The organism is Diaphorobacter sp. J5-51 (assembly GCF_001023515.1).
GTDB lineage: Bacteria > Pseudomonadota > Gammaproteobacteria > Burkholderiales > Burkholderiaceae_C > Diaphorobacter > Diaphorobacter nitroreducens.
Window position 1 is genome coordinate 1 of record NZ_JSYI01000101.1, and the last position, 54,294, is coordinate 54,294.

A 54,294-nucleotide genomic window follows, 5' to 3' on the forward strand; every position below is an offset into this window, starting at 1 on the left:
CGCGATGGGAATGGAATCACTGTCCGCCATCAGTGGAATGCGCAGCACGGGCAACCCTTGTCCGCGTGGGGCGGTGTCAACCGCCCGTGCAGCCTAAACCAGCCGTCATCCGTCTTGCCGACAAACTCGAAGCCTCGCTGCTTGAAGGCCTCGATCACGTCTGCGACCGCTGCGGCGCTGCTCATCCAGCCTTTGTTCGCCCGACAAGTTCGCTCGGGCCGGCGGTGGCGGGAGCTGCGGCAATGGTGGCGGCAACGGATACCACCTTGACCCGATCCGGCTCGTTCGGAAAGCGCGGGCCGAATTCGCCCTGCATCCAAATGCAGGCCTGTGAAGGGCTGCCGGCGTCGGTGGCTCCGCGCAGCACCTTCTCAAACTCTTCGAATGCCTTTGCCGCTTCTTCGACACCCGCTTTGCCAAGTCGCTCTGTGAGCGACTCAGACTCATCCACGGGGTTGTTCACACCCGCCCGCAACCTGGCCGGCAGTGCCGCGACGACATCCAGCAAAGCGAGGTCGTCGCGCCTATCGCGTTTCTCAAAGAGCGGGGCCGCGGCGGCCATCAACAGGATCGAGGCAGGTCCTCCGCTGGACCACTTCCAATCGCGGAACGCCTTCAAGTAACGAACCACGCGGCGGAACTGCTCCCCCTTGGCTTCCACTTCGCCCAGGAACCATTCCTTCACGGGCCTCGGGTCAGAGGACATCCAGTTGCATTCACGATGGGCCAGGAGAACCTTGTCAGCCGGCAGCGCGGTCCAGGCATCGCGCTCTGCCATGTTCACCGCTTCCGTCAGCGAGTCGTAGCCATATCGCTCCATCGAAGCCTTTGCGAGCGTGACAAATTCCTCGTCGGGAATGGCGTACAGAGGAATATCAATGTGAGCATACGCAGCAATGACGATGCGGATGCAGGTCGGCTTGTCGGTGACAAGCTTCCACCGCCTTTCCTCGACCAGCGGCTTCAATGCTTCTTCCGCAGCGGCAAAGAACACCGTCGCCGCAGTGCTGGGACGCTTCGTCTGCGAGACGAAACTCATTGGCAGATAGCAGCCATCATCGACATCCGCCTGCTGAGGGTGTTGTGCCGGGGCGTTCAGCGTCTTGTATGCCCACGACCCTTGCGTGAAGAAGCGCGGCTGCGGCACGTCTTCCGTGTATCCGTTTGCCCTAAGCACGCGGGGGATGCCTGTGCGCAGGCAGTCCCTGACGTCAGTGCGTGCGCTGGCGATCCAGGCTCGCTGCCCAGGCGTCAGATCCAGCTCGTCGTGCATGCAGGATTCGTCATCAAGGGTGGTGAAGAAGAGTGGGCTCAAGTTCAGCATGCGGCCTCCGGAACATTCTTGTTGGGGCCGTGATAGAAGATGGGAGCGCCGGCCTGGTGCGCTCGAAATGGTTGGAAAAGAGGATCGCCGAGCGCACGCTGCGCCGCGTGGTTGCCGCGATCCTTGAGCGTATTCGTGGCGCCAATGGAAACCCGATCCAGCGCCTTCACGTCCTTGCTTTGATCCGGCGTCGCCTTGTCGTCGATCTGGAAGTAGTTGTTGCCCAACGCCTGCCGCAGCATGTAGTCCACCGACGACTCCTGGGCGGAGATCACGAGATCGAAGAGTCCCCCGCGCCACTTGCCGAATCCGCGGTCGAGGCTGGCGCCGCCACGAACGGTCGCACCGATGGTCATCGTGCCGATGGCGAGGACCCGAACCAGCGCATCCTGCTTCGGCGCCAGGAACGTCTTGACTTCGTGCAACCCGAACAGGCCCGGGGCGTTGCCCACCAGCCCCCCATCCGCGAAAACACCGCGGTCGTTGCGCGCCAGAGGAAAGTAGACGGGCGCGGCGGCTGTCGCCAACGCCACATCAACGACCTTCATGCGGTGATCCAGCTCAAAGGACGGATGGTGCGGTGTCTTGAAGAACTGCCCGCGTCCCGTCGAGTAGTTGACTGCCGGCACAAGAACACGATGCTTCAGGTCGCCTATCGTGGTCCCTTGGAAGCGCTCGGTCAGTACCTCTTTCAATCCCGCTGAGTCATGCTTTGCAGTCAGCCAGAATCCCAGAAGCCGCCGCGGCAGGCTGCGGCAGCCAAAGATGCGGCTGCCCTGTTCTTCAAACAGTGCCTTGAGTTCGTAGGCCGGAATTTCCGCAGCCAGCCCCAAAGCCAGCATCCCTCCTGCCGATGTGCCGCAAATCAGATCAAAGTGCGAAGCGATCGGACGGCCCAGCACGGTTTCGAGTTCGGCGAGAACCGTGGCGGTGTACAGGCCGCGATAACCGCCCCCTGACAGGGCGAGCACATGGTAGGTAGGGATGCCCGTCATGGCACTTCAGCCCTTCGGCGGGAAGGAGTCGTTGCCGTGGCTGTCCTTTTCACGGATACGGCCATCCGGACGATGGATGACGAGTTCGGACTGCTGGTTGCGTGCGATACCCCTCGCTGCGTCAATGGCCTGTTGCTGCGTGTCGTGCACGGAGGTCGCCCGCTGATTGCCGGCTCCCTTCACGGCCCAACCGTCCTGATGAGGAACAACATGCTGATTCTTGCCTGCCATGATGACTCTCCTACAGTGGAACTATCGAAGTCCCAGCCGCTCGGCTAGGTTGTCAACGGCCGCCCGCTGTAGCACAATTCGTTGCTCACGCAGACAACAGGAAGGCCGAGCCAATCCAACCTGGAGCAGGCGTAAAACCTACATCTGTTGTCTGGCTGGACAACAATGTATCAGAGCGCGTGCGCCGGTGCAACTGGGCGTGCGGTGTGCGCCTTTGAACATCAACCGGATGTGGAGGGGCAACAGAGGGCTTGGCCCTTCTTCCCGCAACCGCAAGGATCAGAACTCATGCCGCAAACAGGCCTAGGCGTCGCCCTCAAGACGCTACGCGAACGCAGAACCCTTTCACTGCGTGAGATCGGCCAGCTATCGTCAGTTGATCATGCTTATGTCCACCGTCTCGAAACAGGCGAGAAGACAAACCCATCCCAAGACTTGGTTGAGAAGCTATTGAAGGTTCTCAAGCCGGGGGAAAGAGATTCCGCACTCGTGATGTGGCTGGTTGACCACGCAGATGCTGATCCAAGCCTTGTTGAATTCGTGCTACAAGATCCCTCGATCAGCATCGATGTTTTTTCGGCCGCGGCTGGAGTCAGGCATCGGGGAAATGCAAGGCCTGATCCCGCGACGCTCATCGCCCGAATCAAGAAGGCCTTCGACGACGACGACGAGGACGACTGAACATGGACGAGGCGGATGTCAGGCAGAGAGCGCGCGCGTTTGTCGCGAGAGTCGATGTTTCGAACATCCGAGAAGACCTGTCCCCGTATGTGACCGCGGCTAACGCCAAGGTCAAGAAGGATGAACTTGGCGATGGGGAGTCCGGCTATACCGTTACCAAGCCGAACGGGAAGCACATCATCACGGTGAATTCGCTGGAAACAGAAGAGCGCCAGCGCTTCACTGTCTGCCACGAAATAGCTCATATCGTGCTCGGCTTGGAATCAAGTCACGACGAGGTGCCGTCATGGTCCTATGCAAAGCGACATCCGAACGAGATCGCCTGCGACACGTTTGCCGCTGAACTGCTGATGCCCTATCAGCAATGGCTCTCCGCTGTTCCCAAGGAAGAGCCCTCCCTGGATCTCATCCAACACATGGCCGACTTGTTCGGCACATCATTCCCAGCAGCGGCGTCAAGGTTTGCCAGTCTTAGTGACATGCCGTGCGCATTCGTCACCATGGAGCGCGGTGCGGTGCGGTATGCCGCACGCTCAACGGCCTTGCGGCAAGCTGGGGCCTGGATACCTCCCAGGTCGGTCATTCCAGCAGGCTCCGTGGCTCACCGAATCCGCTCTTCAGGGAATAGCTCCACTGATACGGGGGAAGTTTCACAGGACGTCTGGTTCGACAACTGGGAAAAGGGCCTTGACCTCTGGGAACTTTCAAGACATTACCAGCGCACCGATACCACCATCTCCTTGCTATGGTTCGACAGCGACGATTTGCCGGAAGTTGAGGTGAACCGCTTCGGCGCACGTGTCGAAGACGATGGAGGCTTGGCTGAACTGACGGGAGAACTGCCATGGCCGGGGCGAAGCAGGCGCCGCTGAAAAGCGATCACGGCCACGACCGCAAGGAGGTTACTCCTATACGCCATTCGCGCGTTCTTACAGGTACTTCTTGAATGTCGCCGCCGCAATGCACACCGCCACGCCGAGCAGTGCGGCGCTGGGCAGCAGGATCAGCAGCGGGTTCACGCTGACCGGCAGTGCCAGGTAAGTCACCCACGGCAGTACGGCCAGCGGGATCAGGCTGGCCCTGGCGCGGTGATAGATGAACCCCGATTCGCGTCCCGCGCCGAAGCGGCGGATGTCCCGGCGCACCAGGCCGTCCACCAGCCCGACGAAGGCGGCCATCAGGAACAGCGGCAGGGTCAGGCACAGCACCAGCAGCCGCACGAGGAAGACCAGCGTCGTGTAGGCCGCCGCGATCAGGTAGCTCTCCACGTTCACGTAGACCAAGCCGATGTAGTAGCGGAAATCCTTGGTCGGGCGATGGCTGCCGGCGCTGGCCTGCGTCGAGGCGTCGCGTATCCAGTCCAGCAGGCCGCTCTTCACGAACAGCCAGTCGTAGCCCTGCTCGACCATCCGGTGCGCGGTGCGCCCCGGCTCCTGAACCAGCGCGCTGCGCGTGAAATGCGTGGAGAGCTGGTCCAGCTCGTAGTGCAGCATGCCCTGTGCGTGGCGCCAGCCCTGCTCGGGCCAGAAGAAGTGCATGCCGACGCACTCGATCAGGATGCACAGCAGCAGCGCGCCGCACAGCACGCCGAAGAAGCGGAACGGCAGCGTGACCAGGCCGGCGATCAGCCCCTGCTGTCGTTGCTGCTGGCGCTGGGCCGCGACGGCCGGATCGCTCATGCTTCGGCCTCTTCGGCGGCGGCCATCTGCTTGAAGTCGTCCAGCAGGTCGTCGGGCAGCGCCTTGTCCTGCAGGCCGGGGATGCCTTGGTTCTCCCACCAGTCTCCTGCCTCGACGTAGTGCTGTCGCATGTAGCCGGCCAGCTCCTGCAGATCCTTCGGCATGGCTTCGTCGGGATCGGGCGCCGGCAGCGGCATGCGGACTTTCCAGAGGTTGCCGCCCTCGGTCAGCGCGAAGCACTGCCCCTTGGGCAGCGCCACCACATGCGCCGGCTCGATCAACGGCACACTGTTGCTGCTGATGCGGTCCTGGGTGTTGGACGTGAAGGCGGTATTGCCGTGCGGGTCGGAGCTGTCGGTGGCGCCGCTCATCAGTGCCGTGGCATACACCTCGACCTTGGGCAGTTGTCGCGTCAGCAGTTCGGCGGTGGCGGTTTCGCGCACGCGCAGCATGAACAGGTTGTTGAAGTTGCCGACCACCTGGCCGGCCTTGGCACGGTTGCCGATGCGCGCCTCGATGTCGCTCAAGGTCTGCGTGTAGGCCGTCACCTGCACGCCGGCACCACCGCCCTTGTTGACCATCGGGATGAACTCGTCGCCCATGAGTTCATTGAATTCGTCGGCGTGGACGTTGATCGGAATCTTGGCGCCCACCGCGGCGCCGGGCAGCCCGTCGTCGATGCCGAACTTGTAGATGTGGCCGGCGACCGAGACCAGATCGCTGAACATCGAGTTGCCCACCGCCGCCGCGACTTCGGCGTCGGACAGCGCATCCAGCCCCACGTAGACGACCGCACGTTTGCGGATGACCTGCATCCAGTCGAAGATCGGCCGCGGGTCGGACAGGTCGGAATAGTTCGGTGCGAGCAGTTGCGCGATCTTGCCGGTGGTGAGCTTCTCCAGCAGCGGCAGCAGCGACGCGACGATCTTGTCGAAGTACGTCCGGTCGTAGCGCACGGCGCTGCGCAGGCCGTCGAGCACCGGGTCATAGATGCGCACCTGGGACAGGTACTGTTCGAGGGCCACCACGCGCTTTTCGCGCCCGATCATGTTGCGCGGGATGTTCTTCTCGTTCAGCTTCGCTTCGAGCTGGACGATGACCTCCCAGGCCTTCGGCTCGTTCTTGGCGAAGTAGTGCTGGGCGTACTCGATGAACAGCGCGTCGATGTTGATGACGTGGCGCTGGATCAGCAGGTAGTCCGGCCGCTGCCCCAGCTCGACCAGGGCGCGCGCGATGATGTTGACGAAGCGCCAGGCGAATTCGCGGAACGCGGCGCTGTTGCCTTCCCCCGAGAGCTGTCCGGCGATGCGCGTGGCCACCTCGGAGATCCGCCCGAACCGGCCGACGGCGTTGTAGCGCGCCGAGATGTCCGGCCAGCCCAGATGGAACACGTAGAACTCGCCTTCGCGCCCGGCGCGCTTGGCCTCGACGTACATGCGCTTCAACAGGTCCGCATCGCCCTTGGGGTCGAAGACGATCACCACCTCGTGCTCGCCGCGGACCTTGCGGCGGATGTCCTGGGTGATGAACAGCTCGGCCAGCCGCGTCTTGCCCACGCGCGTGGTGCCCAGCACCAGGGTGTGGCCGACGCGCTCGCCCAGCGGCAGGGTGACGTCGGCCTCGTGCGGCTCGATGCCATGCAGGCGCGGCAGTCCGCCGACCGGCGGCAGCGGCCGTGCCGGGTTGAGCGGGCCGTCCCAGGCCAGCGCGCGCGCCAGCGTCGAGACGGGAAACGGCGCGAACTCAAGCCGCTCCTCCAGCCGCCGGGCGGCCCGGTAGACCGCCGTCGGCTCGACGTAGCGGCGGAACTCCGGCCGGTAGGTCTGCATCAGCCGGTGCGTGTGCCGCTGCTCCCAGCGAAAGCCGCGGCCGACGAACAAGCGTTGCTGACTCACCGGCACGTCGCGGCTGGTCATCACGTAGCGCGGCAGGCGGCGGATGTTGCGGCGATAGCGCAGGATCGCCCAGGCATCGCGCAGGCGAATCGCGCCGAAGGTCAGGAAGGCCAGCGCCGAGCCCAGGCCGAGCAGCGGGTTCAGCGCGAGCGACCACGGTGCCACCAGGCACAGAATCGCGGCGCCGGTGCAGACCGCCACGGTGTAAAGCTCCACCGCTGGCCGCAGCAGCACCTCGACCGCATGCGGTTGGGCCATTGGCGCACCTACTGCTCGACGCCGGTGGACGTGATGAGCACCGGGTAGTGGCGCAGGCCCAGGCGCTGGGCCAGGTCGTCGCCGGAAGCCGGCGAGAGGGTCAGGCCGGGAGCCAGCCTGCGCAGCGCCGTCAGCGCGGCCATCGACTCCACGTTGACCACCAGGCCCACGGCCCCCAGCTCGCGCAGCGCGGCCTGCCGCTGCCGCAGCCAGGCGCGCGAACGCTCGTCGTCGCCGATCAGGAACAGCGCGGTCAGGCCCGGCGCCCGGATGACGCGGCGCTGCACCTCGCCCGGCGACAGTTGCGTCGAGCGCACCGGCAGCATGGCGGCTTCGGCGTCGGCCGCGTTGCCCACGCGAGGGGCCGGCATCGGGGCCGGCGGTGCGACCTGATCCGGCTGGGGATTCAGCGGCCGGTAGTAGGGCAGCGCGGAGTCGCCGCCGCGGTCTTCGACGACGATCAGGGGCGCGGAGGCGGTCTGGGCGAAGACGGTGGTCGTGGACAGCAGCCCGATGGCGGCGATGAAAACGATGTGGTTCATGGCGTGGTGGCCTGAAGGGTTGGAACGGGAACGCCGGGGTCGAGCACGCGGGTCAGGTGCCGATGCACACTGCGCCGGTAGCGTGCCGCGGGCGCCCCGCCGGCGGGCCGGTGGTAGCGGCCGATGGCAAGCAGCCACTCCTCGCCCGGCGTGTGCTGTTCGCGCAGGATTTCCGCAGCGATGGCGAGGTTGCGGTACGGGTCCAGCAGCTCGCAGGGCTGCGTGTAGCGATGCGTGTGGTAGCCGAGATTGACTTGGCCGAGGCCGGCGTCGATGCGATTGGCCGGCGTGCTGGCGAGTGCCCGGCGTAGCCCCGCGCAGGCCTCCGCGCGGGTGGCATAGCGCTGTGGCGAGCCGGCGACGTTGAGCGTCCACGGCCAGGGGATCAGGCGCCCGCGCAGCATGGCGCCGCTCTCCTGCAAGGCCACCGCGTACAGCACCGCCGCCGGCACGTCTGCACGATGCGCCGCCAGTTGATAGGCCGGCGGCGGCACTTCCCGCGCGAGGGCGGCCAACGTCCAGCCGCCGGTGGCGAGCAGCAGCGCGGCGCTGGCGCAGCGGATGGTGACGCGGGATGGCCGACGCTCCCGGCCCGGAGTACCTATTGCCGCTGCCATTGGCCGTTCACCTCGCGCACCACGGCCGGCAGATCGCCGGGCAGGCCGAGCGACAGCCAGCGCCCCGCATCGTGGTTGAGCGTGATGGTGCGGGCGCGCACCCTGGCCGGGTCGATGCCCGCCTGGGTGGCCCACTGCCGGATGCGCGCGTCGTCCTGACGGCTGCCGACCATGTAGAGGTCGAAGGCCGTGCCGGCCGCCTGCAACTGCTGCACGCGCTGCGCGCACGGTGCGCAGTCGGCCTTGACGAAGACGGCCAGGCGCCCGGAGCCGGTGTTGCCGGCACCCTGCGCCTTGGCACCGGGAAGGCTCACGCGCGGCTGGCCGGGAAACAGGCGCTGCCACGCCGCGTCGTAGGCCCGCTGGTAGGCCAGCGTCTTGCCGACGCGCCGGGCCTCGGCCTGCACCTGCAACTCCGCGTAGCGCCTGCGCTCCTCCTCGCTGCGGGCCTCGATGCCGAGCGCCGTGAGCGGATCGAGCTGGGGCGAATAGACCCCGAGCGGCCCCTGCATCAGTTGCCGGTAACGTGCCCACTCCTCGGGCTGAAGCCCCCACTCCCGCGCCTGCCTCTCGTCGAGCGCGGCATCGGCGTCCGGCTGCACCTGGGCGGGCACCATGCGCGAGTTCGTCACCGGGGCTGGCTGGGCGGATGCGCCGAAAGCGGCGAACAGGACGATGGCAGCGAGCAACGGCCACAGGTTCATGGCGACCTCCTACGGTACCGCAACGCGCTGCGTCTGGCCGTTCACCCGGAACACGCCCGCCTGCGCCTCGATGGACTGCAGTTGCCAGCCGCCCTCGGCATCGCCCTCGCGCAGCAGCCGGGTGCCCGCGAGCGAGGCCGCGGCGGTGGAGGTGATCGACAGAAAGCGCTCGCCTCCCCGCAGCTCCACGCCGAGCACCCGGAACGGCGGCTCCGGCACCTTGGGCTTCGTCGCAACCGGAGTGCGCGGGCGAGCGGCGGATGCCACCTGCCGGGTCTTCTCCAGGCGGGTTTCGATTCCGTTCACGCGCGCCTGCAGCGTCTGCAGGTCGATGGCCGAGGCCCTCGCCTCCTCCGCCTCTTCGAGGCGCGTCATCCGTTCGTTCAGCGCCTGCCGCGCGTTGGCGAATTCGGCCTGGCTGATCGGCGCCGGCCGGCGCTTGTCCGCATCGGCCTGTTGTTCGAGATCGGCCACGCGCAGGCCCAGCGCCTTGACCTGCGCATCCTGTGCGCTGCTCTGGGTCTGTTCGGCGAGCCGCGACAGGCCGACGTTGTTGATGAGTGCCACGGCACTGATGAGCAGCAGCCAGAAGGCCGCGGCGATCTTGAGCCAGCGCGTGCGGGAATCGCGCTCGGATGGCGCTTGGGGAAAGGTCATGGCTGCATCTCCTCGCGCCGGTCGGCCTCCGGCACGGGCGTGGCGGTGCCGGGCGGGTTGGCGGAAAGGAAGGCGGGAGCACCGTGTCGGCTGAAGCAGACCTGGCGGGTCAAGTCATCGACCGACAGCTCCCAGGCGGGGCCGGCAAGGGTCAGCAAGGCATCGCGCAGCATCAGCGGGCCCAGGCGCAGGTGCGCGGCAGGCAGCGGCAGCGCGTAGAGGGTGGCGGCTTCGGCCGCATCGCAGAGCCGGTAGCCGGAGCGCAGGAGCACATGGCGCATGGCGTCGCCCACGCTGGCATCGAGCATGGGCGGAATCGAGACCTCCACCGCCTGCTGCAAGAGATCACGCTGCGCAGGTTCCGGCACCAGCTCGACCAGGGTGTAGCGGCCGTAGCGGGCCACCGGAACGAAACCCGGCTCCGGCGCGACGGCGGTTGGCGATGCGGCCGGAACCGCTGGCGCAGACGGCGCAGACGGCGCGGCGGTCGTGGCGCACCCGGCGGCCAACAGACTGCCGGCCAGCAAGCCAGCGGCGAGGGCCAGGCGGTGAACAGCGCGGATGGATGGTTGCATGGAGGGCGCTTCCCTGGAACACGGAGCGCTCACCATCGCCGCCGCTTGGCCTGCGGGCAGCAAACAAAACGCACTGACGCCCGCCCGAATACATGGCGGGCGGCGCCATGGACTGTCATACGCCCAAGAAAAACGGCCCCGAAGGGCCGTGGAAAGAAGCCGGCGACCCCGAGGGGCCGCCGGCATGAGCACATGGATCAGACCGTGACAAGCTGCCGTGCCAGTGCCACCTCCACCGAGTCGCCGTCCTGGTTCAGGACATCGAGTCCGGACTCGGGCACGTCGCCCGACGTGCTCTGCGACACCATGATCTTCCGGGCCATCAACCCCAGGCAGGTCATCTGCGAGGAGTTGGCGTAGCCGAGGTAGATCACGCGCACCGGCTGCTTCTGGCCGATGCGCCAGGAGCGCCGGGCGGCCTGCTGCAACGAATACACGTTGTAGCCGGACTGGAGGAACACGATGGTCGGGAACTCCAGCAAGTCCAGGCCGGTTTTCACCAGCTCGGGATTGGTTATGAGCACGTCGATGCCACGGTCCAACTGCTCGGCGATCCAGTCCTCGCGGCGGGAGGCATCCACGCTCGCGCGCAGTACCGCCACCTTGAAGCCTTCCTGCTCCAGCAGCACCTTCAAACGCGACGTGGTGTCGCGCGTGCCGGTGTAGACCGAATAGACCAGGGTCTTGCGACCTTCTGCCTTCTCCTGCTTGCAGATCTCGATCAGCTCGCGTTCCTTGGGCATCACTTCCAGCTCGTTGAACTGAGCCGGCACGAACGCCAAGGTGTTGCGCGTGCGTGGATGCACCACTGTTTCCGACCGGAAGCAGCAGTCCGGCCAAGCCAGCAGCACGTTGAGGACCACTCCGAGCAGCGTCGTGTCGCGCTTCGCCAGGGCCTGCTTCAGCTCCTGGGTCAGCCGACCCGCCAGATCGCGGTAGGCCGCGGCTTGCGCCGTGTCCATCGCGACTTCGCGGAACTCCTCGTCGTAGGGCGGCAGCACGTTGCCACCGATATCCTTCAACTTGAGGAAGACCGTGAACGGCAGGACGCAACGCAGCACGCCCTTCGGCCCGAAGCCCGGCGCCTTGACCGTGCGCACCGATACCTTGGTGCCCTTGGCCGTCTTGTGCGCCGTGCCGGTGCTCTCGGAGTAGATGTCCTTGAGCACGCCGTGATCGCGCATGAACGCCATCGCGGCCGAGGTCATGCTGCCGCTCTTCGTCGGCCGGTAGCCGTCTTCGATCATCCGCCCCGGCAGGGCTCGGAACAGCAGGTGGAACAGGTCGTCGCCGTAGCCGCCCATCAGTGTGCCGGTGAGCAGCAGCGTCTTGCGCGCCTTGGCCGCCAACACCCCCATGGCCTGGCCCTGTGCGGAGCCGCCGTTCTTGTACTCGTGCGCCTCGTCGGCGATGAGCAGGTCGANGGGAAGCTGCCTCTTGATGAACTCGGACGGCTGGTAGCCGCCCTCGCCGAAGCCGAACTCCATGTTGGCCATCGCGCGTTCCATCCGGTGGGCTTGCCGGTCCGAGAAGACCAGCTCGCCGTTGCCATCCATCAGGTTGATGAACTCGTGGATGTTGTCCCCGAGCATCGACGCGAGGAAGGCGTCACCGAACTTTTGCATCAGCTTCTGCGCGGTGACTTCGCCAATTGTTGGAATACGCTTCAGTGCCTTGAGCACGGTCGAGGACTGGTCGCTGGCGGACAGGCCTCTGGGACGAATCAACGACCACAGCGGTGCACGGCAGTGGCTGCACTTGCGGCGGGACTCCTCGGCTTCCAGCTCGACCGGGTTGATCGGCTCGCCGTCGAGGTCGGTGATGACATGCCCGCAATCCGGGCAGGCCACCACGTCGCCGTGAGGCGTGCGCCGCCGAACGAAGTCAGGTTTCCAGTGGAACCCCATCCGCATCCGCACGCGGCCCAGGACGAAGAACTCCTGGCCCTGCGCCGGCACGCCCAACTGCTCGCGCAGTTTCAGCAGCTTGACCAGCGTGTCCGGGCCATTGAGCACCCAGACCTTGGCGCCGGCCACCGTCTCCTGGATCTCGCGCCGCCACTTGTAGACCAGATGCGGCGGAGACAGAACTAGGGTACGGCGGTAGCCTTCGGCGTTGAGCACGGCGGCGGTGGCAATACCCACCGTCGTCTTGCCGCAGCCCATCTCGCCATTGACGATCGCGGCGCGTTCGCCGCGATCGACCAACAGCTCGGTGACGGCGTGGACCACATCGGCTTGCGCCGGGAACAGCTTGCGCTTGAGCGCGGCGAGGATCAGTTGCCGATACACCCGCACCTGGCCGGTGTAGACCGGAGGATTGGCGCGGTTGAGCGAGTCGAGCAGCTCGTCGCCGAACTCGGACACGAAGTCCTGCAGGCTGAGCGTGAGGGGTGAAGCGGCCGCTTCGAGCAGGTCGCCCTGCACAGCGGTTTCAGGAACGGTTTCGAGATCGAGGGACATGGTGATGCTCCAAAGCAATGGGGCATGCACCTCCCCCACGGGGCGGTGACATGCCCGTGGGTGGGAAGAAAGACGCGGCAAAGAAACGTGTAGGTGCCGCTGGATGCGGATCAGTACTCGCTGGGCAGCAGCAGCGTGGTGACGCTGCGATCCCATTCGGTGATGATCCAGAGCTTCAGGCCGGGGTCGACCAAATAGGATGAGAACAGACGATCCTCGCCGGACTGCAACGCGACGTCGTTCAGACGTCGATCACCTTCGTCGAGGTCGCCCCAGTCGCCATGAAGATGGCGGCGCAGGTACGGCGTGGGGTTGAGCCGGCCCTGTCGGACCAGCTCGTCGACGCCGGCGGTCATGACCACCTGCCCGGGCGAAAAGCGTGCTTGTGACGCGAGGTTGAGGACTGCGAGTGCCATGGTGGTTTCTCCTTCTGGAAGAAGGGGCCACGGCACCCCATCGGGGCGACATGACCCCGGTGGGTGGATGAAAGGGACGGCGAACCGTCAGGGAACGGCGATCAGCGGATGGTCAACACCTCGCCCCGTGTCGGGGAGCCAGGCGTCATGTCCCAGGCGCGGATGACCGGCACGAACTTGTCGGTGAGGATGCGCGTCTCGGCCACGGAGCCGTCGTCGCGTTCGGTGTATTCCGTCTGGAGCGTCTTCTCCTTGTGGGTATCACCTTTGACGACGAGCACGCGCCCGGTCCTGGACCTCACCACGCCGGAAATCGCGCCCGCGGCCAGGGCCAGGGCGAGATGCCAGTGGGACAAGGCCCGCGCCGGTGGGCGCAGCGACTGCTGCGCGGCCCCCAGGTGCGTGTCCAGCGCCGGCCAGAGCCCCTGCAGCCGACCGACCTCGTCGGCGAACTGCTCGGGTTCCATCGTCACGCGATAGAAGTGCTCCGGCTCGGCCGGGCTGGCAGGGACGGTGTACGGCAGGAACGGCCATTCGAGCGGCAGTTCCTCGGCTTCGGCGTCACCTTGTCCTATCTGCAGCAGCAGACCGCGCACGGCTTTGACCGACTCCGACGCCTGGTCGCGTTGACGAATCTTGCGTCCGAAGATCACCACCTGCTTGAACTGCGTTTCCACCGCACGGTAGATGCGCAGGTCGGCGAAGTGGCGCGTCAGCCATCCGACCAGTTCGGCGTCGAGCACGTAGGACGGCACGATGAAGATCAGCACGCCGCCGTACTGCAGCAGCGGCAGCGCCCGCTGATAGAACAGCTTTTCCAGCCGTGCACGGCCTTGGCCCTGATAGCCGATGTTGCCGTTCACGTCCTTGCTCAGGTCGCCATACGGCGGGTTCAGCCACAGCAGCCCGAAGGACTGGCGCGAGATCAGTGTGTCCATCAGGTCGCCGTGGATGCAGCGATCGACCAGTTGCCGTGCGTGGCGGGCACGCTCGGCGTCGTACTCGACGGCGAAGGCCTGGACCTGCTCGCGCCCGAGGGCGTGGGCGGCTTCGGCGATCGCCACGCCTTCGCCGGCGCAGGGATCGAGGATGGACATGGCGCCGGGAGACGGCGCCAGTGCGGACAAGGCCCGCTCCAGCGTCGGCTCGTCGGTGGGGAAGTAGCCGTTACGGATGAAATTGCGCGCCAGGCGCGGAAACATGAGTGCCATGGATTTCTCCTGGTGATGGATGAGGGAAGGCGGGCACGCACGGCGCGCATGCCCGTGGGGATGGCTCACGCCACACGCCGAAGCGGTGCGTTCGCGGCCAGTTCGTACTGCGTGGCGCCGAGGGTGCCGTTGCGGATCAGCTCGCCCAATGCCTTCGTCAGCGCCGGGACATCGAGGGCCAGCCGATGGCCTTCCAGCGGCCCGAGGGCCAAGGGAAGACCGGTCAGCATCCGCCGTGTCTGCAACAGCGCCAGCACGGTGTCGCGCCAGTGGTCGAGCAGTGGCAGCGGGCAGGTGTCCTGCACCAGCGTCCACAGCCGGTCGAGCCGGTGAGCGGAATCCCTGGGCAGAAGCGCCAGCGCGCTGGCGTTGGCCTTGTCTGGCTTCACGCAGCGACGATCGAACAGCCACACATTCGTCAGCGAACCGAACAGCGTTCGCCGATAGGCACGGGTGATGCGCTTTTCCAGGTTCTCGACGTTGCCGACGAAGACCGGGATGGATGCGCCCTGCTCGGTGATGACGTGGAACTGGTCCAGCCCCTGTTCATCCCGGCCGAGGGTCAGGCGGGCGAGGAACTCCTGAACGGCGGTGTCGCGCGCCCAGATCGAGAGAAAGACGAGATTGCCCTGCTCGTCACCGACGCAAGCGTCGGCCATGAGGTCGGGGCATTCGTCGATGCGGTACAGCGGTTTCGCGGAAGAAGGTGCAGGCATGGTGATGTCCTCTTGGAAAAGAAGGAGCAACCACAGCCCGCGGGGCCGTGCTCGCCCCGGTTGGGTGAAGGAAGATGCGTGCCGCTAGACAGCGCGTCCCGCGTGGAAGCGGTGAACCCGCTCGCGCCACTCGGAGCTTTGCACCGGCGCCATGTCGAGATAGCGCAGCGGGCACGAGTAGTAGTACGGATGCACGGACTCATCGAGGGACTTGTAGCCCCAATCGCCGCCCGAACTTTCCAGCAGATGGCAGCCGATGTAGCAGACGGACTCACCGGCCGCGAGGCCCATGACGCCCGCCTGCCTGGCGGTGACGCGAACCACGGTCCACAGAACGTCGCCGTCCAGCGTGTGGTCGATGACTTCGCAGCAAGCGCGTTCGGACGCCTGCGGAGCGAGCAGCTCGCGGATCAACTGATCGCGCGTCTGACGAACGAAGGTCCAGCCCATGAGGGTCTCCTTGAAGAAATGGCCGGAGCCCTCCCCGTCGGGGGAGAACCCCGGCGGGTGGCGGAATGCCGCGCAAGGCGGCGGATGAATCAGGCGGCTTTGAGGTGCCAGTCCTGGGACAACGGAGCGAACTCGTAGCCGAGCTTGTCGAGACGGTCGCGCTGCTGACGCAGCACACGACGATCCACGGTCGCATCGAGCTTCACGGTCTCGCCCAGGGGCCACAAGGCACCGAACAGCGCCGCGTCGTCTGCCTCGGCCGAGGCCGCAGCGGACACGGGAGCCGGTTCGCTGCCGAACGGCGTGGTATCGACCAGGGGATCACGCGGACTGCGCGACTTCGCCTTCGGCTTGGCCGGGGGCGACGCCGGCGCGGGCGCCTGCGCTTCCTCGTCGATCGGATCGACTTCCTGCGGACTCAGCCGGCGGGCTTCGTCGCGGCTCAGGGCGTCGATGTTGGACAGCGTCATCCCGCCCAGATGGGCGCGGATCTCGATGACCATGCGGCCGTTGGCGTTGTACGTGGAGGGGCGAATCTCGACGATGACGAAATCACCGTCGTACTTGCCCTCGCGGTACTGGTCGAGTTCGGCGTTCTTCACTACGAACTCGCCGATCGAGGTCGCCAGGCGGCCGACGTTGAAGTCGCCGTTCCGGCCGTGGATGGTCTTGATGGCCAGTTGGCCGGGGATGGTGATCATGAAGGTCTCCTGCTGACGAAGAGAAGACAAGGCCCCGGGGTGGGGCCTTGCGGATCAGAACGACTCGGCAACGGCCAATGCGGGGGCATCGGCAGCGTCGTCGGCAGCATCGGCGTCGGGCTTGGAAGGCTCCGGTGCCGAGGCTTGCTGCGCGGCGGGCGCGTCGGACGTCACAGGGACTTCCGGGTCGCGCTCGTCGGTCTCGGTCGGCTTGGGTTCGGCCTTGTAGACGAGCTTGCCGTCGACCTTGATCCAACTGACGAACAGCAGGCGGGCCTTGAGGCTCACACCCTGCTCGCCGGCACGCTTCCCCTTGGAGTAGGTGAAGGTGTCGGTCCACAGGTCGCCCAGGCGGAAGCCGATCATCACCTTCTTCTCGGCGTCGACCGCCTGAATGCAGCGGCGCACCAGGTGCTGCGCTTCCGATCCCGATACGCGCGTGTCGAAACGCACATACGAGACGTCATCGCTGGGACCGTTCAGGGCTGCGATGTCGCAGGCCAGGAACGCATCGCCTTTCTTGGGCTTCACTTCGCGGATGCGATTGAGATACCCGAGGCCGGTGATGTGCAGATCGAAGTAGGACTTTTCGGTGGAAGTGGTCATGGTGAATCTCCTGAGAACAATGAGGCGGAGACACACCCGACCCAAGGCGGGGAAGGTGTGGAACCCCCGCGTGGGTTGATGGAACAGCTTGGTGGCATCGCCATCGAGAACCGATGGCCGTTCGCGCATGGATGCCGGTGCGAACTGGGGTGATCAACACGGTCGGAACCGCGTCGCAGCCTTGAAGATCGTGGCTGCCTGGGCATGTCGCTGACGGACGTCAGCGGAACATGGCCGGAAGCGTGGCGCCGGGACGACGCGCATGCGAGCGGCAATCGGCACTCGCGGCTGTCCGCATTGCCGGGAAGAAAGAGGCCCCCGAAGCGGGGGCCAGGGATGGGCGGTCAGTTACCGCTGGGTGTGGAAGGAGCCGCCTGCAGCGACAGGTGTGTCACGGTGGCGGACACGTCGAGGTCGTCCTCGCTGCGCAGGATGCGCGCAAACACGCCCTCCTGCGGATCGAAGAACTCGCCGAAGTCGTCGCCGCCGAACTCGGCACGCGCCAGCTCCCACCAGTCGTCGAAGGCATCGACATCCGGGTTGCAGCCGGCGGCATAGGCGATGGTCTTCTGCCGACCATCGGGCCGGCGCTCGCCGCGCTCGGCCAGGAAGTACACGCCCTGATCCTTGACCAGGATGACGCGGCATTGATTCGCCACCGCTTCGGCGAGCACGGGCCGCAGCTCCGTGCCTTTGAATCGAACAGTCATGGGTTTGATCTCCAGGGGGCAGGAAGAGAGGCTTCCCGCCGCGAGGGCGGGAAGCTGCTGGGAGGTTCAGTGCCGGACAGCCTTGCGACCCGACAGGCACTGCACGCGGATGCGTCTCCAGCTCCCGTCGTCGATCAGCCGTTCCAGCGTCTCGCCGAGGGTGTCGAAGAACACCTCATCGACCCGTTCGATCAGCTCGCCGTCGCGGTGCAGCTCCACCGCGTAGAGGTCGAGGCCACGCTCATACAGCACGGTGACGCAACCCTGGAACTTCATCGTGGCGACGGTGAAGCCGATGGCCGGCGGCGTGCGGATGATGTCGGCGGGCAGCGGATCGACCCAGGTGATGTCCCGCGCACCGGCATCCACCAGCATGTGGGTGATGCGCCGGAAGCCGTCGGGAGCGGGCAACTGCTCCAGTTGGTCGATCAGTTCCTGCAGCTCGGGGCAGCGCGGCTCGGGGATCGGCAGCTTCGCCGGTGCGGACCCGAGCACGAACCGCTTCACCGTGTAGGGCTGGCCGTCGGCGGTGAACTCGGTCTGCTCCTCGGGCGTGTCCGCCCGCTGACCGTCGAAGCGGCGTCTGACATAGGGTTCGACCTGCACCTTGGCGCCTTCGTCGGGCACCTCGGTCACGAGCGTGCGATCGAGCACCGCGAACTCGGCCCGTCCCGTCTTGACAACGATGGCCTCGTCGGTAGTGGCGATGACCTTGCCCTCGAAAGGCTTCGGGTCGATGTGAAAGCCCAGCGTCGAAACCTTGGGCTGGCCGTCGAAGATGTTGAACTTGAACGAACGGACGTTGGAAGGCACATGACCGACGACGAGCGTCGGCATCTGTGCGCGGATGGCTTGGGTATCCATGGGGAGACTCCTTGTGGCAACCAAGGGACTCCCGCCCGCAAGGGAGGTATGTCCCTTGAGGGTGAGTTGGATGGACGCGGTATGCGTCCGGCGAAAGAAACGACCAGCACGGCGAACCGCGCCGCAGTCTCGAAGGTCTCGACTGCCTGGGCATGCTGCCGGCAACGCCAGCGAACATGCGGCCAGCGTGCGGCACATGGCGGCGACCGTCCGTTGGGAATCGGCAATGCGCCGGCACCGCGTTCCGCGAAAAAGAAGAGCCCCGACGTGGGGGCTCGAATGGGTTGCGGGTTACTCGTCGTCGTAGAGCGTCAGCCCGTCCAGCACGGGCGCGTCGGCATCGAACACCAACATGCGAACGTCGGCGAGCGCAGCCAGGTGCAACACTTCCACGAGGGACTCCGGCACGCCCTTGGCCCGGTGCTCCTGCCGCAGCTCTTCGGCGGTGATGCCCTCGACATGCTGCAGGTTCGCATCCGTCCAGGGGGTGGCGATCAACTTCACGCCGATCGCGGGGCTGTACGGGATGCGGAAGGCGACGAACAGAAAACCGCTCGGCGTGGCGATGTCGGCCAGGTTGGCCAGATAGCGGCCGGCCTCCTCGGTGATGTGCGCCGAGCTGATTTCCCAGGCACGGCTGTAGAACCCGGTCTCGAAGCGCAGGCGCCGCACCACCTCGCGCGCGGCTTCCTCGGAGTAGGTATCGCCGACGTGCAGCGGCTGGCCGGCTTCTTCGGCCATCACGGCGTAGACGAGGTTTCGGGCGATACCGTGGCTGGGGCACTGCGCGTCCAGCTCGGGCGGCACGTTCTGGCGCTCGGTGATCAGCGCGAAGTCGTCGCAGAAGACGCAGGCATGGCGCTCGACCTGGCTGTCCGGCAGGTGCGACTGCGAGACGTGCAGCGGGAGGTAGCTCAGCGGGCAGTCGTCGTCGTAGAAAATCGCCAGCAGCCGTTGCACGGACAGGCCATCGTAGCCGCGGACGAAGGGATTGTTGGAATGGGACATGGGATTCCTCCAGCAGAGGATGGCCGAGGCAATCCCCTGCCGGGGATTGAACCCCAGCGGGTGGATGAAGTGGCAGCCGGTCAGCCGGCCGCGGCGTCGGGCCGCCCTGGTGGCGGGCGGTGTAGGTCAGTGGAAGATGTGATTCGGGACATGGCCGCTCCTGCGAAAGGAAGGAGGGACATGGCCCCGAACGGGGACGCATGTCCCTCGTGGGGTGGGATGAAAAGACGGTGGGTTGCCAGGCGCGGCTCACCAGCCGTTGTAGTGCAGCGTGAGGTCGGCGATGACCTGGCGCCGTTCCAGATCGAGGCCGCCGAAGTCGGACAGCCCCTCGAAGCCGCAACGCTTGAGCATCGCGCCGCCCTCGCGGGAGTTGTAGAAGCTCACCATCGCGGACAGGAACATGCGTTGACCGCTGCTCAGCACGCCCAAGGCGTCGTTGAGCATCAGCATGTTGGGCCGCAGGTCCCACTTGGTGGTGGCACGCTGCAGACCTTCGCGTGTGCCGTCGCCGAACCACTCGTGGCCGGCGATCTGCGCGCCGCGCTTCCAGGCCTCGAAGAAGGCCTGCGGTGCAGCGTCGAAGTGCGCCTGTTCCAGCGCCATCTGATCGAGCACGTCTTCGGGCAAAGACAGATTCATGAGAGCGACTCCTTGAAGGGTGGGAATCAGGGGTGAGCGCGCTGCGTCCAGGCATGGGTATCCAGGGCGCGCTGTGCTGCGAGGTGGGTCGGGAAATACTCGACGGACTCCCGCGATACCGGGCCTTCGTCGTCTTGCGTGCCGATGTAGTGGCCGGCCGCGCTGCGCAGCACCTGTAGCGGCAGACGCTTGCCGGTCCAGGCCAGCGCCAGCGCACCACTGCGTACTGCGGTTGCAGAGGAAGATGCGGAAGGTTCAGACATGCCTTGCTCCTTGGTGGGTCGGGGAGCACGCATCCCGCAGGGGATGGGGTTCCCCTCGGGTGGTTGAAAAAAGCGCATCGTCGCCAAGCCGGCGAGCGTCCGCGGTGGCCGATGCGAAGCGGACTGGATCGGTCAACGCGGCGAACCGCGTTGCAGTCTTGAAGACCGAGACTGCCAGGGCATGCCGCTGACGACTGTCAGCAACGCATGGCGTGAGGATGGGCGCGAGGCAAGGCTGCCGTCGCAGGGAAATCCGAATCGCGGACGGTCCGCTTTAGGGCAATGGCCCGCGTCGCGGGACAAGGCAAAGACCAGGGCGCCGAAGGCCACGCGGGCCTTCGGCTGGAGAGGAAGGAAAACCACCTGTGGGCTGCGTCAGCGCAGGCCGTCGTCAAAGCCGTTCGCTGCATCAGCAATTGCACCCGGCCCGTTTCGTGGCTGGGGCCGGAAACCTCTGGCGTGCATCCACACACAAAGGGAGCCCGATGTTTCGCCGGCGGGCACCGGCACGGAATACCCTCGGCCCAAGGGGCCTCCTCACGGCTCGCGCGGCGGCAAGGCGTCAGGAAGCCCCTCATGACCGAGGCAAGGCAACCGATCAAGGGAATGGCGGCGGGCGCGATTCGTGGAGCAATGACCTTCTCGCCCCGTCGCCCGATGGCGGGCAGACGGGGCGCGCACACCGTTGCAGAAGGAGACGCGCGCTGGGGAGTCCCGCCACACGCGGGACGTTTGCCCCGCCGCCAGGAAAGCGGCCGGCGTGGCAGAGGGATGCGTAGGCGTCAGGACGCCTTGGGTACTGTGCGCCGCTTGCGTGGCGCACCGCGCTTGCTTGCCGAGGATTCGACCGGCAGCGTGCCCTTGCAGTCTGGATAACGGCTGCATGACCAGAACGCGCCGCTCTTGCCGGTACGCTGGCGCATCGGCGTGCCGCACTGCGGGCAGGGCGGCGACGGCGGCAGCGCGATGGAAAGCGTCGCGCCCCGATGCTGCTGCACGAGCTGGGCCACCCAGGCGGATTGCTTGACGATGAAGGTGTCCAGCGTCATCTGGCCGGCCTCGATCATGTCGAGCGCCTGCTCCCACACCGCCGTGGTGCCAGGGTCGGCGATGGCCGAGGGCACCGCGTCGATGAGCGTGAATGCTGCGTCGGAAGCGCGGACGGCACGGCCTTTCTTGACCAGGTAGCCGCGACCGATCAGACCGTTGATGATGTTGGCGCGTGTCGCCTCGGTGCCGATACCGGTGGTATCTCGCAGCTTCTGTTTCAGCCGCGGGTCGGTCACGAACTTGGCGACGGTCTTCATGGCCTTGATCAGCTCGCCCTGCGTGTAGGGCTTGGGCGGCAGCGTCTTCAGCGCCTTGAGATCCACCTTCCCGACCGGGTAGGACAGGCCCGCATGCAGCGCCGGCAGCACCTGGCTGCGCTGCGCATCCTCGCCATCGGCATCGTCCGGCCCCGGCGTCGCCAGCACCTCACGCCAGCCGGTGACGGCGATCTGCTTGCCCACGGCCGCCAGCGACTGACTGCCGCACGAGAACTGCGCCACCGTCCGGTCGAACTCATGGTGCGGGAGGAACTGCGCGAGGTAATGGGCGCGGATCAGCCGGTAGACGGCCAGTTCCTTCTCGTTCATGGCCGACAGGTTGGCGGGCTCCAGCGTCGGGATGATGCCGTGGTGAGCCGTCACCTTGCCGTCGTTCCAGGCGCGCGAACGCTGTTGGCGATCCAGGCGCTCGATCAGCGGCCGCAGGCTGGGGTCGGTCTTGACCAGGCTGTCCAGCACCGTCGGCACTTCGGCCAGCATGCTCTCGGGTAGGTAGCCCGAATCCGAGCGCGGATACGTTGTCGCCTTGTGCGTCTCGTACAGCGCCTGGGCAATGTCCAGCGTCTCCTGCACGTCGAGGCTCAACTGCTTGGAGCACACCTCCTGCAGCGTGCCCAGGTCGAACGGCAGCGGCGGCCCTTCGCGAACGCGCTCGGTTTCTACCGACAGCACCTGGGCGGAGCCGGCCGTGCGCAGGCGCTCGGCGGCCTGCTGCGCCACCGGCTGTTGCAGGCAGCGGCCCGCATCGTCGGTGCTGCCTTGCGGCGGCGTCCAGCTTGCGACGAAGGACTGGCCTGCATGCGAAAGCGCAACCTCGATGGCCCAGAACGGTACGCAGACGAAGCGCGCGATCTCGCGATCACGATCGACGACCAGCTTCAGCGTCGGCGTCTGCACACGCCCCACCGACAGCACGCCGGTGTAGCCGGCCTGCCGACCTAGAAGCGTGAACAAGCGGCTCAGGTTCATCCCGATCAGCCAGTCGGCGCGCGATCGGGCGAGTGCGGAGAAATACAGCGGCAGCGTCTCGGCGGACGGCTTGAGCGCGCCCAGTGCCTTGCGGATCGACGCATCGTTGAGCGCCGACAGCCACAGGCGCTGAATCGGCCCGCGGTAGCCGCATAGCTCGATGATTTCGCGGGCGATCATCTCGCCCTCGCGGTCGGCGTCGGTCGCAATCACCAGCTCGCCCGCCTTGGCGACGAGCTGCTGCACGACCTTGAATTGCGCTGCGGTCGCCGCCTTGGGCTCGACACGCCAACGCTCAGGAAGAATGGGCAGTTGCTCGATGGCCCAGCGCTTGTAGTGCTCGCCGTAACCTTCGGGCGGAACCGCCTCCACCAGATGACCGATGCACCAGGTCACGACGACACCGGCGCCGCTGTAGCAGCCGTTGCCGCGTTGACCGACACCCAGCACACGGGCGATGTCCTTGCCCTGGGACGGCTTCTCGCACAGGAACACGCGCATGAAGCCTCCTTGGAAATGTGCGGGTCATCGGATGGGCGTCAGCTTGGCGGGACCGGGAGATGCCGGCAGCAAGGAAGCCGATTGATGCAGACACCGCTTTGTGATCGGCAGGCGGTCCGTTGGCGCAGCCGCAGGTGCTGGCACAGCAAGAGCGTCGTTTCGGGAGGGCGGCTGGAACTCCGTGGACGACCTTGGAGCTATCCCCTGGGGATAGCTCGCTGGTGCATCGCGGGCGTATGACGGTTGCTACAGCCGCCCTCGGGGGAACGGCGATGGGCGAATTACTGTCCGCCGGCCGGCTTGGTGCTGAGCGCCACGGACTCGATGCGGTACGGCAGGATGCCCACGCGCCGCGCCTCGACCTTGAACGTCACGCGCTCGTTCTCGTCGGCGTCCTCCCATTCGTCGCGCACGGTGCGGCCCTCGACCAGCACCCGCATGCCTTTCTGGTACAGCGTCTTCCAGTGCTCGGCGTCGCGGTGCCACAGCTCCACGGGCGCCCAGAAGCCGCCGCGATCTTCGTACTCGCCGTCCTTCTTCGGGATCGGGTTGTCGAAGTAGACGTTCAAGCGAAGCAGCCGGCGCGGCTCGTCGTTGCCGTTCGGAAATTCGCGGTAGTCCGGCGCAGAACCGATGTTGCCCTCGCCGACGAAGTGCGTGCTCATGGTGACTCCTTGGTGGTGGGTGGAACGGACGCGGTATGCCCGTGGACGCGCCGCAGGTAAGCCGCTTCGGCCTGCGCGGCCTTGTTGGCGCATTCCTGGGCTTGGCGAGCGATGCTGTGGGTCAGGCTGATCTGCATGTTCAGCACGATGCGCTGCAGTTCGATCGCGTACAGTTCGTCGATCAGCGAGGCCGGCGTCGCGGGGTTGGCCAGCAGGGCCTCCCACAACGCCACGCCCATCGAGGAACGGTCGAGGTTGCGCCAGCGCAGGAAGGTCGTCCCTGCGCCAGTGGCCTGCTGGGCCAGTTGCACGTCGAGCAGACTGAAGGGGTAGGCGCGCGCCTGGGGCAGCACGCGCCGCTGCGCCAGGCCAATCACGTCGTCGCGCAGCGCTGCGCACTGGCTGGCCCAGGTCTCCAGACTCCCCTTACCCTTAAAAGGCTGTAAAAGGCCTTTTAGGTAGCCTGCGTGTTCCAGCCGCTGGAAGTCCGCCTGTTCCAGCGCCACGAAGCGCGTGGAGTGGCTGATAGGGGGCGATGCTGTCATGCGCCAGCACCCTCATCGCCCGCGGCACCATCGGCTGCGCCACCCGTGGGAGCCTGCGCATCGGGCTCGATGGCGGGCGCTGCAGGCGGCGTGCCGGGCTTGGTCGTCCGCCGCGCGATCGGTGGCGCGAAGCGCGAGCGGCGCGTGCCTTCCAGCACGTCCTGCGGCAACTCGCCGAACTTCTCCAGCGCCGCTCGCGCCGCCGCGTTCTTCGCCGCGAAGTCGTCGCGCGTGGTGCCCGAGTAGCGGTACAGCTGGGCCAGCGAGAACAGGCTGCGCAGCGCGTGCGCGCCATCATTGAGCCAGCGCTCCAAGGTGCTGCGGTCGATCAGCGCCGTGTGGTGCGCCAGGATGAGTTTGCGTGCCAGGTCGTCGTAGTCGGCCAGCAGGTAGACGGCGGCAAAGCCGAGCTGGGCATTCACGAACAGCGGCAGCTTCACCGGCTGCACATTCAAGTTCTCGCCCAGGCTGAGCGCGGGAGGAGCACCGGCCAAGGCCTGGTCCACCTGTTCGCGCAGCGCCTGAAGTCGTGTCTTGGTGTCGCCGAGCTTGTCCTCGATGCGCAACATCCACCAGTCCGAGTAGGGATCGTCCTGTTCGGCGCCGCGCTTCATCTTGTTCATGATGGAGATGAAGCCGTTCAAGCCGACGATGCCGGCCTTGCCTTCGGCTTGGGCGCGCCCATGCCAGATGCGCGAAGCGTGGTGGGTGTGCAGCGTCAGCGACATCGCGCTGCGCAGAGACCCGAGGTTCAGTTGCAGTGGTTCATTGGCCATGTTGACGACTCGCGAATAGGAAACGAGTCGCCAGCATCGGCATCGGCCGGAAGGCTGTCAGTCAACAAACCGCAGCCCATGCGCGCCCGGTTTGTTCCGCACGGAAGGCTGTGTGTGCCGGCTATCCCCTGGGGATAGGTCGGCGGGGTCGTTCGCGGCTCGCGCGGAGGTGAGACCGCGCTGCGGGTCTATGCCTCGCGAGGTCTGTACCAGGCGGCCCGTTGCCCCTCCACCTCACGGTAGCGAAGCTCGAACAGGCGGCACTCGTGCACCACCTGCCGCCAACTGCTGCAGCCGTACTTGGCTGGAAGCTGCTCGGGATGCCGGTCCGCGATCCAGCGGCCAGCGGCGACGATGGGTGTCCAGCCCTCGACGGCCAACTGCGCGGCGGCCTCGCGCAGCGCGCGAACGATGCCGGCGGCCGGCCAGTCCACCGTGCCGTCCGGCGCGATGCCATTGACCACCAGGTCGTGGAACACATCCGACTGGACGAACTCCGCTGCCAGGCGCCGCGCCTGATCCATGTGCTCGGCCCAGCCGCGCAGCTGCTCGAAGTGCTGATCGATGCGCGTGTAGGCGGAACCGAGTTCGTCCTGTGCAGCGCGGCACCCGTCCACGGTCCATAGATCGTGCTGGTCGATGAAGTGGTGCACCAGGGTGTTGCGCAGCGATACCAGGTCTTTGAGGTCGGCCTGGGTCTTGGCGTAGTCCTGCGCAGAGAGGCTCAGTTGCACGCGCGTGCGAAAGGAAATCACGTCGCCGGGAAGATCGTCGTCGCGTTCCTTGCCACCATTTCCATCGGTGACGACATACGAACCAAACAGTTGTCCGACCAACGTGCCCAGGGTCTTGGCTGCGGCATCTTCAATCCGCGCTGCGCGAATGGCCTCCAGCGAATGCGCCGGGCCTGAAATCTCGTGGTGCGCCACGATGGCTTTCATGAGGCGCTCGTATTGTTGAAGGCGCAACAGGCATCTGCCCAGCAAGCGCTGAACGTCTCGCTGTAGTGGTTGCAGTGCGTTTGTGACGGGGGAAGTCGTCATGTCCATCATCGGCCGGGCTCGTGCGCGGCTGTCCTCGTCTGATTCACAGGCGACAGTTTCGCCTGTCGTTCGGCGGGCGACAATCGAGCGCGGCGGAAAGGTGCCTGTTCCAGCTATCCCCTGGGGATAGTCAACATCAGCGATCACGCAAGGCTTCTCGGAGCTGAGCCAGGTAGGCACGTGCCACCTCGGGGTCAGCCGCACGGGATGCCGGCGGTGACGATGGCGCAGGTGGCGGGGGCGCTGGGGGCGCCGATGCACTTTCTCCGGCCCAGGCCTTGAACTCCCCGCGGATGGCCTTCTGGATGATGCCGAACAGATAGCCGGCCGGGTTGCGCACCGCGCTGTTGCGGCAGCGTGCCGCCCACTCGTCGAGCACGGCCTGCCGCTGCGCCTCGTCCACCTGCTGCAGCGCCACCAGCGCGCCGGCCTGCTGCTCGTCCTTCAAGCGCAGGAAACGCTCGGGCAGCCGCAGGTTCTGCAAGGCCCTCGCGCGCGGTACTGTACGTACTTCATTTATACGATCATTACGTACTGTACGGTCCTCCTTCGGAATCCGAAGAGAGCCGTCCGGCGCGGGTTTCGGCCCTGCTTCGGATTCCGAAGACGGGCGCGCAGCATTCCGAAGAAAGGCATCCCGGCCTTCTTCGGAATCGTAGTCGGCGACCTCCTGTGGATAACTCTCCGCCGCCAAGCCGTGGCGTGTCATGCGCTGCGCCAGCACCTGCAAGCGGGTCGGTAGCGTGCGGCCGCTGAGCAGCGGGTCTTCGGCAATTTCCTTGAGCGTGTTCATGCCCACGATCTGTACCGCCTTGGCGGCATGGGTCAGCGCCTGGCTGACCAGGCCGAGGTAGTCGGTATCGAGCTGCATCGCCTCGAAGGGTGTCAGCGGTTCGTCGTGCAGCACGTAGAGGTTTCCCTGGATGCGACCGGTCTTCGGGTCGCGCCGTCGTCGCACCAGGCTCAGCCAGCGCGTCAGCCGCAACAACGTCAGGGCGCGCGCCACGGTCTCGTGCGATGCCTGCGCCGCGCAGGGCATCGAGGCCAAGTAGGGGCGCAATTGGTCGTAGGTGGGAAAGGCGGTCACGCCGTCGTCGTTGAGCTGCAGGCGGAACACCTGCCAGGCGTTTCGCTCCAGCGGCGTCAGGCGCCGGTCGAGGAACAGCCGGCGCGGCACGCTCTCATGGCGGTTGCCGCTGTAGAGGAAACCGTCGGCGGCCGGCGCCGTTCCCTGCGCCGGCTGTAGGTGCTGCAGGGCCTCGTCGAAGAGCGCGGACAGCGCAATGGGGCCTTCGCGCCGTGGTGCGCCGCCCGTGGTCATGGCTATGCCAGCCCCTGGTCGATCCAGTTTCGTATCGCCGCCCACACCACCGACATCGGCAGGCTCATCGCCTCGGCCAGGTCCATGGTCAGCGCCAGCATCGCCATGTCGTCGGTCAGGGCGATATGGCGCTCGGTGACGGCGGCCTTCCAGTGCTCCCACAAGGCCACGTCCTGCGCCTCGTTCAGCACCGGATGTCGGCCCTTGCGTTTGGGCAGGCCGAGGATGTCCCGGCGCAGCGCCACTTCCTGATGCGTGAGGCCGTAGAACTTGCTCACCATCTCCGTGCTCGCACCCAGCCGCAACATGCGGTCGACGGTGGCGATCTCCCGCTCCACGTCATGCACCTGGCCCAGCAATCGCTGCAACACCTCGCGGTTCACCGACACCGAACACCAGGACACCGTGGCATTGACCAGCATGCTCACGAGTTCGGGATGCTTCAGCGCATCCAGCTCCTCCTCGCCGAAGCCCATGGCCTTGCAGCGGCGCAACTGGCCGTTGCGCAAGTCATGCAGGGCCTGGGCGATCACGGCTTGGTTGAGTGGGTGCGGTGCCGACATGCGGAAGCCTCCTGCGCTCAGGAATCCTGGCTCGCTACGCCGGCTTCCAGATCCAGCAGCCGGCGCGCCAGGCGCAGCAGACGGAACAGCTTCACCAGCGCAGCATCGCTCAGGCGTGTAGCCGAGCCGCCATGGCCATGCAGCAGCGCAGCCAGCTCGTCGGCCAGCCGAGCGCGGTCCACTCCGTTCGCGGAGGGCGGCGCCGCACTCAGCACATGCAGCAGGGTCAGCACCGCCCGCGCGAACGCCGGCAGCGCCTTCGCCTGGCCCACAACCGGCGCCGCGCAGACGAAGCCGATGCCGCCGTCGCTTGCTTCTATGTGGTCGGCCACCGCCGCTTCCTCGGCGATCTCGCGCGCGAACTGCGCGATATGCACGCGCAGGCGATCCGGTACGTCGAGGCCGGGCTCGATGTACCAGACATCCGAGATGGGATAGAGCCCGCCGGCCTGCACGGGGATCGCCCGCAGCGCATCGGCCTCGAAGTCGGGCAGCTTGTCGCCGAGCTGGTCCGCGACCATCCGCTGGATGGACTGCAGGCGCTCGGTGGTCGGTGCCGGTGTCACGATGTGCCCTTGCAGGCGCTCGTCGCGTTGCCCGTGCTGTTCCTCCGGCGCTTCGGGCGATGCAGGCGGTGTCGCTGCTGGCGCCGGAGGCGCGACCGGCGTGGTGTCGCGCGGCACAGACGAGGCGGATGGCTGCTGAGGCGCGGAGATCGGCGGGGGAGGAGCAGCAGGCACGACAGGCGCTACCGGTGGCGTCGGAGCCGCCGGTTCGCTGGTCAGCGCACGCTGGCGGTTTTCGCTGTCGTTGATCTCCAGAGCCAGCGTGTCGTAGTCCGCCTCCAGCAGCTCGGCCATCTGCCCCACCAGCTCGTCCTGCACCCGCTGCGGCGAGAAGTCGTCCGGCTGTGTGTCGAACTGCGTCAGCACGTCCTGAAACAAGGTGGCGAAGTCCACGGCCACGGTGCGGCCGAGCGCACGCCGCTCCCAGGTGCGCTCGCACGCATTGCGCAGCACCGCGAGCCGGTCCACCTGATGCCGACCCAATCCGCCGTACAACAGGGTCGGGATCGCCGGCAGCAGATAGCGCACCGCATCGTTCATGCGGCTGATGTGTGACTGCGGCACCGGATAGCCGTCGGAAGTCAGCCGCCGCGCGAGTTCGCTCTGCGACAGCGCCTGGCCGCTTTCCTGCTCGTAGAACTCGCGCGCCTTCTCGATGCCCAAGGCACGCTCGATGAAGGTCAGCCCGCCGCGCAGCTCGTTCTCGGCCAGGTGCCCGGTCAGCGCCACGATTTCGCCGCGCGCCGGCCACGGGCGGAACAGGCACGCAATGCGGAAGAAGCGTTCCTCCTTGGTCTCGCTCCACAACTCGCGCAGGATCGCCAGCCGCGTGTTGCCGCCGTTGCGAATGATGTAGTGCGCCTCGCCCGGTCTGCGCGTGATCGCGGGGGACGCGTCCAGCCCGCGTTCGCGGATGGACGCCTTGATCTCCGCATAGGCCGGGTTGCGGGTCACGCGCGGGTCGTGGTCGTAGGGCCGCAACTGGTCCAGGGTCACCACCATCGGCGTGTCGGCGATGGGGTCGCTCAAGGTCGCGGCCGAAGGGCCGCTGCGCTCGAAGCCGGTGGCCAGCAGCTTGGCAGCCATGTCCTGCGACGTCAGCTCAGCCACGGCCGTTCTCCTGCGCCTGCCGGTCGGCGCGGCGAAGTTGCGCGCGGGCATTGCGGTCGGCACGGTGGTCGCTCGGAGTCGAGCTGGTGTAGATCGACGCGCAGCCTTGTTTCGTGAATTTCAGGTGCCCGCCGGACGTGCGCACCACGCGCCAACCTTCGCCCAGCGCGAACTCGATCAACGCGCGCAGCCGTTCACGGCCGCGCGCCAGTTCATGCACGCTCGCCATGGCCGGCCCCTCCCGCATCGGCCCGGCCGGTGACCAGCGCGAGGCGCTCCCGCCACGCGGGGAACAGCTCGCCAGCCAGCGCGCGCATGGTCTCCAGCGCCGCGGGCGCCGCGCGGCCCGCCGGTTGGCGGTACTCCACCCGATGCACCGGCAATCCTCGTGTCGCAGCGCGCGGATAGGCTTCGATGGCCGGCACGTCGGTGTCCAGCACCTGCACGCCGGCCTGTTCCTGGAACACCTGTCGCAGCGCCTGCCGGACCAGCCGCGCGTTCGACGACACCGGATGCACACGGTTGATGAGCAGGCGCAGCGGCGGCGGTTCGATGCCCAGGTGCCGATACGGCGCGATGTCCTCGATCAGTTGCAGCGTGCCGCGCCGCAGTTCGCGCGCCGCGAGGATTTCCGGCGTCACGGGCGACAACGCCAGGTCGGACGCCAGCACCGCCATCTCCAGCAGCACGCTGCGCGCGCCCTGGGTGTCGATCAGCAGCAAGTCGTAGTGCGTGCGGAAGACGGGAAGCAAATGGCGCAGTCGCTGGCGCCCATCCGGAGCGTGCAGCAGCAGCGTGTTCAGTTCGCCGCGGTCGTCGTTGGAGAGCACCAGGTCCAGGCCCGCGATCGCGGTGCGCGACACCAGTTGCTCGATGCGCCGCTCGTTGAAGGCCAGCATCTCGTAGATGCCGCCGGGCGCGCGAACGTCCAGCGTGAAGTAGCTCGACAGCGTGGGCTGCACGTCCAGGTCCAGCAGCAGCACGCGCAGCCCGGCATCGGCGATGAAGCCGCCCAGGTTGGCCGCCGTCGTGGTCTTGCCCACGCCGCCCTTGGTCGAAATGATGGACACCACCTGCATGAGCTTCTCCTCGTCGAATGGCATGAACCGAGAAGAAGCGTCAGGCGCGTTCTTTGAGGCGATCGGCGATCCACTGTTCGATCTCCACCGAGTCCCAGCCCACCGCGCGCACGCCCAGGCGCAGCGCCTTGGGGAACTTGCCTTCCTTCATCAGGCTGTAGATGTGCGCGCGCTTGAAGCCGGTCTTGGCTTCGACCTCGGCGCGGCGCAGGATGCGGTGCTCGGTCGGTGCCGCCGTGGCGGTGGTCTGCGAAGACATGATGAGCACTCCTTGACGCTCCATGGCGCAATCGGGAAAGTGCCTCGCATTCCATCGCTGCAGGTGCCGGAAAGCACTGCAATTGCAGAGGGACGACCGGCAATTACAGCATCCGCCGGCCGTCAGCCCATGCCTTGCAGTTGGCGCCGGGCCTGCGCCAGCTTGCTCCACAGGGTCCGCTCGCTGATACCCGGCAGGTTTTCATGGTGCGCCAGCAGGGCGCTGATCACCGACTCCATGTTGCGGAAGGAGGAATACGGAGCCCCGCTGGGCGACTTGCCCAGCAGCAGCGACAGGAGACCGCCGATGATGTTCAGGTAGGTCGATTCGGCGCGTGGGCTTGGCGGACTGTCGTTCTCCGTCTTGGCCTGGCAGCTCGCGTGAGCCTGGATCAGGGCGGCGTGCTCCGAGTGCAGTGCATCGTGGGCCAGCAACAGATCGTCGAGCCTTGCCCGGACGGCTTCGCGCTCGGCCAACAGGAAGCCGAGCGATTCCTGCGTCAGGGCCGGATGCAACGCGCGTTCGATCTCATCGAAGAGGAAGGCGGGCTTTTCACCCGGGTAGTAGCGCGCCATCCACACCCGCAGATCCACATGTCGGACGACCAGCGCCGGATCGTCCAGCGCGATGGTCTGCGGGGCGTCGGCCCGGCCCGCGATACGCCGTGGCAGTTCGTCGTGGGTCAGGGCATCCAGAATGCGTTCTGCGTTCAAGCGCAGTGTCGGCCAGCGTCGGAATTCGCCCTCGTCGGGCAGGGGGCGGCCGGCCAATGCGGACAGAATCCGCTTCTCGAAGCGCAGCAGGCCGCACCAGCGAATCGACGCCTCGATCGGCCGGTAATACGTTCTCGCCGCTACCGGTGGCTGGCTTGCCCTCGCCATGGATGGCTCCTTCCCGCAATCGACACGGCCTCCATTGTCGATACCGGAAACCTGGCGAAAAGGGGCGTTCAGGAACTTGATGCAGGCCCTGAAGACAACATCCGGGGTTCATTCATTTCATGCAATTGGTCTTCTTGCGGACGCAACAAATGCCATTGGCGTCGTCAAGCGCGTCCAGCCTCGCCCCGTCGTCCAGAACGACCATGCCGAACCGTCGAGCAAGGCCGATACCGGTCCCGGGCAAGACCCAAATTGCATCGAAAAATGCGCTGATCGGCCTATGGCAGGGAGGCCGCCTCTACGGGCAGTTCCCCGACGCGGCTGGCACGCTCGATGAAACCGGACAGCCGCTCCTCGGCCTTCCGCGCCGGGTGGAGCAGATAGGTCGTCAGCAGGGCCGTGGGGCAAGCCAGGGGCCGGGCGACCACATCGCTGCGGCGGCAAGGCTGCAGATGCGCAGCACTTGAAAATCCGATGCCGTAACCAGCCGCCACCAGCGCCACCATCAAGTCATGGGTCGTCACATATTCGGCCACCACGGGCCGCGTCTCGACCGTGCGCAGCAGTTCCTCCAAGCGCCGGTCGCAACCTTCGCAAACCTGGGGGTGGGACAGGACCAGCGGATAGTTCATCACTTCCTCGAGCGGAATCCGCTGGTAGGCCAGAAGGGGGTGGCGCGTCGGCAGCGCGACGACCAACGGGTCTCGCCAAACCGGCAGGCTCACGATGTCCGGCTCGTTGCCATCGGCCACGGCCAGGCCGACGTCGTAGAGATCGTCCCGCAGGCCGGCCAGCAGATGCGACAGCGGCACCTCGAACAGGCGGATGCCCACTTCCGGCGCCTCGCTGCGGCACAGGGCAAGCAGGGCCGACAGCCGCGCCGGGGCAACCCCATCCGCCAGCGCCACGCGCAAGCTCGGCTGCTGACCTTCGGAAGCCGCCCGGGTTCTACGGCGAACCTGATCGCAAACCCGCAGCAGGCGCCGAGCATCCTCAAGCAGGACATGGCCGGAGGGGGTCAGGCGCACACCGCGCGGAGTCCGCTCCAGCAAGGTCGTCCCCAGGTTCTCCTCCAACTTGCGGATCGTGCGGGACAAAGGCGACTGCTCAATATGCAGGCGCCGGGCCGCCCGGCCGAAATGCAGCTCCTCGGCCACGGCAACAAAACAACGGAGATGACGCATGTTCATGCCATTACTCTCGCCAAGCAAAGGCCGGGCCTCGTATGAATCCTGACTCTCATTTCACATCCATTGCTTGTGCGCTTCATGAAAAAGCAATGGCTTCCAGCGAGGCTGGCAACGAGTGTCGTTGACAACGGCATGATAACAATTCCGATTGGTTTTTCTGCCCTGCTGACCCTGGCCGGCTTCGCGCTTGCCGCGCTGCGCATGTCGGCAGCCACGCGCCTAGAGCAGCGCCTGGCCACTACCATGCCGGAGCGCTTCGATCTAACCGGCGTGGTGTCGGAGTGCGCCAGGGCTACCGCATGGCTCACGCCGGGCGCGCGTTCTCGGTGGTGCTGCCATCCTGGCTGGTGGGGTGCGCGGCGCACCAGACCTGGCGGTGCAGACGTTCGACAAGCTGGTGGAGAACGTGGTGGGCTTCGCCACACCCGGCACGCCCATCCTCATCGAGCCGGCCTTCGAGGGGTCCATGGAACATGGAAGCGAGCCTGGGCGTCACCAACCAAGATCCGCCGATTCCCGCCGCACAGCAGGGACGGCTGTTCGAATCCATGGTCTCGGGCCGGATGGGCGACGGCGGCGACACGCCCCACTTGGGCCTGTTCGTGGTGCGCATATTCGCTCGCTTCCAGGGTGGCGAACTGTACGCCAGAAAGTCTGGCCGGCGCGGTGCGCTCTTGCGCCGTGCTGCGCGTGGTTTCTTAGGGTTGATGAGCCGCCCAGCGGCGCTGCCCACTGGGCGCGGCCAGGCAGTTCAACCGCCCGTGCTGGACATGAAGCGCACGATCTTTTCCGGTGCCTCGCGGAGTTCGTGCTGGCGGGGTTTATGGTGCAACGCGGTGCGGATCGCCGCGGCGATGTCCGCGTCGCTGTGGCCCGTGCGCATCATATGCAGTAGATCGATGCGGTGCTCGGCCCCCAGACACAGATGCAATTCACCGTCCACCGTGATTCGCACGCGGTTGCAGGTATCGCAGAAATGTTGCGACAGGGGCGTAATGAAGCCGATCGAGAAGCCGCGGTCGGGACTGGTGAGATAGCGCGCCGGACCGCCGCCGGGGATGGCGTGGTCGACGAGCCCATGATCGCGCCTGAGCCGGGCGATCAGCGGCTGCAGGTCGCTCGCCCCCACTTGTCGCGCAGTACGCCCCATCGGCATGTTCTCGATGAGGCGCAGGACAAAGCCGTGCGCCCGGCAGTAATCGATCATGGCGTCCACTTCGTCGCCGTTGATCGCAGGGAGCCACACCATATTGATCTTGGTGAGCGCAAAGCCTGCGGCGCGGGCAGACTCCAGGCCGGCCAGCACGTCGCTAAGCGCATCGCGCCGGGTGATCTGCACGAAGCGCTCGCGCGCGAGTGTGTCCAGGCTGACGTTGAGGCGGTCCACGCCCGCCGCCCGAAGCCGCGCCGCGTGGCGCGCAAGCTGCGTGCCGTTGGTGCTGAGGGAAAGGTCGCGCAGCCCGGCGTTGCCCTTCAGACGTCGCGCCAGCTCGTTGATGCGCGCGCGCAGAAGCGGCTCGCCCCCGGTGAGGCGGATGCGCGACACTCCCAGCGTAACGAAGATGCGCGCCACCCGCTCGAGCTCGTCGAAGGAAAGCCAATGGGCCGGCGGCTCGTAGTCGTCGAACTCCGGCGGCATGCAATAGGTACATCGCAGGTCGCAGCGGTCGGTGACCGACAGGCGCAGATAATCGATCCGTCGCCCGCAGGCGTCGATGAGCTCAGCCATGATGGATGCGGGGCCTGATCGAAGTGAGCCTTCGCTCGACGACCCGTGTCGGCCAACAGGCAGAAGCCGTAAGAGCCATCATCATGCGAACACCGCCATGGAATGGATGCGGGCGGCGGGATGCCGCCCGCGGGTGGCTCGATCGAGAAGCGGCTGCGACTGCAGCGTCATGCCGGCGAGGCGGTATCCCCGTGGGCATGCAGCCCGAGTCGCGAGCCCGGTTGCGCCTTCAGAAGCTCAGCTGCCACCACTCCATGGTCACCGCCTTGAGGCCGTCCCGTTCCTGGTTTTCCCCGTCCCACGCGGCGAAGGCGATCGGCATGGTGCGTCGCCCCTGCAGGTCGGCGCCTTCCTCGGCCTTGACCCGCAGCGGACGGCTGATGACGATTTCCCAGCCCTCGCGGGTGCGCGTCGCCGTGCTGCGCAAGTCCTCTGTCGGCACCGGCGTTGCGGTGCCGAAGCCCTTGGCGACCAGGTTCTGGGTGCGGCCGTCCGCACGCCAGTGCCACACATTGACGGGATTCTCGGGGTCGCCCATGAAGGCCAGCGTGGTGTCCTTGCCATTCACCGGGAACTGCACCGCGGCACCATCGACGAATTGGTCGGTATCCTTGATTTCCGTATTGGCCGTGGCATCACGCCAGGCCAGCTTGACGAATAGCCGGTCGCCCGCGCGGACGGCCTGGGCGGTCATCTGCTGGGTGAGGGCGGCGCCGACGATCGAGGCGTGGCCCGGGAAGGCCGTCTGCAGGGCCACCTGACCTGCCGGCGCCTTCTTCCACACCGCTGCCTGGGGCGAAGCGGCGTCGCCGCTCTTCACCGACAGGACCTGGATGGTGCGCTGCGCTTCGGGCGCAGCGTCCGCCGCGGCTGCCGCCCCCGCCGTCAATCCGGCAGCGGCGGCGAGGCTCATCGCCGCCATTCGCTTCATCATCATGCTGGATGTTCTCATTGCATTTCTCCCAGTTTCGGTGCTTGCTCGCCGAGCCGGCTGCGGTGGGTCTCCACCAGTTCGCCCAGGGCAGGGCCGAACTGCGCGTAGGCGCTATCGGTCGCTTCGAGGCGGCGGCGGAATTCGGGCAGCCACGCCGCCAGATGCCGTTCGAGGAAATCCCGCGCCGCACGGCGGAACGGTTCGGCGTCGCGCCCGTCGCGCAGGGCGGCGTGTTCCTGCAGGCACAGCCAGGCCAGAAACTCCAGTTCCGTGACCAGATGGTCGGGATACTCCCGGTCGTCCTGGTTGAGGTGGGCGTCGAAGTACTCGTAGTAGCGGAGCAGTTCCTGAAGGATGCCGTCGCGTCCGAGGTCCGGGCGATTCTGCCCTTCGTACAGCGACAGGGGCGCCTTGCCGACCCCGGTCTCGAATGCCGCGATGTATTCCGCCTCCAGCTCTTCCCGGGGAAGTGCAGGATCCACCAGGCCGGTCTCGGTCAGCCGGTGCCAACGTTCTGCGTCCGGGTAGGAGAAGATCTGAGCCATCGCCAGATAACCGCCGGCAAGCGCTTCGGGGTTGTAGATCAGCGCGTTCATATTCCGTACCTGTCCTTGTTGGTGAATCCGATGAGGATGTCGGTCAGCTCCGAGGGCTGAGCCTGTCGGCGCTTCTGCATCTCGCGACCGAGGATCGCCAGCGCCTCCTTCGTGCGTGGCCCGAACAACGCTTCCAGGTCCTCGATGGGGATACGCGGCTTGTCGGAAAGCCGGCCATCTTCCTCGAAGGGCGGCGGCGTGACGTTCATGGGCGGCACGTAGAAGACGTTGGGCTCGGTGCCGTACTCGGCATGCAGCGGCAGCGCGATCTTCCACTTGTCCACCAACTTGTAGATCGGCCCGTCCTGGTCGTCGCGGTAGCCCCAGAAGCGGATCCGCCCCGAGCACTGCTTGACGCACGCCGGCGCCTCGCCCTTTTCGACGCGCGGGTAGCAGCCGATGCACTTCTCCGAACGCCCCTTCTGCAGGTTGAAGTACATCTTGCCGTAGGGGCAGGCCTTGACGCAGTAGCGGTAGCCCTTGCAGCGCGTCTGATCCACCACCACCAGGCCGTCCTCCGGACGTTTGTAGATCGCCTTGGTCGGACAGGCCGCCAGACAGGCCGGATTGGAACAGTGATTGCAGATGCGCGGCAGGTAGAAGGAATGGTTGTTCGGGAAGTCGCCCGCGCCCTCGTCCTCGTCCCAGTTCGGACCCCAGGTCGCTTTCTCATGGGGCACTACCTGGTCGGCCTTCCCTTCGAGCAGGACTTCGTGAAGGTTGAAGTCCCCGACGCGCCCGCCGTAGTCGGCCATGATCGGGATGATGCCGTTGGTTTTGAGATTGCCATCGTTATCGAAGCCACCGCCCTTCTGCTCCCAGTTCTTCGGATAGCCCTTGCCGGGGCGGGTCTCCACATTGTTCCAGTACATGTACTCGCGGCCGTCGCGATTGGTCCACAACTGCTTGCAAGCCATGGTACAGGTGTGGCAGCCGAGGCACTTGTTCAGGTCGAATACGTAGGCCAACTGTCTCTGACTCATGATCTGGTTCCTCAGGCTTTCTCGACGTCGACCGTCGTTTCGTAGAAGATCCGGTTAGGGTTGAACGCCCCGGACGTGAATTTGATGTGGCCGTAGCCGCCCACGAGTTCCAGCGGGTTGATGAGCTCCGAACTCACGCTGTTGTAGTGGGTCATGTTCTTGTACTGGTACTGCTCCCAGCCATGCTCGGTAAAGAGCATGTTCTCGGGCAGCGCCGGCATGGCCTTCGCCATGGCGAAGAACTCGCCCGACGAGTTGAAGATGCGGACCATGTCGCCATCCTTGATTCCCTTGGCGGCCATCGCTTTGGGGTTCATGCGCACGTCCGGCTCGCCGCGCTGGTGACGCAGCATCCATTGCTCGGTGCGCGCGAAGGAGTGGATGCCCCACCGGGTATGCGGCGAGTTGCGGACGAAGGGATACTTCTTCGGCCCGAGCACACCGCCGCGGTATTGCGGTTTGGGCACGGTTGCGTCGAGGCGCTGGAACCAGTCGTGGTCGACATAGAACTGCAGACGGCCGGTGAGCGTGGCGTAGGGCTTCTTGTCGGTGACGTTCACCGTGAAGGGACGGTACGGCTTGTCCTTCGGCACGGGGGCCGTCTTGCCCGCCGAAGGGCCGACCGCGACGAAGCCCTTCGTCATCGCCTCTTCGTAGGTGCCCGGCCCCAAAGCCTTTGAGCTTTCCATGACGAAGCGCACCGCCTGCTCGTCGCCGGCCACCTTGCCGTCCATGGTGAATTCATCGTAGACCTTGTCGAAGTCGATGAAGCTCTTGATCTCCGGATCCTCGACCCGTCCGATGCCGCGCGCCTTGGCCCGCTCCTGGATTTTGGCCGCGAGCGCGACGAGGATCTGCCAGTCGGTCTTGCGCTCGTACATCGGCTTCACCGGCTGGCCGAAGGCGTGGATGAAGCGGGTGACCGAGGTCTCGCGAATGTCCAGCTTCTCGGTATTGCCCGCCGCCGGCAGGACGATGTCTGCGTACATCGCGCCGGAATTGAGGCGGAAATCGACCACCACGTTGAGCTCGCAGCGCTTGAGGAAGTTATCCCGCAGATTCTCGTAACCGTTCGAGGTGGCGAACATGTTGATGCCGCCGGTGATGCTGACCACCGGGTTCTTGATGGACTGCCATTTCGGCATCCAGCCCTTGGCCTCCGATTCGAGGCGCATCGCCTCCATGTCGTCGACGCCGAAGCCCAGCTCGGCACGCAGCTGCCCGTCGTCGTAGTAAGCCTTCGAGCGCTTGTATTGCTCGCCCCACACCCATTGCGCCAGCACTGCGGAGACACTGCGTCCGGGACGCCCTTCAACGGTGCCCAGCGCCTTGCCACCTTCAAGCTTCCAGCCCTCGTAGGTGGTATCGATCGAACCCGTGGTGCCGTGGTGGCCAATGAGCGTCAGGATGAGGATCTTCAGGCGCCCGCACTGGAAGCCGTCCATGTGCTTCTGGTTGTTGTAGCCGTCGAGGATGCGCAGGGCCTTGCACTCGGCGATCCAGCCGGCCAGCTGACGCACCACCGAGGGATGCACACCGGTGGTCGCCTGGGTGGATTCTGGCGTGTAGGGGGCGATCTCCTTCTTCAGGCGCTCGAACACCGTCGTGACTTCGATGTCACCGGCCTTGAACGTGCCCTCGAGCGCGGGATCAACGGCGCCCAGGCTGAGGGTCTTGTCCTTGGATCCCATGCTGCCCGGTGCGGGGGCCACCTTGCCGGTCTTCGTGTCCCAGACGTAGAAGATCTCGTCGCTGCCCTCCGCATTGAAGTCCTTCTCGCGCAGAAACTTGCCGTTGTCGGTGCGCACCAAGAAGGGAAGGTCCGTCTGTTCCTTGAGGTAATCTGCCTTGTAGTGCTTGCCGGCGATCAGCACGTTGACGATCGCCGATGCCAAATGGGCATCGGTGCCGGAGGCCACCGGCACGAAGAGATCTGAATGGATGGACGAAGGGTTGTAGTCGGCCGAGATGTTCACCAGCCGTGCGCCGTTGTACCGTGCCTCCATCAGGAAGTGGGCGTCCGGAATCCGCGTAACGATCGGATTCTTGTGCCACATCAGGATGAGGTCCGAAGTAAACCAGTCGTCGAAGGTCGACACCGTCCGCGCGGGCACCCGTACCGTCTGGATGCCGGGGTAAAGGTCGCCCGTCATCGAGGAGACGTCGGGACTGATGGCGCCCAGGAGCTTCGCCATCCGCGTGTAAGCCGTGTTGCTGATGACAGCGAAAGGCCGCTTCGGCATGTAGATGTTGCCCGGGCCCCGATTCACCGTGGTGTCAATGATCTTGTCGGCGATTTCCGTGAGCGCCTCGTCCCACGAGACGCGCTTCCATTGGCGCGCGCCGCGCTCGCCCACCCGCTTCAGCGGCCACTTGAGGTGATCCGGCTGCTTGGACCACGAACAGTACACCGCGCCCTTCTGACAGCCGCGCGGGTTCATGTCCGGAATGCCGGGCAGTTGCGGATAAGCGCTGATCTGCTCCTCGCGCATCGGGATGCCGTTCTTCACGAAAACGTTCCAGGCACAGCCGGCCACACAGCCGTTGGAGTGCGTCATGACGCCGACCGAGTCCCAAGTCCACTCGTTGCGATACAGGTCTTCCCAGTCGCGATAGGGGTAGTCCTTGAGCGGATCCTCGATCGGCTGGATCTTCGAGAAGGCCCACAGGCTCGAGGGCGCGGCCGCGCTCGCGAGCGCGCCCAGGGAGAACTGCAGGAATCTACGGCGGCTGGTGCCGTCAGCGGGACTGTTCATGACTTTCCTCACTCGATTGCGTCCGGGTAGGTAACAGTGCATTCACTGTTGGCGTACTTTGTTGATGGTGATCAAACATGCGACATGTCAGTAACTTCTGATATTTTTCCTGCATCTTCTTCGAAATCCTCGTAAATCCATAAGCAATATCACGGATGATCTGTGCCGGCCGGCTGACCTTGCCTTGTTCATGCTGCAGCCTTCCGTCCTGCGGAGCAGTTCAATGCATGACTCCCGGGTCGATACGCGCGCGGTGAGCCTCGGTGGGCAAGAAACCGGCACAAGGTTTGCGTCTTCTCCTGTTGAATCAAAGCCACAATCAATTCATGGTTTTGGATAGTCCTATGCATAAACCGGGCCAACACTCAAAAATGGGACGCAAGCGCATGAAAACTCAGGAAACTTCTCGAACTGAAAGCGCACGTTGGGCTTGGAACGGTGCTGTTGGTACAGAGAACGGTTGCCGCGCCAGGTTGGCGGGGTTACCTTGGCGTAACAAGACTGGAAAAAAGCTCATTTGGGGTTACGAACTCGTAACAGCGACACGCATGAAGACCTGGATCGCCGCCGTTCTAGTCCTGCTCTTCGGGGCGCTCGCTCCGGATGCCGGCGCCGCGCATCAGGCACCAGTGCGGATCGGACTGACCGCGACCTTCCCGAACGATCAATACCGTGCCCTCGAAGAGTGGCGCCGTTACCTGGAGCGCCGCCTCGAGCGCCCGGTGGAGTTCGTCCGGCGTGACAGCTACGCCGAAGCGATGGATCTGCTTCGCTTGCAGAAGATCGATTTCGCGTGGGTCTGCGAATATCCCTTCGTGTTCTTCAAGGGACAGATGAAGCTTCTGGCGATACCGCTGTATCGGGGACGCCCCTACTACCAGTCCTACCTGATCGTGCCGGCCGGCGACCGCAGCACGCGTTCGATCACGCAGCTCGAGGGGACCGTCTTCGCGTACGCCGACCCGTACTCCAACACCGGCTACTTGAGTCCCCGCTTCGACTTGCAGCAGGCGGGCTACGACCCCCAGCAGTTCTTTCGCAAGACGATCTTCACTTGGTCACATCGCAAGACGGTGGAGGCGGTGGCCTCGGGTCTCGCTCAGGGCGGAGCGGTGAGCAGCCATGTGTGGGAAACCCTGTCCACCGTCAAACCCGAGCTCACCGCCGCCACGCGGGTGGTGGCGACATCGGCGGAGTTCGGCTTTCCACCGTTTGTAGCGCGCACCGAGATCGGTGCTGCGGTATTCGACGACCTGCAGCGAGTGCTGCTGACAATGAGCGAGGACGAGGACGGCAGGCGACTGCTGCGTCAACTAAACCTCGACGGTTTCATGCGCGGTGATCCCGCCCTGTATGACCGGGTCGATTCGATGATTCGGAGCTTCAGCGCGCAATGAGAAGGTGGTTCGATCTCAGCTTCCGCTACAAGGTCCCACTCTGGGGAAGTGCCCTCATCGTCATTGCGGCATTGGCGGTATCCGCGGCGTTCATGGCCCAGGCGTACGACGATCTTCGCCGGGATCTGGTCGACAGCTCCGCGAGCCTAGGGCGGGCGTTGGCCAGGAACGTGTTCCCGGCCATGCTCAACGACGAAGTGTGGCGCGCCTTCGAGATCATTCGCGCGCCATTGTCTGCTACGCCCGGGGACAGCACGGTTCAACCGGAGATCCTTCTCGCTCTGGACCAGCGTCAGCAGGTCTTCGTGGCGACCGATCCTGCTACTGCCCCGTTATCGATCCAGATGTCGGAGATCGGGGGTGACTATCCCGCCTTGGCGCGCCAACTCGCCGCCGCATCGGAGACTGCGACGGTTGAGCACATTGGGGCGCAGCACCTCTATGTCGCCGTGCCGATCGCCGACGACGGCATGCGGCTGGGCACGCTGGTCGTCGTGCATTCGAAGGACGTATTCCTCCCGCGCTTTTGGAGCGTCGCACGCCGCGGTGCGCTCACCGGCCTGCTCGTGCTTGCGCTGCTGCTGCCAATCAACTGGTACTGGGGACGGCGCATGGCGGGCCCCTTGGTGGATCTGGCACGAAGCATCGACAGCGTGTCGGAGGGCGTCCCGCATACGCCCCCTCCCGCGGACTACCCCTATCGCGACGAGCTCGGGCGCCTGTTCGACGCCTACGGCCTGATGGTGCGGACGCTGCAGGACAAGAACCGGCTCGAAAAGGAGATGATCCGCTCCGAGCGCCTCGCGGCGATCGGCCGCCTATCCGCCGGAGTCGCGCACGAGATCAACAATCCTCTCGGTGGAATGCTGGTGGCGCTCGACAACTTCAAGCGCCGCGGCGGCCACGACGAGCGCACCCTGAAGACCGTCGCAATGATCGAGCGCGGCCTTTCCCAGATCCGCGACACGGTGGGCGCTATGTTGGTCGAGGCCAAGGTGAAAAGCCGGGACTTCGGGCCGCAGGACCTCGACGACCTCATCACGCTGCTGGCCGCCGAAGCGCGCAAGCGAAAGGTGACGGTCGACATCGACAGCAATTTGTCGGAGAAGGTACCGCTGCCCGCCACGCTGTTGCGCCAGATCCTCATGAACCTACTGCTCAACGCGATACAGGCATCCGATCCCTCCGCGGAGGTGCGCTGCACGGTTCGTCACGCCGACGGCACCATCATCGTGGAGACTTTCAACACCGGCCGCCCCATCCCCGAGGAGGTCATGAGCCACCTCTTCGAGCCCTTTGCGACGGGAAAGGAGAATGGCTCGGGACTAGGGCTCTGGGTGACTTATCAGATCGTTTCACAACTGGGCGGGCAAGTCGTGGCCGAGCGCCTCGAGGAGACGACGCGCTTTCGCGTCGTCCTGCCGGCAGGAGAATCAGCATGACAGCGAGTACGTTGCGCATCTGTCTCGTTGAGGATGACGAGCTCATGGGCGAGGCGTTGAGCGAACGCTTCGAGATGGAAGGCCTCGCGTGCGACTGGCATCCGCGCGGCAAGGATGCGCTGCTGGCCTTGCAGCGCCGTCGCTACAGCATCGTCGTAAGCGACATTAATCTGCCCGACATCAGCGGCGAAGAGCTCTTCATCACCCTGCGCGAAGCGCGCACCGATCTGCCGCCCTTCCTCTTCATGACCGGCTACGGCGCGATCGACCAGGCCGTGCGGCTGCTCAAGCTCGGTGCCGCCGATTATGTTGCCAAGCCACTCGATGTTGACGCCCTTGTGCAGCGCATCCGCACACTGGGGAGGCCATTGGAGCCGGCCGGCGAAGCCCAGGACGGACTTGGGCTCTCCCCCGCCATGCAGGCCATCGACCGCATGCTGGGCCGCCTCGCGACCTCCGACGGCACAGTGCTCATCACAGGGGAATCGGGCGTGGGCAAGGAGCAGGTCGCCCGGCGCCTCCACGCCTTGGCGGACGGCGGGCGAGCGCGGCCCTTCGTGGCGGTCAACTGCGGCGCCATCCCGGACACCCTTCTCGAAGCGGAGCTTTTCGGCTTCGAGAAGGGGGCATTCACCGGCGCCATCAAGGAGCGCCGCGGTTATTTCGAGCAGGCCGACGGGGGCACCCTGTTTCTCGACGAAGTTGGCGACATGCCGCCCGCAATGCAGGTCAAGCTTCTGCGCGCGATCCAAGAGCGCACGATCACCCGCGTGGGTGCGGAGAACCCGTTCGAGGTGGACGTCCGCCTCGTTTGTGCCACCCACGAGGACCTCCACCGCCTCGTCGAGACCGGCCGTTTCCGCGAAGACCTCTATTACCGGATCAACGTCATCCACCTGCCCATTCCGCCGCTGCGGGAGCGTCGCGAGGACATTCTGTGGCTGGCACGGCGTTTCCTTGCGGAACAATCGGACAAGCGCGGCGGTACACCTTTTGCCCTCAGTGCGACTGCGGAACGCGGCCTTCTGGCCCATCCCTGGCCCGGCAACATCCGCGAACTGAAACACGCCATCGAGCGCGCCTGCATTCTCAGTGAACGCCCACAGATCAGCCCCGAAGCGCTGCTGGGCGAGGCGCTACAGCCAGCCTTGAGCGGGGCTCTCGACGGTGAAACCCTGGCTGGGCATCTTGAGCGCTGTGAGAAACGCTACCTCGAACAAGCCCTGTCACTGCAACAGTGGCGAATCGGCGATACCGCGGAAGCACTTGGCATCAGCCGCAAGACGCTCTGGGAGAAGATGAAGAAGCATGGCATTGCCGAACCGGCGCGTTGACGTCTCCCGGCTATCGGTCGGCAAGCCCCCGCCACGCGGCAATCAGCCCGGCGGCGCGCGCGAGCAGACGGCGCCTGCGGCCGCCTGCCGCCCGCGCTGTGCCGCGCCCTAGGGATTGCCGAACTGCTCGCGAAGGAACGGCAGCATCGCGTCGACCACTTCCGGGGCGTCCGTGGTGGTGGCGTTGTAGTCGAAATAGATTGGCAGCGTCGCGCTCATTTCTCCAGGTCCCGCCTCTTCTGCTCGTACTCCTCGCGGTCGATTTCACCACGCGCATAGCGCTCCTGCACGATCTCCAGCGGTGTCTTCTCCCGCGGCAGCTCGCCCCCCCCCNCCAGCGCCACGATCCCGGCCACTACCAGGACCAGCACCAGGGCCCAGAACAGGATCATGAAGAGGAAGCCGAACCCCATGCCCCATCCGCCGAAGTCATCCCACTGACCCATCATGTCCGTGCCCTCCATGCGCCGCGGCGCCAGGCCGGCACTGCCGCCTGCATCCGCCGCTCAATGCCCACGACCGCCAGCAGCGCCACCACAAGGAGGGGCACGACCGGCATGTTCAGGGCCATCCAGGCGAAGCGGTCATAGCACCAGCCGGACGAGCGCGTGGTCGCGGCGACGAGGCCGACGATCGCGAACTCGATGACTGCCTGCACCTTCACCTGCTCGGCCGGACGATAGGTCTGCGTCAGCAGTGGGGTACCGCCGACGAAGGGGGAGTTCCGGCCCATGGCCCGTTCCCTTCACGACGACGTCCGCGCCAGCGTTTCACGCATCCGGAGCGCTGCGACGACGCCGGACAGGAAGGTTAGCGCCGCCACCAGCCAGACCGCCACGCCCAGGCCGAACAAGTCGGCCGTGAGACCCGCCAGCAGCGCGCCGACCGCGTAGCCGAGATCGCGCCACAGCCGGTATACACCCACCGCGGAGGCGCGCCAGGTGGGATGCGCGACGTCGCCGATGGCGGCGAGCAGGGTCGGATAGACCATCGCGGTGCCGAGTCCGAGCAGCACCGCGCCGAGCCCGAAGACGGCGAAGTCCGTTCCGGCCGCAGTGATCGCGATGCCTGCCGCCTGCACCCACATGCCGCACACGATCAGCCCCTTGCGGCCGATGCGGTCGGAGAGCGCGCCGGTGAATATCTGCGTGATGCCCCACACGGCAGGATAGATCGCGGCGAGCATGCCGATCTGTGCGAGCGTCATCCCCGCGGCGGCGAACAGCAGTGGAAAGAGCCCCCAGGCCATGCCGTCGTTGAGGTTGTTCACCAGCCCCGCCTGGCTCACGCTGGAGAGATTGCGGTCGCTGAGCGAGGTGCGGCGGAAGATCTCGCCCTGCGTCGGCCGGTCGTCCGCCTCCGTCCCGTGGTGGGTGCGCACCTCATGGGCGACGTGGTGGCGGGACTCACGCACCGCGAACACCGACAGCGCCAGCCCTAGGACGACGTAGCCCACGCCGAGATAGAAGGGCTCGGGGCGCAGCCCGTGGGTGGTCGCCAGCCAGCCAGTGGCGAGCGCGCTGGCGGCGACCGCGAAGTAGCCCGCGAACTCGTTCAGGCCCATCGCCAGGCCGCGTTGCTTGGGCCCCACCAGGTCGATCTTCATGATCACGGTGGTGGACCAGGTGAGCCCCTGGCTCACGCCCAGGAGCACGTTGGCGGCCAACACCCAATTCCAGTCGGGCGCCCACATGAGCATGAAAGGCACCGGGATTGCCGCCAGCCAGCCGGCGACGAGCACGTGCTTGCGTCCGAAGCGATCGGACAGCCGCCCGGCGAAGTAGTTGGTGAGCGCCTTGGTGATGCCGAAGACGACGATGAAGGAGAGGATCGCGGTGCGCGCCGCGATGCGGAACTCCTCCTCGGCGATGGCGGGCAGGATGCTGCGCTCCAGGCCCACCATCGCGCCGACGAAGGCATTGACCAGCACCAGCAGCGCAAACTGGCCGAGGTTCTCGCGCAGGCCGAGGCGGATCGGCACCGAGGCGGTATGCATCGCTCAGTCCGCGAGGCCGAGGTTGGCGCGCATCATCGCGTCCATTTCGGCAGGCCGGGGCGGAATCTCCCGCGTCAGATCGTCGATGAAGGCCGCACGATCCATCGTCAGCGCCGGGTTCCAGCGTTTTTCGAAACCCAGCGTCGACGAGGGCTTGCCGGACAAGCCCGCACCACACACGCTGCCCGCCTGGTGACCGGGAAAGATCTCCAGCACATCGGGCAGCGGCAGCAGCTTCGCGTGCAGGCTGTCGTAAAGGATGCCGGCCGTCTCAGATTCCCGCCCGGCGAGATCTGGCCGGCCCGCGGCGCCGACGAACAGGGTATCGCCGGTGAGCACGAACCAGGGCGCCGCACCCCGGCGCATGTCGGTCGCCAGCAGGCAGACGCTGTCGGGCGTGTGGCCGGGCGTGTGGAGCACCTTCACCTTGACGTTGCCGACGTCGAGGATCTCGCCGTCGCCCAGCGGTTGGAAATCGAACTTCACGCGCCCGGCGTTCGATTCGTGCAGACAATAGGGTGCGCCCACCCTTTGCGCCAGCGTGCGGCCACCCGAGTAGTGGTCGGCGTGGACGTGGGTGTCGATCACGTAGCATATGTCGACCGCGGCCTTGCGCGCCTCCTCGATGAACCAGTCTTCGTCGCCCGCGACAACGTCGACCGCCACCGCCTTGGCATGCCCGGCACAGCCAAAGAAGTACGAGAGCGAGGACTCCCGGGTTGCGAGCTGCCTGAAGAACATGTTCGATCCCCCTAGACTAAGAGCGTATTGTCCGCTCGATGGTCCACTGCACGAGTGCGCCTGTGCAGACGCGCTTTCATTCGACAGGGCCGGGTAAAGCAAAACCCCCGACGCGCACGGCCCGGTTACTTTTCGGCGGCGACAACGAGAAACGCGCCATGGAGAAACGCATTCGGCGTCAGCTGTTCCACCAACCGGGCAGTTCTCGATCCGCCTGGAATGAAGACCGCACTTTTCAGTTCGAATCGGCCGATCGGTAGAGACGCGAGCGAGCGGCGGATTTCCTTCTCGGTGTGCCAATGGGCGCCTTGATAAGCGCCCGTACCGCCGTAGCGCCCCTTTTCGCGCCATAACAAGCTACTCCTATTCAAGAGCCCGATGGCAAACCGGCGCCGGGTGACACGGTTGATTTCTCTGAACGCGCGTGACCAGTCCTGGATGAAACACAAAGCGGTAACCGAGAATACGCAGTCAAAGGTTTCGTCAGCAAACGGCAGACGCAGCGCATCAGCCTGCACATAGTTCGACGAGGAATCTCTCTGAATGGCGAACTTCAGCCACGATAGGTCGAGGTCGACACCGGTCATCTTCAAGGACGCGTGAGCGGCAAGCCGCCGCGTGAACCAGCCTGTACCACATCCCACATCAAGAACTCGCTCGCCGTGCCGAGGGCCGAGCAACCGCACAAGCAAACCATACTCGGTTTCGCCGATCCAGCGACCCCGTTCGCTGTCATACCACGCGTCGTAGTCGGCGGGGTTCAAGGTTCTACCAATCGACGCCAAGCCAGAACCAGTGCGCTTGCCGCCCGTTCAACGTCATCCATCGATGTTGGCCATCCGGTCGACAGCCGCACGGCGCCGGTCGCGCGCGCGGCATCGCAACCGATGGCCGCAAGAACGCCGCTCACGGCATCTCCGGCGGAATGGCAAGCCGAACCGACCGAGGCTGCGACATGCTCGCTCGCGGCCTGCAGCAATGCGCGGCCGCTGACGCTGGGAAAGGAGACGTGAAGGGTGTTGGGCAGGCGTTCGGTCGGATGGCCGTTGAGGACGAGCCCGGGAACGGCGGCCTGAAGCCGCTCTTGCAGCGCGTCCCGCGTCGCCCGCAACCGCGCATCAACTGACGGCAAGCGCCCGCGCGCCAGGCGCGATGCAGCGCCCAGGCCGGCGATGGCGGGGACGTTCTCGGTGCCGGGGCGCAACCCGTGCTCCTGACCCGCCCCGAACAGGATGTTGACGATCGGCGTGCCCCGGCGTACGTACAGCGCGCCAATGCCTTTCGTTGCATAAAATTTGTGCCCGGCAAGCGTCAGGAGATCGACGCCGAGCGTTTCGACGTCGACCGGGATCTTGCCGACGGACTGCGCAGCGTCGGTGTGCAGCAAGATTCCGTCTCGTCTCGTGATGTCCGATATTTCCCGGATCGGCTGCATCGTCCCGATCTCGTTGTTGGCGTGCATGATCGATACCAGCGCCGTGTCGGGTCGCAATGCCGCTTTCACGTCGGCGGCCGACACACGGCCAAAGCCATCGACCGGAACCACCGTCAACGCCCACCCCTCGCGCTTCAACTGCAGCGCGGGCTCCATGACTGCCGGGTGCTCGATGGCGCTCACGACCAGATGCCGCTTTGTAGCTTGAAGCTTTCGGGCAACCCCCAGGAGCGCCAGGTTGTTCGCTTCGGTCGCACACCCGGTGAAGCACACCTCGTCGGAGTCAGCAGCGCCGATCAGTTCCGCCACTGCGGCACGGGCGTCCTCAACCGTTGCATGCGCCTCCCGCCCGAGGGAATACGAGGAGGAAGGATTGCCGTACGTTGCAACCATGCTGCGCATGGCTGCCTCGACAACCTCTGGCGCCACTGGCGTGGTGGCGTTGTAGTCGAGATAGACCGGCGGCGTCATTGCAGCGCCTGCTCGAGATCGGCGATCAAGTCCTCGGCGTCCTCCAGCCCGATCGAAAGACGCAACATGGCGTCCGAGATGCCACGGCGTGCGCGCTCCTCGGGCGTCAGGCCATGGTGTGTCGTCGTGCAGGGCTGCGTCACGAGACTTTCGGCGCCGCCAAGGCTGGCCGCCAAGGCAAAGAGCTCCAGACGGTCGGCCACGCGGGTTGCGCCCTCCCCATCGCCTGCCACTTCGATGGTGAGCATTCCGCCAAAGCCGTGCATCTGTGTCTTTGCCAAGCCGTGACCAGAAAAATCCGGTAAGCCCGGGTAGAACACGCGCTTTACCTTCGGGTGCCGTGCCATGGCTTCGGCAACGGCCAGCGCCGACGCATTTTGCTGTCGCACTCGAACGACCAGAGTCCGCAGACTCCGCGACAGCAGCGATGCAGTTTCGGGTGCGATCATGGAGCCGAGGTTCTTGCGCCAACTCCAGATTGGCAATAACAGGTCCTTAGCCCCCATGATGGCACCCGCGGTCAGGTCGCTGTGACCGCCCAGATACTTGGTGGCGCTATGCACCACGAAATCAGCCCCGAGTTCGAGCGGGCGCTGATTGACTGGAGAAGCAAAGGTATTATCCACTGCGACTCGGGCACCGTAGATGTGGGCCTTCGCCGCGATGGCCCGGATGTCGAAGAGTTCGAGTGCGGGATTTGTCGGCGTTTCGAAGAAGACGAGCTTCGGTCCTTCGGCGAGCAGCTGATCCAGTCGGCTCAGTTCGCTTCCGAGGATGAAATGGGTCTTAATGCCCAACTGAGGCAGTTGGGTTGCAAGCAATTCTAGGGTGCCGCCGTAGGCATCCCCAATACAGACGATGCCGTCCTGGCCGTAGGTCAAGAACAACGCCGTTTCCGCCGCCATGCCCGAGCAGAAGGCCCAGGCGAGTTCAGCGCCTTCCAGACCGGCCAGGGTTTCCTCCAGGGCGAAGATACTGGGATTGAGACCATATCGCGTGTAGAGCGCCCCTGGTTTCATCCCATCTACGACATACAGTAGATCCGCGGTCGAGGGGAAGGCGAAGGTCGTGGTGTTGTAGATCGGCGTATGTGGGCTACCGTGGGCGTCCCGCTGGTTGCTGCCATGAATGGCACGGGTAGCTAGACCCCGGGCGTCTTCGCTATGCATAGTACTTTCTCCGATACGAAAATGATCGACTCCGGGGCCCTGCTTCAGGGATTCAACGGAACATCCATCGGCTGGATGATGCTAAATGCACCGCGAATATCCCCGACCATGTAGTCGGCTGCGCGATCATGCGGATAAGCAGCGCTGGCCTTCTTCCAGGCCGAACTTAGTTTCTCTTTGGGGCCGTGACATGAAAGACACGCATCCTGTGTCCCGATCGCTTGCATGAAACGGAATTGTTTCGTCCCATTGCTGTGGTCCGTGACGCCAGCTCGGGTCATCCCCTGCAAGGATTCCCCATCAATCACCCTGCGTCTGAATTGTTCGAACCCTTCCCGTTCCCACTCGTCCGGCAGCCCGGTCCGCGGATTGCGCGCACGGGTTCCTACGCGGGTGATGCGCCATCCTGTCTTGATTGATGCCCGGTTCAGGACTCCCGGCGCGATCTCTTGGCACACCTTCATTGCACCGTCCAGGCCATTGGCTTCCACCGCTTCCTTCTGGCGAGCAGTTATCTCGGAAATGACTTCCTTTAGAGCTTCCTTAGCTGCAGCCTGCCGCGCCTCGGACTGTTGATCTGCAAATGCGTTCGCGCTGCAAAGCGAAATGAGGACCCATGCTAGGACATTGGGCACAGACGTCGTTTTCATTCGTTTAACCTCTCCTGAAGTAATCGACAAGCTGTCTGCTCAGCCTTGCTTGGTGGCGCAGCTCTTGCAGCCGCAGACCCTATAGAGAGGACAAAAGCCAACAAGCCCCGTCGCAAGTGGTACTACGCCGACCCAGCCCCAGGCGCCGATACTTCCCATCACGGTTGCACCGATCAAGCCGACCCCAAGCAGAACGCGTATGGCGCGGTCCCAGGTTGAAACGTTCTTTTCCATTTCTCTACTCCTTGCTGTTGAGTTGCAGGTTTGAAGACGTGTGCATGCCCTCAGGCTGGCGTTGCCACCGGCCGGAGCCGACGCTCGATGCCGATCGCGGCGATCAAGGCAAGAATCAGCAACGGCACCACGGCCAGGTTGAGCGTGGCCCAGCCAAAACGGTCATAGAGCCAGCCGGCCGATAGCGTCGCGAGCGCCACCAGGCCGAAGATCGAGAACTCGTTGATCGCCTGGACCTTCATCTGCTCCGACGGGCGATACGTCTGGGTGAGCAGCGCCGTACCGCCGATAAAGGCGAAGTTCCAGCCGACACCGAGCAGGATCAAGGCGGACAGGAAGTGCAGAAACTCGACGCCAAGCAACGTGATCCCGACATGCGCGAGCAGCAGGACGAAGCCGGTCTGCATGATGCGGGGCGCGCCGTAGCGTTTGATCAAGTTACCGGTGAAGAACGACGGCGCGAACATCCCGACGACGTGCCACTGAATCACCGGCGTGACGCTGGTCGAGGACAATCCGCACCCGATCATCGCCAGCGGGGTCGCGGTCATCACCATGATCATCACGGCATAGCCGACTGCTGCACCCAGGACCGAAGCGCGCAGCGCCGGTTGCGCGAGGATCTCGCGCAAGGGCCGCGCCGCACCGCCGGCCGCGACGACCACCGGCTTGAGCCGCACGCACGTCAGCAGCGCCAGGGCGATCACGCTGAGTGCGGCCTGGCCGACGTATGATCCGACGAACAGTCCGCTGACGAACCAGTCTCGCCCCCACTGGCCCAGTTGAGGCCCGAGGAACGCAGCGACGACACCGCCCGCGACCACCCACGAGATGGCCCGGCTGACATGAGCTGAATCGACGGCCTCTGCGGCGGCGAACCGGTAATAGTTCGCGAAGCCCTGGTAGCAGCCCAGCAGCAGATGGCCCAGCACGAAGAGTTCGAACGAATGTCGCTGCAATCCGAGCGCGGCGATCGTGCTACCGGAGACCCCAAGCGCAGCGCCGATCAGGAATCCCGTACGCCGTCCAAAGCGGCGCATCAGGATCGCCGCAGGCAGTGACGCAATCGCCGTCCCGATGACCATGACGGCAACAGGCAGCGTCGCGAGACTCTTGTCGGGTGCGAGCCCGCTTCCAAGAATCGCCGCCAGCGCCATGGACATGACGATGGCGGACAGCATCATGGCCTGGCTTGAAGCCAGGAGCAGAACGTTGCGGCTGCCTGGAAACACTTGCCCCCCCTGGATCATTCGAGCGCTCAAAACACCAACACCTTGTCCGCCTCGGCGGTCCATTGGGCGAGTTCGCCCATCGTCGAGCGTCGGGCACCATCGACCATGTCTTGATCGGTCAGCCCGCGCGCATCCATGCAGGTGCCGCACAAGGCCACTTCACCCTTGCGCAGGATCTTTCCGAGCATGAGCTGGACGTTGTAGTAGCCCTCAGGGACCTTCTGGCCGGCTTTGGCACAGCCGACCGCATCGGCCATCAGGAAGACCCGCACCCGCTGATCTTCACGGCCGGCGAGCGCCCCGGCGAGCCGCAGCGCGTTGTAGGCCCGCTCATTGCCGTAGGGCGCGTCATTGATGATGAAAAGCGTGCTGGACATAACATTGCTCCCTGGTTTTGCATTGAAGTGGATGACGGGTGAGCGGCAGTCGGTGGCCCATCAGCGCTTATCCGCCGCCTCTACCGGGAGGCCGGCTGCTTCCCATTCGCTGACGCCGTCAAGAATCTTGCGGACCCGATAACCCTTCGCCGCGAGCAGGGCCACGGCCTCATCCGAGAGCAGGCAGAACGGGCCGCGGCAGTACGCGACGATCTCCTTGTCGAGCGGCAACTCGGTGAGCCGACGCTCGAGCTCGGCGACCGGCATCGAGCGGGCGAAAGGCAGGTGCGCAGTCTCGTACTCGGTTTGCGGGCGCACGTCGATCACGACAACTTCGCCGCGCTGCGCGCGCTCCAAGAGGGTTTGGCGACCAACAGCCGCAAGCCGGGCAGGATCGGCCACCATTTGGCCAAGCGCGACACGCAACTCGACCAGATGCTCTTCGGCCACCTCGCGCAACATGACCCAAAACCGGGCGACATCCGGGCCACTGAGCCGGTAGATCACAAACTTGCCGTCACGACGCGATGCCACCAAGCGCGCCTCTTTCAAGGTTTTTAGGTGCGCGCTGGTGAGCTTGACGTCTACGGCTAGCTCGCCGGCGAGCGTCTCAACGGTTTTTTCGCCCTGAGCCAACAACTCAAGCAGTTCCAACCGTTTCGGGCTGGAAACCGCCTTGCCGATTCGGGCTACCTGTTCGTAGAGCAGGTCTTTCAAGAGTCTTTGTTCCATGCGAAGATTCTAACGATCGTGCGAATGTTATGCAAGCCACTGCCCATGAATTCGTAGTGAACGGCCACGCCTTAGGGCTACCACACACTCAACGTACGCTTTTCCATTTTCCAGAACGACCGCTGGAAAACCGAAACACGATGAGCTCAATCCCGAGCGGCTGGCAACTTGGTGCGCTGCACGTTGCGCTAAAGGGACCAAGCTGGTGAGAGCTTGGTCAGGCTGTGGCTCCGAATGAAAAGACGGAACCACAAGCGCCGGCCCTTGCTCACGTCGGGTGCCGGGGGCTGCACTGCCGTCGCTCCCTGCATGGTCTGACACTACACGCAGGCTCGTGTGTGTGCGCCCTGACAACGAGGTAATCATCTAACAGGCCCCGAGCACGGGGTAGGAGCGAGTGGGGTCGGACCGGCCGAGCCCGAGCAAAGCGAACAGGAGGCCAGGATGGAGTTCCGATTGTTGCGCTATTTCGTCGCCGTGGCCGAAGAGCTGCATCTGGCGCGCGCTGCCGAGCGCTTGGGCATCGAACAGTCTCCCGTGTCTCGGGCGATGCGCGACCTTGAACGCCTGCTGGGCGTGCAGTTGTTCGACCGCAGATCTCGACAGACGCGGCTCACTTGGGCTGGCCAAGTGCTACTCTGCGAAGCTAGGCGGGTGCTGGCCACCGTCGAACAGGCGGTACAGGCCACCAAGGGGGCCGCCTGGGGCTACCAAAGCTACCTGCGCATCGCCATTTGCGACGACTTGGCCCAGCCACGCATCGCCACGCTGCTGGCCGACAGCCGCGAGGAGGAGCCAGAGCTGGATATCCGCGTCTTCGGTCTGCCGTTCTCGCAGCAGCTCAAAGGCCTGCACGACGATCTGCTGGACATTGGCTTTGCGTTGTCGGACGCGGTCAACGAGGGCCTGATCGCCGAGGCGGTCTGGACCGACCCGCTGTTCGTGATCGTGCCGGCGCGCCACCCTTTGCTGGCCAATGCCGCGGTCAGGCTGGATGACGCACTGAAGTTCCCGGTGGTGCTGTGTCATCCGGAGGCGCATTCGGGCTGCCACCATCAGATCCGGGCAGTGCTCGAAGGCGCA

At 65.4% G+C, this 54,294-nt stretch carries 59 protein-coding genes and 1 pseudogene (1 of these 60 only partly in view); 6 read left to right on the forward strand and 54 right to left on the reverse strand.

All coding sequences use genetic code 11. The features are described 5' to 3' along the window. Window positions 1–181 precede the first annotated feature (181 nt). From OX89_RS13460 to OX89_RS13470, 3 genes are read right to left on the reverse strand one after another with little or no spacing between them, the layout of a single operon-like run. Window positions 182–1,324 carry a cyclic GMP-AMP synthase DncV-like nucleotidyltransferase gene (locus tag OX89_RS13460; protein WP_041106850.1) on the reverse strand — a complete coding sequence of 381 codons (1,143 nt, stop codon included), beginning with the start codon at window positions 1,322–1,324 and terminating at the stop codon, window positions 182–184. Further along, on the reverse strand, window positions 1,318–2,319 hold the full coding sequence (locus OX89_RS13465) for a CBASS cGAMP-activated phospholipase (RefSeq protein WP_017462924.1): 1,002 nt from the start codon (window positions 2,317–2,319) through the stop codon (window positions 1,318–1,320). Before OX89_RS13465 ends, OX89_RS13460 begins: the two co-directional genes overlap by 7 nt. A 6-nt stretch (window positions 2,320–2,325) precedes the next feature. After that, a complete protein-coding gene (locus OX89_RS13470) occupies window positions 2,326–2,550 on the reverse strand; it encodes a DUF2188 domain-containing protein (protein ID WP_047350993.1) in 225 nt (74 codons plus the stop codon). A gap of 288 nt (window positions 2,551–2,838) precedes the next feature. Between OX89_RS13470 and OX89_RS13475 the strand changes: the two genes are divergently transcribed. Both OX89_RS13475 and OX89_RS13480 read left to right on the forward strand, forming a co-directional pair. Further along, on the forward strand, window positions 2,839–3,231 hold the full coding sequence (locus OX89_RS13475; RefSeq protein WP_047350994.1) for a helix-turn-helix transcriptional regulator: 393 nt from the start codon (window positions 2,839–2,841) through the stop codon (window positions 3,229–3,231). A gap of 2 nt (window positions 3,232–3,233) precedes the next feature. Beyond that, complete coding sequence (locus tag OX89_RS13480) at window positions 3,234–4,103, forward strand: ImmA/IrrE family metallo-endopeptidase (RefSeq protein WP_017462927.1); 870 nt, start codon at window positions 3,234–3,236, stop codon at window positions 4,101–4,103. A gap of 57 nt (window positions 4,104–4,160) precedes the next feature. On the opposite strand, the gene OX89_RS13485 is transcribed toward OX89_RS13480, so the two are convergent. The 39 genes and pseudogenes from OX89_RS13485 to clrA all read right to left on the reverse strand — a co-directional run bounded on the left by OX89_RS13485 (window position 4,161) and on the right by clrA (window position 40,001). After that, window positions 4,161–4,910: a TIGR03747 family integrating conjugative element membrane protein gene (locus OX89_RS13485; RefSeq protein ID WP_041106854.1), complete on the reverse strand. Its 750-nt coding sequence runs from the start codon at window positions 4,908–4,910 to the stop codon at window positions 4,161–4,163. Continuing rightward, window positions 4,907–7,063 (reverse strand): type IV conjugative transfer system coupling protein TraD, encoded by a 2,157-nt coding sequence (traD, locus tag OX89_RS13490; protein WP_047350995.1) that lies wholly within the window; start codon window positions 7,061–7,063, stop codon window positions 4,907–4,909. Before traD ends, OX89_RS13485 begins: the two co-directional genes overlap by 4 nt. A gap of 8 nt (window positions 7,064–7,071) precedes the next feature. After that, window positions 7,072–7,605 carry an integrating conjugative element protein gene (locus tag OX89_RS13495; RefSeq protein WP_047350996.1) on the reverse strand — a complete coding sequence of 178 codons (534 nt, stop codon included), beginning with the start codon at window positions 7,603–7,605 and terminating at the stop codon, window positions 7,072–7,074. Further along, window positions 7,602–8,222, reverse strand: coding sequence for a lytic transglycosylase (locus OX89_RS13500; RefSeq protein ID WP_047350997.1), 621 nt, complete (start codon window positions 8,220–8,222; stop codon window positions 7,602–7,604). Before OX89_RS13500 ends, OX89_RS13495 begins: the two co-directional genes overlap by 4 nt. Beyond that, on the reverse strand, window positions 8,207–8,926 hold the full coding sequence (locus tag OX89_RS13505; RefSeq protein ID WP_047350998.1) for a TIGR03759 family integrating conjugative element protein: 720 nt from the start codon (window positions 8,924–8,926) through the stop codon (window positions 8,207–8,209). Before OX89_RS13505 ends, OX89_RS13500 begins: the two co-directional genes overlap by 16 nt. Window positions 8,927–8,935: 9 nt before the next feature. Then, window positions 8,936–9,583: a hypothetical protein gene (locus OX89_RS13510; RefSeq protein ID WP_047350999.1), complete on the reverse strand. Its 648-nt coding sequence runs from the start codon at window positions 9,581–9,583 to the stop codon at window positions 8,936–8,938. Then, window positions 9,580–10,158 carry a PilL N-terminal domain-containing protein gene (locus tag OX89_RS13515; protein WP_047351000.1) on the reverse strand — a complete coding sequence of 193 codons (579 nt, stop codon included), beginning with the start codon at window positions 10,156–10,158 and terminating at the stop codon, window positions 9,580–9,582. Before OX89_RS13515 ends, OX89_RS13510 begins: the two co-directional genes overlap by 4 nt. 197 nt (window positions 10,159–10,355) lie before the next feature. Beyond that, window positions 10,356–11,581, reverse strand: a 1,226-nt coding sequence (locus tag OX89_RS19155) for a DEAD/DEAH box helicase (protein ID WP_234305567.1), incomplete at its 5' end; no start/stop codon positions are given. A gap of 1 nt (window position 11,582) precedes the next feature. Beyond that, a pseudogene (locus OX89_RS19160) lies at window positions 11,583–12,620 on the reverse strand (DEAD/DEAH box helicase family protein); the annotation flags it as partial. Window positions 12,621–12,730: 110 nt separating this feature from the next. Further along, the gene (locus OX89_RS13525; RefSeq protein WP_047351002.1) at window positions 12,731–13,036 is read right to left on the reverse strand and encodes a hypothetical protein; all 306 of its coding nucleotides are present in this window, start codon (window positions 13,034–13,036) and stop codon (window positions 12,731–12,733) included. Window positions 13,037–13,137: 101 nt separating this feature from the next. Then, window positions 13,138–14,247 carry a DUF6094 domain-containing protein gene (locus OX89_RS13530; protein ID WP_047351003.1) on the reverse strand — a complete coding sequence of 370 codons (1,110 nt, stop codon included), beginning with the start codon at window positions 14,245–14,247 and terminating at the stop codon, window positions 13,138–13,140. A gap of 65 nt (window positions 14,248–14,312) precedes the next feature. Next, window positions 14,313–14,963 (reverse strand): hypothetical protein, encoded by a 651-nt coding sequence (locus OX89_RS13535; RefSeq protein WP_026353029.1) that lies wholly within the window; start codon window positions 14,961–14,963, stop codon window positions 14,313–14,315. 84 nt (window positions 14,964–15,047) lie between these two features. Continuing rightward, window positions 15,048–15,413 (reverse strand): hypothetical protein, encoded by a 366-nt coding sequence (locus OX89_RS13540; RefSeq protein ID WP_013982123.1) that lies wholly within the window; start codon window positions 15,411–15,413, stop codon window positions 15,048–15,050. Window positions 15,414–15,502: 89 nt separating this feature from the next. After that, the gene (locus OX89_RS13545) at window positions 15,503–16,114 is read right to left on the reverse strand and encodes a DUF3275 family protein (protein WP_047351004.1); all 612 of its coding nucleotides are present in this window, start codon (window positions 16,112–16,114) and stop codon (window positions 15,503–15,505) included. Window positions 16,115–16,168: 54 nt separating this feature from the next. Further along, window positions 16,169–16,720 (reverse strand): STY4534 family ICE replication protein, encoded by a 552-nt coding sequence (locus tag OX89_RS13550; RefSeq protein WP_047351005.1) that lies wholly within the window; start codon window positions 16,718–16,720, stop codon window positions 16,169–16,171. 344 nt (window positions 16,721–17,064) lie between these two features. Beyond that, window positions 17,065–17,430 (reverse strand): DUF3085 domain-containing protein, encoded by a 366-nt coding sequence (locus tag OX89_RS13555; protein ID WP_047351006.1) that lies wholly within the window; start codon window positions 17,428–17,430, stop codon window positions 17,065–17,067. 66 nt (window positions 17,431–17,496) lie between these two features. Then, window positions 17,497–18,294, reverse strand: coding sequence for a hypothetical protein (locus OX89_RS13560; protein ID WP_047351007.1), 798 nt, complete (start codon window positions 18,292–18,294; stop codon window positions 17,497–17,499). A 291-nt stretch (window positions 18,295–18,585) separates the two neighbouring features. Beyond that, window positions 18,586–19,302, reverse strand: coding sequence for a hypothetical protein (locus OX89_RS13565; protein WP_047351008.1), 717 nt, complete (start codon window positions 19,300–19,302; stop codon window positions 18,586–18,588). 249 nt (window positions 19,303–19,551) lie between these two features. Continuing rightward, window positions 19,552–19,944 (reverse strand): hypothetical protein, encoded by a 393-nt coding sequence (locus tag OX89_RS13570; RefSeq protein ID WP_003141051.1) that lies wholly within the window; start codon window positions 19,942–19,944, stop codon window positions 19,552–19,554. A 26-nt stretch (window positions 19,945–19,970) separates the two neighbouring features. Continuing rightward, window positions 19,971–20,207: a hypothetical protein gene (locus OX89_RS13575; protein ID WP_010792170.1), complete on the reverse strand. Its 237-nt coding sequence runs from the start codon at window positions 20,205–20,207 to the stop codon at window positions 19,971–19,973. A 782-nt stretch (window positions 20,208–20,989) separates the two neighbouring features. Next, window positions 20,990–23,005 (reverse strand): DNA topoisomerase III, encoded by a 2,016-nt coding sequence (locus tag OX89_RS13580; RefSeq protein WP_047351009.1) that lies wholly within the window; start codon window positions 23,003–23,005, stop codon window positions 20,990–20,992. A gap of 281 nt (window positions 23,006–23,286) precedes the next feature. Continuing rightward, a complete protein-coding gene (locus OX89_RS13585; protein ID WP_003141056.1) occupies window positions 23,287–23,670 on the reverse strand; it encodes a single-stranded DNA-binding protein in 384 nt (127 codons plus the stop codon). Further along, the gene (locus tag OX89_RS13590; protein WP_047351010.1) at window positions 23,667–24,215 is read right to left on the reverse strand and encodes a DUF3158 family protein; all 549 of its coding nucleotides are present in this window, start codon (window positions 24,213–24,215) and stop codon (window positions 23,667–23,669) included. The genes OX89_RS13585 and OX89_RS13590 overlap by 4 nt, the downstream gene beginning before the upstream one ends. Next, window positions 24,212–24,991 (reverse strand): PFL_4669 family integrating conjugative element protein, encoded by a 780-nt coding sequence (locus OX89_RS13595; RefSeq protein WP_047351011.1) that lies wholly within the window; start codon window positions 24,989–24,991, stop codon window positions 24,212–24,214. Before OX89_RS13595 ends, OX89_RS13590 begins: the two co-directional genes overlap by 4 nt. 188 nt (window positions 24,992–25,179) lie before the next feature. Then, entirely contained in the window at window positions 25,180–25,932 is a 753-nt protein-coding gene (locus OX89_RS13600) for an OST-HTH/LOTUS domain-containing protein (protein ID WP_047351012.1), read from the reverse strand. 238 nt (window positions 25,933–26,170) lie between these two features. Continuing rightward, a complete protein-coding gene (locus OX89_RS13605) occupies window positions 26,171–27,355 on the reverse strand; it encodes an STY4528 family pathogenicity island replication protein (RefSeq protein WP_047351013.1) in 1,185 nt (394 codons plus the stop codon). A 2-nt stretch (window positions 27,356–27,357) separates the two neighbouring features. Then, a complete protein-coding gene (locus tag OX89_RS13610) occupies window positions 27,358–27,918 on the reverse strand; it encodes a DUF2857 domain-containing protein (protein ID WP_047351014.1) in 561 nt (186 codons plus the stop codon). A 17-nt stretch (window positions 27,919–27,935) separates the two neighbouring features. Continuing rightward, window positions 27,936–29,594: a ParB family protein gene (locus OX89_RS13615; protein ID WP_047351015.1), complete on the reverse strand. Its 1,659-nt coding sequence runs from the start codon at window positions 29,592–29,594 to the stop codon at window positions 27,936–27,938. Then, window positions 29,587–29,823: a hypothetical protein gene (locus tag OX89_RS13620; protein WP_047351016.1), complete on the reverse strand. Its 237-nt coding sequence runs from the start codon at window positions 29,821–29,823 to the stop codon at window positions 29,587–29,589. The genes OX89_RS13615 and OX89_RS13620 overlap by 8 nt, the downstream gene beginning before the upstream one ends. Next, window positions 29,807–30,673 carry a ParA family protein gene (locus OX89_RS13625; protein ID WP_047351041.1) on the reverse strand — a complete coding sequence of 289 codons (867 nt, stop codon included), beginning with the start codon at window positions 30,671–30,673 and terminating at the stop codon, window positions 29,807–29,809. Before OX89_RS13625 ends, OX89_RS13620 begins: the two co-directional genes overlap by 17 nt. Before the next feature lie 40 nt (window positions 30,674–30,713). Next, window positions 30,714–30,932, reverse strand: a complete 219-nt coding sequence (locus OX89_RS13630) for an AlpA family transcriptional regulator (protein WP_016446183.1) — start codon at window positions 30,930–30,932, stop codon at window positions 30,714–30,716. Window positions 30,933–31,054: 122 nt separating this feature from the next. Continuing rightward, the gene (locus OX89_RS13635; protein ID WP_047351017.1) at window positions 31,055–31,813 is read right to left on the reverse strand and encodes a hypothetical protein; all 759 of its coding nucleotides are present in this window, start codon (window positions 31,811–31,813) and stop codon (window positions 31,055–31,057) included. A 278-nt stretch (window positions 31,814–32,091) separates the two neighbouring features. Beyond that, window positions 32,092–33,003 carry a LysR family transcriptional regulator gene (locus tag OX89_RS13640; RefSeq protein WP_047351018.1) on the reverse strand — a complete coding sequence of 304 codons (912 nt, stop codon included), beginning with the start codon at window positions 33,001–33,003 and terminating at the stop codon, window positions 32,092–32,094. A gap of 304 nt (window positions 33,004–33,307) precedes the next feature. Then, window positions 33,308–33,478, reverse strand: a complete 171-nt coding sequence (locus OX89_RS18645) for a hypothetical protein (RefSeq protein WP_157497468.1) — start codon at window positions 33,476–33,478, stop codon at window positions 33,308–33,310. Between the two features lie 276 nt (window positions 33,479–33,754). Continuing rightward, window positions 33,755–34,732, reverse strand: coding sequence for a GTP 3',8-cyclase MoaA (gene moaA / locus OX89_RS13650; protein WP_047351020.1), 978 nt, complete (start codon window positions 34,730–34,732; stop codon window positions 33,755–33,757). A 229-nt stretch (window positions 34,733–34,961) separates the two neighbouring features. After that, the gene (gene clrC, locus OX89_RS13655; RefSeq protein ID WP_047351021.1) at window positions 34,962–35,684 is read right to left on the reverse strand and encodes a chlorate reductase subunit gamma; all 723 of its coding nucleotides are present in this window, start codon (window positions 35,682–35,684) and stop codon (window positions 34,962–34,964) included. After that, complete coding sequence (gene clrD, locus OX89_RS13660) at window positions 35,681–36,262, reverse strand: chlorate reductase assembly chaperone protein ClrD (protein WP_029133573.1); 582 nt, start codon at window positions 36,260–36,262, stop codon at window positions 35,681–35,683. The genes clrC and clrD overlap by 4 nt, the downstream gene beginning before the upstream one ends. After that, the gene (locus tag OX89_RS13665; protein ID WP_047351022.1) at window positions 36,259–37,245 is read right to left on the reverse strand and encodes a selenate reductase subunit beta; all 987 of its coding nucleotides are present in this window, start codon (window positions 37,243–37,245) and stop codon (window positions 36,259–36,261) included. The genes clrD and OX89_RS13665 overlap by 4 nt, the downstream gene beginning before the upstream one ends. Window positions 37,246–37,256: 11 nt before the next feature. Further along, entirely contained in the window at window positions 37,257–40,001 is a 2,745-nt protein-coding gene (gene clrA, locus OX89_RS13670; RefSeq protein WP_047351023.1) for a chlorate reductase subunit alpha, read from the reverse strand. Window positions 40,002–40,549: 548 nt separating this feature from the next. Here clrA and OX89_RS13675 point away from each other — a divergent pair. Genes OX89_RS13675 through OX89_RS13685 form a run of 3 tightly spaced genes read left to right on the forward strand, consistent with a single transcriptional unit; the run spans window position 40,550 to window position 44,174 of the window. Continuing rightward, entirely contained in the window at window positions 40,550–41,398 is an 849-nt protein-coding gene (locus OX89_RS13675) for a PhnD/SsuA/transferrin family substrate-binding protein (protein WP_047351024.1), read from the forward strand. Beyond that, a complete protein-coding gene (locus tag OX89_RS13680; RefSeq protein ID WP_047351025.1) occupies window positions 41,395–42,840 on the forward strand; it encodes a HAMP domain-containing sensor histidine kinase in 1,446 nt (481 codons plus the stop codon). The genes OX89_RS13675 and OX89_RS13680 overlap by 4 nt, the downstream gene beginning before the upstream one ends. Further along, the gene (locus OX89_RS13685) at window positions 42,837–44,174 is read left to right on the forward strand and encodes a sigma-54 dependent transcriptional regulator (protein ID WP_047351026.1); all 1,338 of its coding nucleotides are present in this window, start codon (window positions 42,837–42,839) and stop codon (window positions 44,172–44,174) included. Before OX89_RS13680 ends, OX89_RS13685 begins: the two co-directional genes overlap by 4 nt. A 215-nt stretch (window positions 44,175–44,389) precedes the next feature. Here OX89_RS13685 and OX89_RS19165 read toward each other — a convergent pair whose 3' ends face one another. The 12 genes from OX89_RS19165 to OX89_RS13740 form a co-directional block, all read right to left on the reverse strand. Then, window positions 44,390–44,464, reverse strand: coding sequence for an SHOCT domain-containing protein (locus OX89_RS19165; protein ID WP_234305568.1), 75 nt, complete (start codon window positions 44,462–44,464; stop codon window positions 44,390–44,392). Window positions 44,465–44,619: 155 nt separating this feature from the next. Continuing rightward, window positions 44,620–44,907 carry a hypothetical protein gene (locus tag OX89_RS13695; protein WP_047351027.1) on the reverse strand — a complete coding sequence of 96 codons (288 nt, stop codon included), beginning with the start codon at window positions 44,905–44,907 and terminating at the stop codon, window positions 44,620–44,622. 12 nt (window positions 44,908–44,919) lie between these two features. After that, window positions 44,920–46,170 (reverse strand): MFS transporter, encoded by a 1,251-nt coding sequence (locus tag OX89_RS13700; protein ID WP_047351028.1) that lies wholly within the window; start codon window positions 46,168–46,170, stop codon window positions 44,920–44,922. 3 nt (window positions 46,171–46,173) lie between these two features. Next, the gene (locus OX89_RS13705; protein WP_047351029.1) at window positions 46,174–46,911 is read right to left on the reverse strand and encodes an MBL fold metallo-hydrolase; all 738 of its coding nucleotides are present in this window, start codon (window positions 46,909–46,911) and stop codon (window positions 46,174–46,176) included. Between the two features lie 125 nt (window positions 46,912–47,036). Further along, a complete protein-coding gene (locus OX89_RS13710) occupies window positions 47,037–47,675 on the reverse strand; it encodes a class I SAM-dependent methyltransferase (RefSeq protein WP_047351030.1) in 639 nt (212 codons plus the stop codon). Continuing rightward, window positions 47,672–48,817 carry a cysteine desulfurase family protein gene (locus OX89_RS13715; RefSeq protein ID WP_047351031.1) on the reverse strand — a complete coding sequence of 382 codons (1,146 nt, stop codon included), beginning with the start codon at window positions 48,815–48,817 and terminating at the stop codon, window positions 47,672–47,674. Before OX89_RS13715 ends, OX89_RS13710 begins: the two co-directional genes overlap by 4 nt. Then, on the reverse strand, window positions 48,814–49,986 hold the full coding sequence (locus tag OX89_RS13720; protein ID WP_047351032.1) for a PLP-dependent aspartate aminotransferase family protein: 1,173 nt from the start codon (window positions 49,984–49,986) through the stop codon (window positions 48,814–48,816). The genes OX89_RS13715 and OX89_RS13720 overlap by 4 nt, the downstream gene beginning before the upstream one ends. A gap of 44 nt (window positions 49,987–50,030) precedes the next feature. Beyond that, a complete protein-coding gene (locus OX89_RS13725; protein ID WP_052952274.1) occupies window positions 50,031–50,636 on the reverse strand; it encodes a DUF3365 domain-containing protein in 606 nt (201 codons plus the stop codon). 39 nt (window positions 50,637–50,675) lie between these two features. Then, window positions 50,676–50,870 (reverse strand): DUF2892 domain-containing protein, encoded by a 195-nt coding sequence (locus OX89_RS18235; protein WP_084002067.1) that lies wholly within the window; start codon window positions 50,868–50,870, stop codon window positions 50,676–50,678. A 50-nt stretch (window positions 50,871–50,920) separates the two neighbouring features. Then, complete coding sequence (locus OX89_RS13730) at window positions 50,921–52,054, reverse strand: MFS transporter (protein WP_199856248.1); 1,134 nt, start codon at window positions 52,052–52,054, stop codon at window positions 50,921–50,923. A gap of 74 nt (window positions 52,055–52,128) precedes the next feature. Continuing rightward, window positions 52,129–52,479 (reverse strand): DsrE/DsrF/TusD sulfur relay family protein, encoded by a 351-nt coding sequence (locus OX89_RS13735; protein WP_047351034.1) that lies wholly within the window; start codon window positions 52,477–52,479, stop codon window positions 52,129–52,131. A gap of 60 nt (window positions 52,480–52,539) precedes the next feature. After that, window positions 52,540–53,211, reverse strand: coding sequence for a metalloregulator ArsR/SmtB family transcription factor (locus tag OX89_RS13740; protein WP_047351035.1), 672 nt, complete (start codon window positions 53,209–53,211; stop codon window positions 52,540–52,542). Window positions 53,212–53,655: 444 nt separating this feature from the next. Here OX89_RS13740 and OX89_RS13745 point away from each other — a divergent pair, with 444 nt between their 5' ends. Further along, window positions 53,656–54,294 carry the 5' portion of a LysR family transcriptional regulator gene (locus OX89_RS13745; protein WP_047351036.1) on the forward strand. Its footprint extends 270 nt past the window's final position, so 639 of the gene's 909 nt are visible here — the first part of the coding sequence; it begins with the start codon at window positions 53,656–53,658; its stop codon lies off the right edge, out of view.

What these genes read in the sequence shown, in the direction of transcription:
- OX89_RS13460 (WP_041106850.1), bottom strand. Translation starts at nt 1,324, where the DNA reads ATGCTGAACTTGAGCCCACTCTTCTTCACCACCCTTGATGACGAATCC.
- OX89_RS13465 (WP_017462924.1), bottom strand. Translation starts at nt 2,319, where the DNA reads ATGACGGGCATCCCTACCTACCATGTGCTCGCCCTGTCAGGGGGCGGT.
- OX89_RS13470 (WP_047350993.1), bottom strand. Translation starts at nt 2,550, where the DNA reads ATGGCAGGCAAGAATCAGCATGTTGTTCCTCATCAGGACGGTTGGGCC.
- OX89_RS13475 (WP_047350994.1), top strand. Translation starts at nt 2,839, where the DNA reads ATGCCGCAAACAGGCCTAGGCGTCGCCCTCAAGACGCTACGCGAACGC.
- OX89_RS13480 (WP_017462927.1), top strand. Translation starts at nt 3,234, where the DNA reads ATGGACGAGGCGGATGTCAGGCAGAGAGCGCGCGCGTTTGTCGCGAGA.
- OX89_RS13485 (WP_041106854.1), bottom strand. Translation starts at nt 4,910, where the DNA reads ATGAGCGATCCGGCCGTCGCGGCCCAGCGCCAGCAGCAACGACAGCAG.
- traD (WP_047350995.1), bottom strand. Translation starts at nt 7,063, where the DNA reads ATGGCCCAACCGCATGCGGTCGAGGTGCTGCTGCGGCCAGCGGTGGAG.
- OX89_RS13495 (WP_047350996.1), bottom strand. Translation starts at nt 7,605, where the DNA reads ATGAACCACATCGTTTTCATCGCCGCCATCGGGCTGCTGTCCACGACC.
- OX89_RS13500 (WP_047350997.1), bottom strand. Translation starts at nt 8,222, where the DNA reads ATGGCAGCGGCAATAGGTACTCCGGGCCGGGAGCGTCGGCCATCCCGC.
- OX89_RS13505 (WP_047350998.1), bottom strand. Translation starts at nt 8,926, where the DNA reads ATGAACCTGTGGCCGTTGCTCGCTGCCATCGTCCTGTTCGCCGCTTTC.
- OX89_RS13510 (WP_047350999.1), bottom strand. Translation starts at nt 9,583, where the DNA reads ATGACCTTTCCCCAAGCGCCATCCGAGCGCGATTCCCGCACGCGCTGG.
- OX89_RS13515 (WP_047351000.1), bottom strand. Translation starts at nt 10,158, where the DNA reads ATGCAACCATCCATCCGCGCTGTTCACCGCCTGGCCCTCGCCGCTGGC.
- OX89_RS13525 (WP_047351002.1), bottom strand. Translation starts at nt 13,036, where the DNA reads ATGGCACTCGCAGTCCTCAACCTCGCGTCACAAGCACGCTTTTCGCCC.
- OX89_RS13530 (WP_047351003.1), bottom strand. Translation starts at nt 14,247, where the DNA reads ATGGCACTCATGTTTCCGCGCCTGGCGCGCAATTTCATCCGTAACGGC.
- OX89_RS13535 (WP_026353029.1), bottom strand. Translation starts at nt 14,963, where the DNA reads ATGCCTGCACCTTCTTCCGCGAAACCGCTGTACCGCATCGACGAATGC.
- OX89_RS13540 (WP_013982123.1), bottom strand. Translation starts at nt 15,413, where the DNA reads ATGGGCTGGACCTTCGTTCGTCAGACGCGCGATCAGTTGATCCGCGAG.
- OX89_RS13545 (WP_047351004.1), bottom strand. Translation starts at nt 16,114, where the DNA reads ATGATCACCATCCCCGGCCAACTGGCCATCAAGACCATCCACGGCCGG.
- OX89_RS13550 (WP_047351005.1), bottom strand. Translation starts at nt 16,720, where the DNA reads ATGACCACTTCCACCGAAAAGTCCTACTTCGATCTGCACATCACCGGC.
- OX89_RS13555 (WP_047351006.1), bottom strand. Translation starts at nt 17,430, where the DNA reads ATGACTGTTCGATTCAAAGGCACGGAGCTGCGGCCCGTGCTCGCCGAA.
- OX89_RS13560 (WP_047351007.1), bottom strand. Translation starts at nt 18,294, where the DNA reads ATGGATACCCAAGCCATCCGCGCACAGATGCCGACGCTCGTCGTCGGT.
- OX89_RS13565 (WP_047351008.1), bottom strand. Translation starts at nt 19,302, where the DNA reads ATGTCCCATTCCAACAATCCCTTCGTCCGCGGCTACGATGGCCTGTCC.
- OX89_RS13570 (WP_003141051.1), bottom strand. Translation starts at nt 19,944, where the DNA reads ATGAATCTGTCTTTGCCCGAAGACGTGCTCGATCAGATGGCGCTGGAA.
- OX89_RS13575 (WP_010792170.1), bottom strand. Translation starts at nt 20,207, where the DNA reads ATGTCTGAACCTTCCGCATCTTCCTCTGCAACCGCAGTACGCAGTGGT.
- OX89_RS13580 (WP_047351009.1), bottom strand. Translation starts at nt 23,005, where the DNA reads ATGCGCGTGTTCCTGTGCGAGAAGCCGTCCCAGGGCAAGGACATCGCC.
- OX89_RS13585 (WP_003141056.1), bottom strand. Translation starts at nt 23,670, where the DNA reads ATGAGCACGCACTTCGTCGGCGAGGGCAACATCGGTTCTGCGCCGGAC.
- OX89_RS13590 (WP_047351010.1), bottom strand. Translation starts at nt 24,215, where the DNA reads ATGACAGCATCGCCCCCTATCAGCCACTCCACGCGCTTCGTGGCGCTG.
- OX89_RS13595 (WP_047351011.1), bottom strand. Translation starts at nt 24,991, where the DNA reads ATGGCCAATGAACCACTGCAACTGAACCTCGGGTCTCTGCGCAGCGCG.
- OX89_RS13600 (WP_047351012.1), bottom strand. Translation starts at nt 25,932, where the DNA reads ATGAAAGCCATCGTGGCGCACCACGAGATTTCAGGCCCGGCGCATTCG.
- OX89_RS13605 (WP_047351013.1), bottom strand. Translation starts at nt 27,355, where the DNA reads ATGACCACGGGCGGCGCACCACGGCGCGAAGGCCCCATTGCGCTGTCC.
- OX89_RS13610 (WP_047351014.1), bottom strand. Translation starts at nt 27,918, where the DNA reads ATGTCGGCACCGCACCCACTCAACCAAGCCGTGATCGCCCAGGCCCTG.
- OX89_RS13620 (WP_047351016.1), bottom strand. Translation starts at nt 29,823, where the DNA reads ATGGCGAGCGTGCATGAACTGGCGCGCGGCCGTGAACGGCTGCGCGCG.
- OX89_RS13625 (WP_047351041.1), bottom strand. Translation starts at nt 30,673, where the DNA reads ATGCAGGTGGTGTCCATCATTTCGACCAAGGGCGGCGTGGGCAAGACC.
- OX89_RS13630 (WP_016446183.1), bottom strand. Translation starts at nt 30,932, where the DNA reads ATGTCTTCGCAGACCACCGCCACGGCGGCACCGACCGAGCACCGCATC.
- OX89_RS13635 (WP_047351017.1), bottom strand. Translation starts at nt 31,813, where the DNA reads ATGGCGAGGGCAAGCCAGCCACCGGTAGCGGCGAGAACGTATTACCGG.
- OX89_RS13640 (WP_047351018.1), bottom strand. Translation starts at nt 33,003, where the DNA reads ATGAACATGCGTCATCTCCGTTGTTTTGTTGCCGTGGCCGAGGAGCTG.
- OX89_RS18645 (WP_157497468.1), bottom strand. Translation starts at nt 33,478, where the DNA reads ATGTTCCATGGACCCCTCGAAGGCCGGCTCGATGAGGATGGGCGTGCC.
- moaA (WP_047351020.1), bottom strand. Translation starts at nt 34,732, where the DNA reads ATGGCTGAGCTCATCGACGCCTGCGGGCGACGGATCGATTATCTGCGC.
- clrC (WP_047351021.1), bottom strand. Translation starts at nt 35,684, where the DNA reads ATGAGAACATCCAGCATGATGATGAAGCGAATGGCGGCGATGAGCCTC.
- clrD (WP_029133573.1), bottom strand. Translation starts at nt 36,262, where the DNA reads ATGAACGCGCTGATCTACAACCCCGAAGCGCTTGCCGGCGGTTATCTG.
- OX89_RS13665 (WP_047351022.1), bottom strand. Translation starts at nt 37,245, where the DNA reads ATGAGTCAGAGACAGTTGGCCTACGTATTCGACCTGAACAAGTGCCTC.
- clrA (WP_047351023.1), bottom strand. Translation starts at nt 40,001, where the DNA reads ATGAACAGTCCCGCTGACGGCACCAGCCGCCGTAGATTCCTGCAGTTC.
- OX89_RS13675 (WP_047351024.1), top strand. Translation starts at nt 40,550, where the DNA reads ATGAAGACCTGGATCGCCGCCGTTCTAGTCCTGCTCTTCGGGGCGCTC.
- OX89_RS13680 (WP_047351025.1), top strand. Translation starts at nt 41,395, where the DNA reads ATGAGAAGGTGGTTCGATCTCAGCTTCCGCTACAAGGTCCCACTCTGG.
- OX89_RS13685 (WP_047351026.1), top strand. Translation starts at nt 42,837, where the DNA reads ATGACAGCGAGTACGTTGCGCATCTGTCTCGTTGAGGATGACGAGCTC.
- OX89_RS13695 (WP_047351027.1), bottom strand. Translation starts at nt 44,907, where the DNA reads ATGGGCCGGAACTCCCCCTTCGTCGGCGGTACCCCACTGCTGACGCAG.
- OX89_RS13700 (WP_047351028.1), bottom strand. Translation starts at nt 46,170, where the DNA reads ATGCATACCGCCTCGGTGCCGATCCGCCTCGGCCTGCGCGAGAACCTC.
- OX89_RS13705 (WP_047351029.1), bottom strand. Translation starts at nt 46,911, where the DNA reads ATGTTCTTCAGGCAGCTCGCAACCCGGGAGTCCTCGCTCTCGTACTTC.
- OX89_RS13715 (WP_047351031.1), bottom strand. Translation starts at nt 48,817, where the DNA reads ATGACGCCGCCGGTCTATCTCGACTACAACGCCACCACGCCAGTGGCG.
- OX89_RS13720 (WP_047351032.1), bottom strand. Translation starts at nt 49,986, where the DNA reads ATGCATAGCGAAGACGCCCGGGGTCTAGCTACCCGTGCCATTCATGGC.
- OX89_RS13725 (WP_052952274.1), bottom strand. Translation starts at nt 50,636, where the DNA reads ATGAAAACGACGTCTGTGCCCAATGTCCTAGCATGGGTCCTCATTTCG.
- OX89_RS18235 (WP_084002067.1), bottom strand. Translation starts at nt 50,870, where the DNA reads ATGGAAAAGAACGTTTCAACCTGGGACCGCGCCATACGCGTTCTGCTT.
- OX89_RS13730 (WP_199856248.1), bottom strand. Translation starts at nt 52,054, where the DNA reads ATGATGCTGTCCGCCATCGTCATGTCCATGGCGCTGGCGGCGATTCTT.
- OX89_RS13735 (WP_047351034.1), bottom strand. Translation starts at nt 52,479, where the DNA reads ATGTCCAGCACGCTTTTCATCATCAATGACGCGCCCTACGGCAATGAG.
- OX89_RS13740 (WP_047351035.1), bottom strand. Translation starts at nt 53,211, where the DNA reads ATGGAACAAAGACTCTTGAAAGACCTGCTCTACGAACAGGTAGCCCGA.